The organism is Cronbergia sp. UHCC 0137 (genome assembly GCF_034932285.1).
In the GTDB taxonomy this organism is placed as follows: Bacteria; Cyanobacteriota; Cyanobacteriia; order Cyanobacteriales; family Nostocaceae; genus Cronbergia.
Map to the genome: position 1 here is coordinate 10,962 of NZ_JAYGHC010000027.1, position 57,671 is coordinate 68,632.

Below are 57,671 nucleotides of genomic sequence, written 5' to 3' on the forward strand. Positions count from 1 at the left end.
ATTGAAACTGTTTATTTACCTATCACTTGACCAGATTGAATACTGTTCTTCTAATTCTTACTCCTGACTCCTGACTCCTAGCCCTAATGAAAAGACTTTTTCATCAAACCCTAAATAATTCTTGATAAAATTAGTACAACTGCAATTTTAGCAGGATTAAAAATCTCCAAAATATCATATCTATGACAACCAACACCATAACACCCACAACAATTAATCCCTATCTTGATGGCAATTTTGCACCTATCAAGAACGAAATCACTACGGATATTCTGGAAGTAATAGGTGAATTACCCCCCGATCTTGCAGGAATGTTTGTGCGAAATGGACCCAATCCCCAATGGCCACCAATTGGTCGATATCACTGGTTCGATGGTGATGGGATGTTGCATGGTGTCCGCATTAAAGATGGTAAAGCCACTTATAGCGATCGCTATATTAAAACCAAAGGCTGGCAAATTGAGCATGAAGCCCAAAAAGCTGTCTGGTCAGGAATTTTTGAACCACCCCAAATGGATAACCCCTATGGAGTTAACAAAAATACCGCCAATACCGCTCTAGTCTGGCACGCTGGCAAATTTTTAGCTCTCTGGGAAGGAGGCGCGCCCCACAGTATCCAACTCCCGGAATTAGAAACCATTGGTGAGTACACCTACAATAATCAACTAACTTGTCCTTTTACAGCCCATCCCAAGGTAGACCCTGTAACCGGCGAAATGATGTTTTTTGGTTATTCATTTGCGCCCCCATATCTGCATTACGGAGTAGTTTCAGCCGATGGTGAATTGAAGGGAATAGTCCCCATAGAACTACCAACGGCGGTAATGATGCACGATTTCGCCATTACCGAAAATTATAGCATTTTCATGGATCTGCCTTTGACCATGAGCGTAGAAAGGATGCAAAGGGGAGAACCTACGGTAATGTTTGAGAGCGATCGCCCCAGTCGTTTTGGTATTATCCCCCGTCATGGCGACAATAGCAATATTCGCTGGTTTGAAAGTCCCTCCTGTTACGTCTTCCACACCCTTAACGCCTACGAAGAAGGAGAAGAAGTCGTATTAATAGCTTGTCGCATGAGTTCTACCAGTGTATTAGCAGGTAGTGATGTTCCCGATGCAGATATCCCCCGTCTCCATCGTTGGCGCTTTAACCTCAGCACAGGCGCAATCCAAGAAGAAATGTTAGACCAAACACCAGGCGAATTTCCCCGTGTCAACGAAAACCTGTTAGGGAGAAAAACCCAATATGGCTATGTTGGAAAAATGGCGAATAGTCCCCTTCCGTTGTTCGAGGGAGTAATTAAATATGACCTCAGCAATGGTAAATCCCAAACCCACCAATTTGGACAGGGACGTTATAGTGGTGAATCTGTCTTTGCACCTCGTCCCGGTGCGACTACAGAAGATGAAGGTTGGCTGGTTACATTCGTTTACAACGAAAATACACAAACTTCGGAACTGGTGGTAATTAATGCCCAAGACATGACCAGCGAACCAGTAGCACGGGTAATTATTCCCCAACGTGTCCCCTACGGTTTTCATGGTGCATGGGTATCTGAAGCACAATTAACAGCAAGCGTTTAATCAACCTTTTCGGGGTGCAATACTTGTCGGTTAAGCTCAAAAAATAGAATTACGTAGGTTGGGTTGAGGAACGTTCACGTAGTGTGCCGGAGGCATAACCCAACATTTATAAGCATTTGTTGGGTTGCGCTGTCGCTTAACCCAACCTACAAAAATCCTTAACCGAACAGTATTGTTTCGGGGTGGATTTTGTCATTTGGCATTTTCCACCCCAGAAATTTATACTACATTAAGTAGCGCGATCGCTAAATAACTACACTACTCAAGATCATTCCTGAACAATTGATAAAATCTTATTATAGAGGGAGGGATTAACCCAAAATTTGGCTATATTTATTAAATCATCAAGAATTGGTTTGACTAATGGAATCAAGCCCTGACGTTTCGCCTCAATCAAGATTCCTAAAATACCTGTTATTTTTAAATTATATTCTATTGCTGTTTGTCTGCCTAACTGTTCATCTATAATTAGCCAATCTGCATTTAATTCTAATGCTAAGGCTATTGCAGAAGATTCTCCTTCGTCTAATTTATTTCTTAAAGAATGTACTAAATTAATATTCTTAATTGTCTTTACTTTAATCCAACTAAATATTTTCACCTCTTTCGCTCCCGGTATAGAATCTCCCCATTGGGTTAATTCTTCAAAAACTTCTGATGATATAATGATTTCCCCATAAATTTGTTCTAATAAATTGATCTTACCTATAGCAGATAAATTAGTAATAGGTGAAGTATTGCTAATGACGATCATATATATTAGATAATCCCCAAGTTTTTTAAGTCAATTTCTAAATCTCTCTCATCATAATGAATATAAATGTTTCTCATCGCTAATTCGCGCTGAAATTCGAGCAAAGGCATTTGAGCAAGGTTGGACGCTTTACCGATAGTAATTTTCTTCTTTTGAAATAAGAGGATAATCAGTTCTAAAATTAATTCTTTTTCTGATAATCCACTTGCTTTTACAATCTCTTCAGAAATAGCAAAACTCATAGTTATTTTCTAGTAAATATAGCTTAGATTGATTATAGCTCGAAGTGCGATAGCGTTCGCGGTAGCGTCTCGTAGAGATAGCGCTCCGCAGGAATCGCTCGTAGACCGTAGGTGGGGTCGAAGAGATTTAGTAGGTTATCTTTAAGTGTGTTGTTTAATGTAGGAGATAAGTTATGAATGCTGAAGATTTGCTGCAACGTTATGCTGCTGGGGAAAGAGATTTTACTGGAGTCAAGCTGCCAGGAGTTCGTTTGGTCGATAAAATTCTTAACCAAGTCATTTTCAAGGGTGCTGACTTCAGTGATGCTTACTTTGAAAGTAGTGGGTTTGATGAAGTTGACTTGAGTTTCGCTAACTTGAGAAGAATCCGTTTCTTTGAAAGTGGTTTTGGAAGAGCTAATTTGGAAGCTGCTGACTTTAGCGATGCTATCTTCAGTCAAGGGAGTCTCAAAGGCGCTAATCTTACTCGTGCCATATTCAGACGTGCTGTCCTTAGCGAAGTTAGTTTCAAAAATGCCAACCTTAGCTATGCTGATTTGAGTGAAGCCAGTGAGTTTAGTATCTATTATTGCAAGGGTGCTATCTTCCATGAAACTATCATGCCTGATGGAAGTATCAGAAGTAATAATAGCTAAAGAAGGATCTGACACGATAGGAATTTCATAAGTGCGATCGCTCGTAGGTTGGGTTGAGGAACGATACCCAACATTAATCAACTATCATTTTCCCTGTCAATGTTTAACTATTACTAACATTAAGATTAAATTAGAGTTTGAACATGGGGATAAGCCAAGATTTTATTATCTGCTGTTAGTAACGAACAGTTATAAATTTGAGCAGTAGCAACAATTAACTGATCTGCTGGATCACGATGAAATCCCGTTAATTCAGTTGATGCTACTATAATTGGAAGAGTTAAACTTAGTAGTTGAACTCCAGGATAAGCTAGACCTCCATTCAACCATTCATCAACTGAGCAAGATAAAATCAGTTTTTGATTTTCCACTAACTTAGCCACTTCCCAACAAGAAATAATGCTGATGCCTAATCCACTAGATTGATAAGTATTGATTAATTCTCGCTGTCGTTGGGTTAATTTGAGATTATTATCAACCCACCAAATCCAAATATGGGTATCTAAAACAATCATTTTAAAACTTCCCAATCCTCGATATCTGTGGCAGGTTCATAAGGTTCATCATACTGTATTACTTTTCCCGCTAAAGGATAACTATTAAAATTAGAAGATAGTTGACGATGTTCGAGAATAATCACTTCGACAGATTCTCCTTTTTTAAAAGGTAAATTTTCTAGAATTAATTGTCCGTTTTCTGTTAAAACAATTTCGATTTTATGAGCATTCATACAGATTATCTCCTATTATCAAGTTAACATCAAAATATTACAGAGATTAAACATATACATAATTGTATCAATTGGGAGAAAATAGAGCAATTGCAGTAGCTCCTGGCTGTAGCCTCGGTAGGCTGTGTCGTTGGGGGTGGGGTCGATGAACCAGCCAATGGTGTTAATATTGTAGTCGATATGGTGCGATCGCTCGTAGGTTGGGTTAAGGAACGATACCCAACATTAATCAACTATCATTAACCTTATAAATATCTCTATATCATCAATATCCGCTTGAAGCAAACACAAGGTTAATTCATGGTTTGGAAAATTACTACTGATGAATTGTTGGCTCGGTACAACGCTGGGGAGCGTAACTTTGCTGGTGTCGAAATTTTGCGAATTGTCGGCGAAATGGGCGAAATAGACGGAGTTGATGGTCAGATTACTGGACTCGAAGGTGCTGACTTGCGGGGTATTAACCTGCGTGGAGCTAATCTTGAAAAAGTCGATCTGAGTGGGGCTGATTTGACTGAAGCTGATTTGTTCGGTGCTTATTTGGGCGAGGCTAGTTTGGGAAAAACTATTCTCAGGGATGCTAATTTGTTCTCTGCTAATTTGAGTAATGCTAGTTTGAATGGGGCTGATTTGACTAGGGCTAACTTGAGCCATGTTAAAGCGGTTGGTGCTAGTTTCATCGGTGCTAAAATTGGTTACTTTGAACGTGCTGATTTGACTCATACTGACTTCCGAGACTGCGATGTCAACGGAGAAGGTCTCTGCTACAAGTTCAATGTTATCTGGCATACTACCATGCCCGATGGTACTATCAAAGAAGGTCCCTACTGTAAATGGTAATAGTTCTTCTTTCAGTGCGATCGCCCGTACCCCGTAAGTTGGGTATCGTTCCTTAACCCAACATTAATCAACTATAATTAACCTTATAAATTAGCGATCGCTATTCTTTCTAACCTCACATAAACCCAAAATCATTAAATTAATGCAATACTTTTTAATTAGAAAACATTTGTACAGCATAAACTTCACCATTGGGGTGAGTAGTAATTCCGTAACCAAACTTGGTGTACCTACGATTGAGGACATTGGCTCGATGTCCATTACTATACATCCAACCCCGTTGAAAATCTTCCGCTTCCCCGTAGCTTAACCCCAAACCTTTCACACTACTCTGGACAATGTTTTCACCAATACCCAAACGCGGACTACCACCAACAGCCAGATAGCGATCGCGTGGATTTTTACCATCAGGTGAGATATGATCAAAATATTGTCGAGTTAGCATATCCTGAGCATGGTTTTGGGCTGCTTCAGAAAGCAACGGAACTTCCACCAAAGGTTGTAAATTATTGAGAGTGCGATCGCGGTTCACCAATTCTAAAGCAAACTTTCGCAAATCCTCTACAGAACGTAATTCTTCAGCATTCCAAATATTAACTTTTGGCTTACCTATCTTCCAATCTGCTCCACCTTCACCATTATAAAAACCCAACTTCAAAACTTTATCCGGTGAAAGCTCACTCCAAAAATAGTTAATATCAAGTGGGTATCCCCGCAAAGCCTGACTCATAAATTGGAGAGTCGGACCAGAAACCCAAACTATGGTAAATACAATAAAGTATCGCCACCATGAGCTAACTTTGGTTTTTGTCTTCATTGAACTTGTTAAACTGGTAAATGCACTTATAACTAAATTATAGTGCGATCGCCCGTAGATTGAGTTAAGGAAAGATACCCAATATTAATCAACTATCATTAACCTTATAAACATTTTAGAGTCTGGCGGATTTGTCAGACAGAATAATTTATGCTAAAATCACTAATTTTAAGTTTCTGAATGTACCTGACTAATGGATTTAAAGTGATAATAAATTATGTTGTCTAGCTTACTTAAACTTATACTTGGTTTTATATTAGCGATCGCTGTTTTGTTAGCTAGTGGTTTAACAGTCGCACTCTATTTTGTCAACCGTACTGCCATACCCCCCGCTAAACCATTGTTTGCTAATGATACTTCCTCCAAACCCAAAACACCCAAACCAATCCCAGTTAAAACCACACCAACTCCCAAAGCTGAGGTGAAAACAGAACCAACACCCACACCAACACCCACACCCACAGAATCACCCAATTCCTTACCAGTCGGGGCTTATCGAGGAAATGTAACTTGGCCTCAAGGCTTGAGTTTACGAAGTTCACCACAGCAGGATAGTGAACGTGTAGGTGGGGTTGGTGCTAATCAAAAAATTATTGTATTGGAAGAAAGTTCTGATAAAGCATGGTTAAAAATTCGTCTTGAAGGTAGTGATCAAGAAGGTTGGGTAAAAGCAGGTAATATTCAACGAATTGACCCAGAAAACTAGCTTTAAATCAAAATTCAGCTGCCCGTCTTCTCAAAAAAGGCGGGTATTTTTTGCTTACTCGCCATACTCAATACTGATATAGGACTCCTATTTGAGTTTTGAACATACACGTAGGGTGGGCATTGCCCACAATCTGCGCGTTTTGTAAGGTATAGCCCTACCTACAATACTTAGATCTATTTAGAAATCTTTTAGGAGTCCTATATATTATATTATTAATCATCTTTTAGTGACAACCCACATCTGATGAAAAATTTTTCTACTACCATATCTCCTCTGCTATTATTGCCTATGGTTGTTTTAATAACAATATCAGGAGTATTAATGTCAAACACTGGTGATGTTTTCGCTGCTGACGATCTTACAGCATTTAATAATCAAGCCTTAAAGAAGCACAACGAATACCGACTCAAGCATAAAGTTCCGGCATTGGTGTTAGATACTCAACTTAATACTTCTGCACAACAATGGGCAAATACATTAGCATCTCAAGGACAGTTTAAGCATTCTGGTAAATCAGGAGTAGGAGAAAATCTTTACATCTGGATGTCTTCAAGCCCCACGAATACCAATACTATCACATCTGAGGCAGATAAGGCCGTTAATGCCTGGTATAATGAAATTAAAGATTACAACTTTCAATCTCCAGGATTTTCTAGCAAAACAGGTCACTTCACTCAAGTAGTTTGGAAATCAACTTCAAAACTCGGTTGTGGAATAGCCTCTGGTAAATATAACAATATGTATGCCAGATTTGTTGTATGTCAATATACTACTCCTGGCAATTTCACAAATGCTTTCCCACAAAATGTTTTACCACCTAAGTAATAACTCAAGTTGCTAGTTATTTAATTTTCGGACAGGTCGTTTGTAGTCTGTAGTAGTATGTAGGGTGCGTCAGACAGAATAATTTAGGCTAAAATCACTAATTTTAAGTTTCTGACGCACCTTTCTTCATCTATACTCAAGAAGTTCATAACTTGCGTTTTTACATTCATATATACCCTTTAAACAAAAGCTCAAATTGTGTCCTTGAGAAGTATAAAAAAGCTTGTAAATATATCGGTATGCACGTGCATGAAATACATTATAGCCCCCTCCTCGCTTGCGGGGAGGGGGTTGGGGGTGGGGTTCTTGTATCTCACTCAATCGAGTAACACTATAATAAGCTCCCCCACTTCTCAAATAAATCGGGGATCTGAGTCTGGTTTTTTATATTAACAATTGTAACTGTGAACCTTGTTGAGTTTTGCTAACTTCTATCCTGGTTTGAAAGGCTTCTTTGAGATGGGGCATATGGGTTACAGTTAAAATACAGGCAAAGTCAGCAGATATGGCATTAATTGAGGCAATCAAGCGATCGCACCCTTCCGCATCTTGTGTACCAAATCCTTCATCTATAATCAGTAATTGTAGCGCTGCACCTGCCCGTTGTGCCAATAATTTCGCTAAAGCCAAACGAATCGCAAAGTTGATTCTAAAGGCTTCTCCCCCAGAATAGGTTTCATAGGCTCGCGTTCCCCTAGCATCAGCAATTAAAATATCTAATGTATCTATTAATTTAACATTCTTCTTGCTCGACTTACCACTGCGTCCCGCTTTTTGGGTAACAAATTGTACGTGTAGTTGATTAGCACTCAACCGGGAAAGTAATTGATTTGTCTGGGCTTCTAATTGAGGTAATACATTTTCAATCATCAACGCTTGGATGCCATTTTTACCAAAGGCTTGGGCTAATTCCTGATAAACCCGTTGCTGTTTTTTACAATTTTGTAACTGTTCTTGCTCCTGTTGACACTGAATTTGCAAGGTTTCCAATTGGTGAATCAGTTGCTCTAACCGTCCCAACTGTGCTATTTTATCATCTAGTTGTTGTCTGCGGCTTGCCAATTTATCCTCTAAAGCCTGGATTTGGGCAGATGGATTAGCTGAATCTGCTAATTGCTTAACAATACTTTCGATTTGATTGGCAAAATTCTGACGTTCTGTTAATCTAATATTTAGGGATTCCTGTAACTCTTGCAACCTAGTTTGTAACTGCGGATATTGCTGTTGGGCAGATAACAACTGTTGATAACGCAACTGCCAAGGTTGAAACTCTCGCACAGATTGACGCAGTTTATTGTGTTGTTCGGAACTGTAATTCAGTTCTATAATTTGCTTTTCTAAAGCCGCAATTTGTTGAGCGATATCAGAATCCGTTTGTGATTTGGTAATTTTAGCTTGAAGTTGGGCAATATTAGCTTGTAATTCCGGTTTTCTCGCTGCTAATTGGGCTTGACGCTTGGCGGCATCTTTAATTTGTCCTTGTTTAATTTCTGCCCAACGCCACCTTTCTACCTCACTACGGGCGAGGGAGTGGTCTTTCTCACTATAATTGAGTTGCTGGAGATACTGGTCTAATTGTTGAATTTCCGCTTGTTGGGCTGGGGCATAATCTCCCGACTGGAGCGATCGCTCTAAATGTTCTTTTTCTGCTACAATTTTTTGTAACTCTTCCTGCACGTCCGTTGTTGCTTGCAATTGTGCCGCCAACTGTCCCCGTTGTTCCCGTAAACTGTCGTAAACTGCCAATTCTTGAGATATTTCTCGATATTCTTGCCTTAAAACCTGAATTTCTCGGTCAGATACCGCTTTTTGTTCCCGCACTACCCAAACCTGTCCTTCTGTGTCCTGATATTCAACTTGGGTTTTTTCCACCACCCGATTCCAGTGATGTTCATCTAGCGGACGTTCGCACAAAGGACACAAAGCATTAGGATTTTGCAGCATTTGTAACTTTTGTTCCAATTCCCCCAACAACCTTTCATAATCCCGTTGGTGGGCTTGCAGACGTTCAATAAAATGCCTTCTTTCCTGTCCTTTTTCCTGGACTCTTTGCAAATAAACCCGTTTTTTGTCTAGTTCTTCAATTTGCGAAGCCACTTCCAATACTGCTTGCTGTAGCTGGGGTTGGCGACGTTGTTGACTTTGCAACTGATTTTCTGTAGACTGTAATTGTTCCAGTCTTGCCATCAAACTTGCATGGGCGCGGTCTAGTTGATTTTGTAAATTTGCCCGTTGCTGTAATAATGGAGTGACTTGCATTTGCAATTGATCTAGGTCAGCTACCTGCTTCCGGGCCGCGAGGGATTGGGATAAAGCCGCTTCTATTTCTGGTGATTTCGCTAAAGTTTGCTGAATTTCTCGCTCTTGCTGCTCCAAAGCTTCTAATTGCGCTTGGGCTTGTTGTAATTGTCGTTCCAGTAGTTGAATTTCTTGATTTAGTTGTTGTTGTTTTTGTTGTTTTAACCCAGTGGCGCGGGTATGTTGTTCAAATTTTGCAGAAAAGGCTTCTTCTTGGGTTTGGAGACTTTGATATTCAGCGTATCCAGCTTTAATTTGCGCTTCTTGCGTTAACAATGCTTCTAAATCAGCTAGTTGTACTTTAACAGCTAATTGGTCTTGTTGCAAGCGATCGCTATCTTGGCTAAGATTTTGATATTGTTGCCGCACAAAGCTGAGTTGTTGTTCCCAATTTTGGCGTTGGTGTTGGACAACTTGCAAACTTTGTAACTGCACATGATCAAAAGCTTGGGTTTGTTGTAAGTTATTTAGTTCAACCTCCAACTCCTTTCGTTGCGCTTCCGTTGTTTCCCTTTGTTGGAGTTGAAGTTGAATATTATCTAAAGAACGTTCTAACTCTTCCACTCTGCCTTTATACTGCTTAGAACTATCTTTAGCTCGTTCCTCTAATTGATCATATTGATTAAGTTTTAACAGTTCTGCTAAAATCTCCTTGCGCTCGTTAGGACGTTTGAGCATAAATTCATCTGCTCGACCTTGACGCAGGTAAGCAGAATTAATAAAAGTGTCGTAATCTAATTTGATATGTTGTAGAATTACGTCCTGAGTTGCCCTTACCCCTTTACCAGTTAGAGGACGAAAACCAGAGGGTGTTTCTATTTGAAATTCCAAAACCCCCGTTCCCCCACGCATTCGGGTACGGATAACGCGATATTTTTGTTGACTACTGTGAAAGGTGAAGTCAACCCGCACTTCTTTCGCGCCAGAATGAATTACATCGTCGTCAACAGCAGCACGGCTTTGACCCCAAATAGACCAAGTGATAGCTTCCAACAGGGAAGACTTACCTGCTCCATTAGAGCCACAAATGCAAGCCGTATGCAACCCGCTAAAGTCTAAAGTTGCATCACGGTAACTAAGAAAGTTTTTGAGAATAAGTTGTACTGGGATCATTAAGGCTATAGCGCCAAATCTAAATTTTTAATAATTAACAGTACAGATGCACTTCATTGTTAGTGTAACTATCGAAGTAACAGGTTTCCAGTTTTAAAGATGTTGATGTTACAAAAATTTACAGAGAAGGACAGCGACTTGTTAAAAAAATGGGTTTGATTAAGAGTTTTGAGATGAAGGCGATAAAATGGGGAGTAAATGTATGATTTAGGTTCACGCAGAGGCGCAGAGGCGCAGAGAGTTAAGAGGAGTTGGCTTACTGTCGTCTTGTTTGGTAAAGTTTGTCAAATGTTGAGGAACAAATTTTCCTACTTTGGGTCTTAATTGGGTTAGGGAATTGAAAGGTTTTAAAACTGCGTAAATTAAGTCTATTGGGGAAAATTGAGGATTAGAAATTCCCAGAAACTATCCGGGTGAATCCACGTCATCTCAAAGTATAACACATCAAAGGGAAACATCTTATGAATGGTTCTATGGGTTGGAAATCTGGTACTGCTGCACTGATGACTATAGCAATTTTTACGGGTGCAGTTACTCCTTTGTTGACTTTTGCTCCTGCTCAAGCACAGTTTAATATTGGACAACCTCGTTCTGTGACTATTCCGGCTAATGTTACTTTACCTGTAACTTATGACAAGGAAAAACTAAATCCTAAATTTGGGGAAACTGTTCCTCTAACTCTCAGAATAGCAGATGATATTACCGATAGCCGCAGAAATATCTTAATTCCTGCTAATAGCGAAGTTGTGGGAGAATTGCAACCTGTAAATTTAAATGGAAGTTTTTCTCAACGCTCAAATAGTAACAATAGACAAGGTGTGAGGTTTGTAGCACGAGAATTGATTTTTCCCTCTGGACAGAAACAATCAATTAATGCCACTTCTCAAACAGTTACCACAACTGAAACTATATCTCAAGGTGCAAGCACAGGTCAAATATTGACAGACGCAGCAATTGGTGCTGGTGCTGCTACTGTAATTTCTTTAATTACAGGAAATCGTAAAATCGAAACCCTAGAACCTGTAGGTGGTGCGGCTGCTGGTGCGGCTGCTAGTGTACTATTACGAAAAAAACAAGTTGAAGTTTTAGTGGTTAGACCAGAACAAGATTTGGATTTGAAGTTGACAACTAATTTGGTAATATTACGCAATTAGATAGAAGATTAATCTTAATGCGATCGCTAGTGTTATTATAGAGAGCGATCGCTTAATTAAAAGTAATCTTTTTAACAGAATAAATAACCAAGCGGGAACTTGTGATTTAAAAAACCATCTCAGTAATTATCGAAGACAAATTTTTTTAAGGAGCAAGATCAATGTTAAGTAACTGGAAATCAAACACAGCCCTGATCATGGCTATCAGTGCTACAGTTGGTTCTGTAGCCCCTCTCATCACAGCTAACCCTGTCCTCGCTCAAACTACCTTTTCTGATGTTCAGTCTAGCTACTGGGCTTCTCCCTTTATTCAAGAATTATCCAGAAGGGGTATTATTGCAGGTTTCCCAAATGGTGGTTTCCGTCCAGAAGAACCGGTGACACGCGCTCAATTTGCAGCGATGATCACTAAAGCCTTCCCAAAAAGCGGACAAAAAACACCAATCAATTTCAATGATGTAGCCAGCAATTATTGGGCAAATGCTGCCATTCAGCAATCTTACATCACAGGTTTTTTATCTGGGTATCCAGGTAATCAATTCAAACCTAACGAAAATATTCCCCGTCAACAGGTTTTAGTTTCCCTAGCTAATGGGTTAAATTATACCCCCACCACCAACGTCGAAACTATCCTCCAATATTTTAACGATGCCTCTAGTATTGCTGGTTATGCCCGTAGTCCCATAGCTGCGGCTACACAAAAACAAATGGTGGTGAATTATCCCAATCCCCGATTTCTCAATCCTACCACCAGTGCCACACGAGCGCAAGTAGCGGCGTTAATTTATCAGGCTTTAGTTAGTTCTAATCAAGCCTCTGCCATTAACTCACCTTACATAGTCACAGGTCAAGCGACAACCACCAGTCCCACAACCACCACTCCCACAGCTACAACTGTCACCATTCCCCAGGGAACTATTATTCCTGTAAAGTATGACAAGGCAGAAAAAATCCTCGTCACCAAAGATGAAACTGCACCTTTAACTCTCATAGTCTCCCAAAATATAGTTACCCAAGACCAAAAAGTGTTGATTCCTGTTGGTAGTCAAGTAATTGGTCAACTCAAGCCGGCTCAAGGTGGTTCTCAATTTGTGGCACAAAAATTAGTTTTGACCACGGGTAGAGAATATGATATTGTCGGTAGTTCTAATGTAATTACCAAAACTGAAACCGTCAAAAAAGGTGCAAGTACAAGTAACATCATTAAAAATACCGCTTTGGGTGCAGGGGCAGCAGCCGCCATATCTGCTATAACGGGAGATAAAGCGATCGCTACGGAAGAAGTTTTAGGAGGTGCTGGTATTGGCGCACTCATCGGTCTTTTCTTCGGTAAACAGAGCGTTGATCTCATTGTCGTTGAACCCAACACCAATTTACAAATGACCATTAATCAAAATCTATCGGTTTCCACTCTGTAAGTAATTCGTTGAGAGAGGGAACAGGGAACAGAAAAACCATTTGTGTAATAATTCTGTCTCATTACTTAATTTACTCAAAGCTGGTCAAACTTGGTTGAGGATAGTTCTCCAAAAAAGGTCAAGATATGGGTAATATAAAGTAACTATCCTTTCTGCATTGCAGATTACCGCATAAACCCACTTTGTCATCCCTCTTGGAGATACTTCTATGCTGAGTTTAAAAATCGCTGTTTATATTGTAGTTGGCTTTTTTGTCGCTATCTTTGTATTCGGTCTATTGTCCAATGATCCAGCCCGTAACCCCGGACGGAAAGATTTTGAGTAAAAACTTTCAAAAATTGTTTTTTAGCTTGATTTTCCCAGAGATATAAGACATCTCCAGTAAAGATTGTAGAGACGTTCCATGGAACGTCTCTACAGGGGTTTCAGATTACGCATATTTAATTTTTGGAGATGTCCATAGCATATTACTGGTAAATGAGGTACAAGGTTGAGGGCGTAACCCACCGCCAAAAACGAACAGGATTAAAGGATACTCCCTTCCCAGTCTAAGATTACATATCCTCCTTTGCGTCTATCCCTACGGGAGGCTACGTGAATGCGGTTCATTTAATCCATATTCTTTTAGTGAGAAGGGAGTAAACAGGATGAATTTCATGATTTCTCCTTTTTTTGCCCCTGATTCCTGCTATATAGTAAGAGACTTTCTTCCCCGTTTCCTGTTGTATGCTTCATCAAGTTTTAGTACCTGATCCTGCTGATATTTCCCAACCTGCTGTTATTTCATCTGCTACCGTTGTAGAGAAAACGGAACAGGAAGTTTCAGAAAAAGGGATTTCTAGCCAAATTCATCAGGATATATCCGTTTTACAACCAGAAATGTTCCCTCCTGAATTTTCACCTGTTGCTACTGGTAGTCAAGCCGCGCTGTTGGGAACACCTTTGACAGTCGGTTATGTAAAAAAGAAAGTTATTGAAATTAATCATCGCACTACAATTTCACAAAATTCTGGTGAAGGAGAAAAAATTCATCTTTCTGTCTCCAACTCAGAAGATACACAAAATATTATTCCTGTCAAGAATATTATTAAATTTAAATCTCGCCAAACATCAACACCTGATACTGTAAAATTTGCACAATCACCCCAACCGACTACACCAGCAAGAGAAAGGGTAGTAGAGGTAATTGCCGATCGCCAGGAGTATGATGAAATCAGGCGAATTGTCACCGCCGAAGGCAATGTAGTAGTGCGCTTTGACGGAGCAGTGGTGGATGCTGATCGCTTGCAAGTAAACTTAGAAAACTTGATTGCAGTGGGTGACGGAAATGTGGCTTTAACTAGGGGAAATCAGGTACTACGGGGACAACGCTTCACTTATAATTTTATTCAAGATAGTGGAGAATTAGAAGATGGTACTGGTGAAATTTACATCCCCACCACAGAAACAGACTTTGGATTTTTACCGACTGATGTGACAACTGGTGGTGTTCCTAGCCGTCCTTTAAGTGATAGAATCCGTGCTAATCAACCTACTGCTAATGTTGGAAGTCCTGGGGGAATTGAATTTACTATTGGTGGTACAGCAGATGCTAGAAATATCCCCCCACCAAGGGCTGGTGGTGTTGTTAAGCGGTTAAGATTTGCCGCCCAAAGGATTGAATTTTATCCCCAAGGTTTACAAGCTAGGGATGTACGAATTACCAATGATCCTTTTTCGCCCCCTGAGTTAGAGTTAAGGGCGGCTAAGGTGACGTTAATTCGAGAAGCACCGTTGATAGACCGGGTTGTTACCCAAAAACAGCGTTTAGTATTTGACCAAAATGTGAGTTTACCAATTCCAATTAATAATCAGAAAATTGATCGTCGGGAACGAAAGGTAGATACAACAATTGTATCTCCAGGCTTTGATAATGGCAAGCGGGGCGGTTTATTTGTAGAACGTAGTTTTCAGCCAATTGATACCGAAAAAGCCCGTTTAAGTGTGACACCCCAGTTTTTCGTGCAGAAAGCCGTGGAAGATGCTGGTAATGTAGCTGCGTTGTTTGGTGTCAAGGGGAGGCTAAATGCAGATTTAAGTCCTAAGTCTAAACTTGAGGGAACGGGTGAGTTAACGAGTTTTGATTTGAGTGAGGTGGAAAATACTTTGCGTGCGAGTTTGCGGTTACGCCAAATTTTGGGTGACGTGAATCCACACATCCTAAATCTAGAATATAGTTACCGCGATCGCCTTTACAATGGTACACTGGGTTTTCAAACTGTGCAGAGTAGTTTGGGTGGGGTGATCACTTCCCCTATTATCCCTTTAGGGAAAAGTGGTATTAATCTCAGCTATCAAGGAGGTGTTCAGTATATTGATGCTAACACCGATCGCCAAGACTTGTTGTCTTCTGCGAATGACCGGGTTTCTCTGGGACGTGTTCAAGGTAGTGTGGCTTTAAATAGGGGATTTCCTCTGTGGAGGGGCAAAGGTTTACCACCCACCCGCACGGAGGGGTTACGCTACACATCAAATCCTGTGATACCGTACTTACAAGCGATCGCAGGTCTTACTGCTACCAGCACTTATTATACAAGTGGCGATAATCAAAGTACCCTCATCGGGACAATCGGCTTATTAGGGCAAATTGGTCATTTTTCTCGCCCCTATCTAGATTATACTGCCTTTAATATCATTTATTCCCAAGGTATCAGTAACGGCTTATCTCCCTTCTTATTTGATCGTTATGTAGATAGTAAGGTTCTCAGTGCAGGTATTTCTCAGCAAATCTATGGGCCTTTTCGCTTGGGGTTTCAAACATCAGTTAACTTAGATACTGGTGAACGAAGTAGCACTGACTATACTTTAGAATATAGTCGTCGTACCTATGGAATGATTTTTCGTTACAATCCTGTGTTAGGATTAGGAGGGTTTACCATTCGCCTTAGTGATTTTAACTGGACGGGTGGCACAGATCCCTTTTCTGACGGTGAAGTTAAGCCAGTGGTGGGTGGTGTGACAGAGAATAGGTAATCAGGAAACATCCTCTAGCCTATTTTACCAAATGTGTCACTCAAAGGACTTTGTTTTGATGCTAAACGCGCCCTACCCCCAGCAGCCCATTCTTGGAGTTTTTGAATTTGTTCTACAGCAGTTCTGGCTAAAGGAATGATTTGACTAGCCGCTTCTAAAACATCATCAGTATTAAAATCTCGATTTTGACTAAAACCAATGTGCATTGCTTCAATTAAAGTTTGCTCTATTTCCGCCCCAGAAAAGTCGGGAGTTTCGTAAGCTAATCTATCAATATTATAGCTTTTTAAATTATGGGGACGTAATCTTGATAAATGAACATTAAAAATGGCTTTTCGTTCTTCTTGACTGGGTAAACCGACAAAGAAAATTTCATCAAATCGCCCTTTTCGCAACATTTCTGGGGGTAAAGCCTGGATATCGTTGGCGGTGGAAACGACAAACACAGGTGAGGTTTTTTCCGCTAACCAATTGATAAATGTCCCAAAAACCCGGCTGGTTGTTCCTGCGTCACCTTTACTACCCAAACCAGAAAAGGCCTTGTCTATTTCATCAATCCACAATACACAGGGTGCGAGCGCTTCTGCTACTTGAATCATTTGGCGAGTGCGAGATTCTGATTCACCGACTAAACCACCAAATAATCGCCCTACGTCTAAGCGTAACAGAGGTAAGTGCCAATGGTGAGCGATCGCCTTAGCTGTTAAAGATTTTCCAGTTCCCTGAATCCCCACCAACATTAAACCACGGGGATGAGGTAAACCATATTGTCTCGCCCGTTCTGAGAATGAACCACCACGGCGAATCAGCCAATCTTTGAGATTATCAAGTCCCCCAATATCAGATATCTGTTCAGTGGCGGGATAAAAGTCCAGGATTTGGGTTTGGCGAATAGTTTGGCGTTTTTCCTCTAAAACTAAGTCTACATCCTCTGGTTGCAATTTTCCGTGGGATGCAATGGCTCTCGCCAAAACTCGACGTATTCGTTCCATTGACAGCCCTTGACAAGAACGCACCAAATCATCTAAAAATTTACCGACAGGAGCGTTTCCAGTGGCTTGTAATAATCGTTCTACCTCGGTTTTAATTTCTGGTGCGGCTGGTAAGGGAAACTCTACCACCGTTAACACTTCTGTTAAATCATCAGGAATAGCGATACGTGGCGATAATAAAACAATATTTTTGGGTTGGGATTTGAGGATTCGGGCTAAGTTGCGGAGTTTGCGAGAAATAGCTACATCATCTAAAAAACGGTGATAATCCCGCAAAATCAAGACAGCAGGAGCAGAAGCGGGTAATTTTTCGATAAATTCTAAAGCTAGTAACGGATTCCGCTTGCCAAAACCGACATCATTGGGATTCCCTTGATAACCATCGACAAAATCCCAAGTATAGACCGGACGATTTCCTTGATTTGTCGCCTCTTCGCGGATAGCCGCTTCTACCCGTTCTTCTTCGTAAGTAGGAATATAAATCAACGGGTAGCGAGCGCGGAGTAGGAGTTTAAATTCGTCACGAAAGTTCATAATTATAGTTAATAAAACTGCACAAATCTATTTACAGAGTTTGTGCAATTAAAATTATATTAAATCAACGGGCGAGGAGGGATTCGAACCCCCGACACCGTGGTCCGTAGCCACGTGCTCTAGTCCACTGAGCTACACGCCCTTACTAGATTCCAATACTAACACACTTCTCTAAAATTATGCAAGAGTTTTTTCCAACTAATTTTGCCAACTTAACTCATTTAGATGGTAAAGGAGAGGCGCAGATGGTGGATGTGTCTGCTAAAGTGCCTACTGTGCGGGAAGCGGTGGCTGTTGCTAGGGTGCGAATGTTGCCAGAAACTTTCGCTGCTATTCAAGCTGGAAATGCTCCGAAAGGGGATGTTTTGGCTACTGCTAGGTTAGCTGGTATTATGGGAGCCAAGCAAACTGCTAATTTAATTCCCCTGTGTCATCCTCTACCTTTGCAAAAAATTACTGTTGAGTTAATACCAAGTCCCGAATTACCTGGTTATGAAATTTATGCCACTGTGAAAACTAAAGCGGAAACTGGTGTGGAAATGGAAGCTTTGACTGCTGTTTCTGTGGCTGCTCTGACTTTATATGATATGGCAAAGGCTTTAGAAAAATCTATTCAAATTGAATCTATTCGTTTAGTTAGTAAAACTGGGGGAAAATCAGGAAATTATAGTTATTCAGAACCTTTTTAGAGACGTTCCATGGAACGTCTCTACTTTTTCGGTGATGTTTAATAACCTACTGAATCTCTCCTATAGCTTTATTGAGTTCAGTTGGGTCTCCATACTCTTCACCTTCTGGCAATTGTTCTAAAAGTGAGAGAACTTGCTTGTCAGCACCTTGCTGTTGCGCGTGCTTAATCAATTCTTGCTTTTCTGCGGGATAGTCAACGCCTTTCAAGTGTTTTTGGACTTCTACCGGATTTGCTTTAGTCATTTTCATTCACCTCTTACGGTTATTTCCATCTTCAACGGTGAATGTATTGACTTCCTCTATCAAACAGATGAATAAGTTTTAAACTAGGAATACCAAAAGTTATATTGCAAAATTAGATTAAAATGGTTGAGTGTGTTAAAGTCTATCGTTAATTAAAGAATATTTATGCCTCCTCGTTGGCCTCGTCAACCCGACCGCAAAGATCCAGATTTCCGCAAATTAGATGACCGGATGAATTTTGCTGTTCATGTAGCGATCGCTGCTACAATCAATTCTGGATTATGGTTTTTCCATATCTTAAAGACAACTAACTGGGAATGGTTGTTACCTCTGACTGGAGGTTGGACGGTAATTTTATTAGTACATTTGCTCTATATTAGTGCGATCGCTAATTACTCAAACACTCCACCAAAGTCAACCTAAAGACATAATGCTGAAGCTGGGGCGGTTCTATGCCAGAATTAGCTAATTAAGCGATAATGTAAAATAGAATGGAATTTTCCATTTTTAATTTTACATGGGGTTATTTTTTATGGCTAATACTAGCACTACAGAACTACTGGAAGCCCTAGCATCAGAAATTGGCGAAAATGTTTATATTGATATTGCTAAGTGGCATCTTTATCTATCTGATGCTAAAATGCACACGGTTGTCGCTGAACAATTATATCCTTTGATTACTTCCAATGGTGTGAATGAAGATAGAGTGACTGAAATTTTGACATCTATCCCCGTAAAAATTGCTGGTGGTAGAAAGGAAATATCTTTAATTGATTTATTACCTCTGCAATGTCAAGTTATTTTAGTAGATATCTTGGAAAAATATCAACGTCAAATGTAAGAGAAAATTTAGGTTGGGTTAAGCGATAATGTTCCGCCAAACCCAACTGAATCCAGGGAATGTTGGGTTAAGGAACTATTTAAAAACAAAGATAATTTTTTCATTAGCTACTAATCTCACAGAAAGTATTATTATGAATACATTAGAAAAGTTAGAATTGCTTAGTGAAAACTGTAGAGATAACATAGAATTAGAGCGGATTATTGGACAATTATTAAATGTAATTTTGACTCGTCATCATCAAAAATTAGCTATTTATAACTTGGATATAAATAAATTTGAGAAAAAATATCAGCTTACTTCTGAACAATTTGAGGAGCAATTTAATTCAGGAACTTTAGGAGATGAAATGGATTTTTTTGAGTGGTTTGGCTTATATGAACTACGCAAAGATATTTTAAAAAAAATTAATAAGTTAGAACAAGCCTTATGAAAAATGCCGATGAGTATTTGGCTTGGTTGAAGACATTTTAGAAAAAGTGCGATCGCTGATTGCTGAAATTTTAATTGTCTGAATCAGGATACCCAGGATTTAAGGATTTACAGGATTGTTATTGATGAATTATCTTTGAATAGTGCGATAGCGCAAGCGCTGTTTCTTGGATGCCCGGAGGGCTTTTGTCAGTTCGCTGATCTTGTAGATTGGGTTGTGGAACGTGAACGTATCCCTGGGTGACATAACGATGAAAACTTGAATATTGCCAATCTTTGGGTGCCATTACATGAGTAAAAAAGAAAGTCCCTCCCTCTACCTTAACTCTGCGATATTCCATAAATAATATTTCGGCGCGATTAGTATATTAATTACGTTTTCTCCAATTACTGCATTTGTTCCATCGCCAAAGTTCCAACTATAGGTGAGGTCGTTACCAGGGTCGGTGGCTGTGGCGCTGAAGGTGCTGGTTGTTCCTTCTTGAATATTTGATTCTACCGTAACGTTGTTGATCGTGGGAACGATGTTGTTGACGGTGACGCTGACTGTGGCTTCGTTGGAGATGGCGTTGTTGTCTAGGATGATGTAGGTGAAGGTGTCTGTACCGACGAAGTTGTTGTTGGGTGTGTAGGTGAGGGTGCTGTCGGGGTTGATGATGATGTTGCCATTTGCTGCTGTACCTAGTTGGACTGTGCCGTTGGGGGTGCTGTCGTTGGCTAGGACGTTGATGAGTAGGGGTTGTCCTTGGTCGGTGGTGGCTGTGTCGTTGTTGGCTATGGGGGTGATGAGGTTGTCGTTGAGGAGGATGACGTTATCTATGGTTATTTTAGCATCTTTGGCTCCGAAGCCCAGGAGGTCGAAGTAGAGGGTGGCTAGGGTTCCAGGAGCGATGTTGCTGATGTCTATGTTGACGGTGCGGGGTGTGTTCAGGGCTATTTTATCACCGGAGGTGTTTGCGCCTGCTATTTTGACGTTGTTGCTGAAGTAGGCGTTGCCGGTTTGTTGGAGGTTGAGGAGGGAGTCGGTGTGGGTGAGTCCGCTTGATGTGCCGAGTAGGGGGGTGAGGGTTTGAGCGTTTAGCAGGGCGACTTCAAATGCGTCGTTGGGGGCGAGGGTGTTGGTTCCTAGTTGGGTGTCTAGGATGGTGAATTGCAGGTATTTGGCGTGTTCGGGGATGATGAAGGTTTGGGTGAGGTTGCTGTTGAGGGGGGAGTCTTCTGTGAGGACTGCGTGGGAGTTGAGGATTGTGGTTGCTCCGCGTGTTGTCCAGCCGTATTCGGGTTTGGTGGGGTCGGTTTCGTTGAAGTTGCCGTTGGTGATGTCGGCTAGGAGTATTGCGGTTAGTGGTGCTGTCAATTGTGTTGTACTGCTTGGCACTAACGTGTTATTACGGATGGCGTTGAGCATTTGTAGGTTGAGCCATGATGGTAGTTTACGCACGCCTGGGGCGAGGGTGTTGTTCATCAGGTCGTAGGGGTGTACTTTGGAGTCTAGGTGACTACCATCTGGGGTAAGGGTGGCGGTGATGTTGTCGGTGATGAAGTGTTTGGAACCGTTGATGGTTTGGATGTATTTGTTGAAGCCTGGGTTGCCGTTGATTATGCCTAGTAGGTGTCCGGTTTCGTGGAGGATGGCGGTGAGCAGGTCGTATTTGCCTGCGGCTGCACCTGTGGTGGCTCGGTAGGCTGTGTCTGTGAGGGTGGTGGTGTATTCGCTGTTGTCGTTGGGGGTGGTGTCTATGAACCAGCCAACGCCGTTAGCGTCGTCGTCAATGAGGATTGTGCCTCCGTTGGGGCGACCGAAGGAGTCGTAGTTGGTGATTTGGGCTTCTGCTAGTTGTCCTGTAGGGAGGTCAGTGATTTGGAGGTTGATGTTGAAGGTGGGATCTAATAAGAGAATAGACGAAGGGTTGAGTAAGTTATCTTTGAAGTTAAAAAGCGAAGAATTTGAGGTTAAATCATGGCTTGGAGGATGACTGCTGAAGAATTGTTGGAACGCTACGCTGTTGGGGAGCGTGACTTTGCTGGGGTTGATTTGAACGGAGCCGATTTGAGCGGGGCTGTGTTGAGGGAAATTAATTTGGATCGAGCCGATCTTACTGGAGTTAATTTCACTGGTGCCGATCTCAGTGGGGGTTATGCCAGAGACCACGGGGCTGCTTATACCAAAATCAGATATGCCATCTTGAGAAATGCTATTTTCCGAGATGCCAACGTGAGTTATGTCAATTTCTTTCACTCCGATCTGAGTTTCGCTAATTTTAGCCGAGCTTATGGTGAAGGGATTTCCTTCGAGGATGCCTGTTTGTTTTGTGCTGAATTGAACGATGCTCAGATCCGAATTAATAGTTTTGACGGAGCTAACGTTGAAGGAACTATCCTTGAAGATGCTTAGTGACTGTGAGATAGCTTTCAAGTCTTTTGAGGTAATAATCTCTTGGTTATTAGCATCTTGAGTGTTTTCAATATTCCAATTAACTTCGGATGAAATATTAGCCAGCAGATTTGCACTACTTAAACCACGCTCATTTCTTTTTTCAAGTCCTTCTTCAATATCATCAGCTAAGTGCGATCGCTGATCTTGTAGGTTGGGTTGAGGAACGAAACCCAACATTATAAATTAATTGTACAAATATTCCTACATCATATATATTCACTTTAACAATACCTTGTCCAAATCGAAAAAATCTTAATTTGTAGGTTGAGGAATGCAACCCAAGGCATTTGTTGGGTTGCGCTGTCGCTTAACCCAACCTACGAAAAATGGACAAGATATCGCTGATCTTGTAGGTTGGGTTGAGGAACGTTCACGTAGTGTGCCGGAGGCATAACCCAACATTATAAATTAATTGTACAAATATTCCTACATCATATATATTCACTTTAACAATACCTTGTCCAAATCGAAAAAAGTCTTAATTTGTAGGTTGAGGAATGAAACCCAACGCATTTGTTGGGTTGCGCTGTCGCTTAACCCAACCTACGAAAAATGGACAAGATATCGCTTCAAACTAATACAATATTTTGATATTACTCACGTCCCACATCGTCTGGAAATTCTAACTTCATACCAACACCCCAATCAATTGTATATGTACTCTGGGTGACATAACGATGAAAACTCGAATATTGCCAATCCTTGGGTGCCATTACATATCCATGTCGCACCGGATTATAATGAATATAATCAACGTGTTGCTGAAAATCAAACTCATCACGAATTTGGTGTTCCCAAAAACGGCGTTGCCAAACAGCTTGCTCTTTCTTGAGTTGACGTGATGGAGAGATTTTACCCTTGTATTGTGCATGACAAAGGCGAGTAAAATTGCTCTTAATTAACCGCCACCGCCGAGAAAAATCATCATCTCCTGGTGGCAAAGTCCAAATACAATGTAAATGGTTTGGTAAAATAACAATCGCATCTACCGTAAATGGATGCCTCTGGATAACTTTTCTAAACACTTTTCGTAACAGAAAAATATTTTCTGGCTTACACAGAAATGGACGACGGTTGTAGGTAACTTGAGTAAAAAAGAAAGTCCCTCCCTCTACCTTAACTCTGCGATATTCCATAAATAATATTTCAGCGTGATCGCACGAGTAAATTTGAGTGCGATCTGAATGTGTTGGGTTGCGTGTCTTAACCCAATGATACCGAAGGTTTCAGACAATAACTCACAATTCTATGATTGGGGCAATCGCGCTTTACCTAAAGCTCGAATCAATCTTATTGAGATTAAATTCATTGAATACCGACCTAGATGGCAAAAAGCATGAAGTGGTTATTATGATTGGGTTTTAGGTTTTTTATGAAATTCTTTTTTTGACACCCCATCATCCTGAGATTGCAACCTATCCTCATCATGTACATAATGGTTCTGAAGACTCCGTTTTTCCCTATTTACCTGTTGATATTGAAGACATTTTAAAAGAAGTACGATAGCGCAAGCGCTGTTTCTTGGATGCCCGGAGGGCTTTTGTCAGTTCGCTTGAAATTTAAGACAGTTTTTACTAGATCAGCGATCTGCTTGCAGCAGCGCTTACGCTATCGCACAATCAGACAAAATTACAATTACTCTTTAAATCTCACAATTTAACTCATCTGCTTTTTGGGTAAAGCGGCGATTTTCGCGGTAGTCTACAGGACAATCTATCACAGCCGGGACATCTTGAGCTAGAGCATCTTTGAGTATAGGAATTAAATCAGTTGCAGATTCAACTCGATAACCTTTTAAACCCATACTTTCGGCTAATTTGACAAAATCAGGATTACCAAAATGCACAAAAGATGAGTTACCTTTGCCAAATTGATTTTCTTGTTTCCACTCAATTAAACCATAGCCACCATCATTAAAAATTAAGGTGACGAAGGGTGTACCAACCCGCAAAGCTGTTTCTAATTCTTGGCAATTCATCATAAAGCCACCGTCACCAGTTGCGGCGACAACTTTCCGATTGGGATAGACTAATTTTGCGGCTAATGCCCCAGGAATAGCAATACCCATAGCGGCAAAACCATTGGAAATAATGCAAGTATTGGGACTATGGCAATGATAATGTCTAGCAATCCACATTTTATGTGCGCCAACATCAGAGATAACAATATCATCTGGACCCATGACTTGCCGTAGGTCGTAAATTAATTTTTGCGGTTTAATGGGAAATCCTTCATCATGGGCGTGTTCTTCATAATCGGCGCGAATATTTCCCCGCAAGCTGATAGCATAGGGGTTATTTTTACCTTGTCGATCTGCTAATTTTAATATTTCATTGAGGGAGTCGGAAATATCACCTACTATTTCCACTTGAGGAATATAACTACTGTCAATTTCTGAAGATGTGGCTGCAATATGAATAATCGGAATATTGCCTTCAGGATTCCATTTTTTAGGAGAAAATTCAATTAAATCATAGCCAATAGCTATTACTAAATCTGTGTGATCAAAGCCGCAAGTAATAAAGTCTCGTTGTTGTAATCCCACTGACCACAAGGCTAAAGGATGGGTGTAGGGAATTACGCCTTTGCCCATAAAAGTGTTGACAACGGGCAGATTCATTTGAGTAGCAAATTGAGTTACCGCATCACTAGCGTGGGCGCGAATTGCTCCATTTCCTACTAAAATAATCGGATTAACTGCCTGGGAAATTGCGGCGGCGGCGGCGCGAATACAAGCAAAAGAAGCATAGGTTTTTTCGCTATGATCTTTCTGTAATGGTTTGCCTTCTACAGGCATGGCAGCGATATTTTCTGGTAAATCAATGTGAACTGCGCCGGGTTTTTCAGTTTGCGATCGCTTGAATGCTTTCCGCACTACTTCCGGTGTAATGCTGGGTCGAACAATCTGTTTATTCCACTTTGTCACCGGGGCAAACATAGCCACTAAATCTAAATATTGATGGGATTCAATGTGCATTCTATCTGTTCCCACCTGGCCAGTAATTGCTACCAATGGCGCACCATCTAGATTAGCATCTGCTACTCCAGTCATTAAATTAGTAGCCCCTGGTCCAAGAGTAGAAAGACAAACTCCAGCCTTTCCTGTTAACCTGCCATAAACATCGGCCATAAAAGCGGCACCCTGTTCATGACGAGTAGTAATAAACTGAATAGAAGAATTTTTCAGTGCTTCCAAAACGTGCAAATTCTCTTCACCAGGAAGTCCAAAAACATATTGTACTCCCTCATTTTCTAAACATTGAACTAATAAATCAGCCGTATTCATCTTTATTCCTTCGCGCCTTTGCGCCTTTGCGTGAGCATACCCTTTAAATCACTTAATCCAAACAGTTTTAACATTTACAAATTCATGAATACCTTGAATACTCAACTCTCTACCATAGCCAGAACGCTTAATGCCACCAAATGGTAGACGGACATCTGATTTGACCATGCTATTAATAAAAACTGCACCTGCGTCAATTTCAGCAATTAAGCGATCGCTCTCTTCTTTATTGTTTGTCCAACCACTTGCACCTAAACCAAATGGGATATCATTGGCTAATTTAATCGCCGCATCAATGTCAGCAACCCGAAACAATAATGCCACTGGTCCAAAAAATTCTTCTTTGGCAATGGGATCATCTACAGGAATATCTATGATCATTGTGGGTGGATAAAAGTTACCAGGAATATCTCCTAAAGGATGTCCACCGATAACAATTTTACCGCCACTTTTAACGGCAGTTTTCACCTGTTGATCTAAGTCTTGGAGGATACCGGGAGTTGCCAAGGGACCCAAATCCGTATCTGGTAGCAGGGGATCGCCAATTTTCAAAGCTTGGAACTTTTCTAACAATAACTTTTGAAATTGATCAGCTATTGCTTCGGCAAGAATAAAACGTTTAGCTGCGATACAAGATTGTCCATTATTTAACATTCTGGCTGTAGTTGCTGTGGCCGCGGCTGCTGCTAAATCAGCACTTTCTAAAACAATAAAAGGGTCACTTCCTCCCAATTCTAAGACGGTTTTTTTGATTTGTTTAGCAGATGCAACCGCTAGAGATATACCTGCTGGTTCACTTCCCGTTAATGTAGCAGCTTTTACCCTTTCATCTGCCATTAAATTGGCAACTTGGGATGCACCAATTAACAGAGTTTGAAATACACCGTGGGGAAAACCTGCACGGGTGAAAATATCTTCTATTGCCAAAGCGCACTGGGGTACATTGGAGGCGTGTTTAAGTAAACCCACATTTCCGGCCATGAGTGCGGGTGCAGCGAAGCGAAAAACTTGCCAAAAGGGGAAATTCCAGGGCATAACAGCCAGAATCGCGCCTAAAGGCTGATAGCGAATAAAACTATGGCTGGCATCGGTATTTACTGGGACATCAGCGAGGAAATCGGCAGCATTTTCGGCGTAATAACGACAGACGGTAGCACATTTTTCTGCTTCCGCGATCGCTGCTTTTAAAGGCTTACCCATTTCCAAGGTGATTAATTTACCAAAATCTACTTTTTCTTGTTCTAAAATTACTGCTGCTTGTTGCAACCAGAGCGATCGCTGTGAGAAACTTGTCTTGCGGTACTGCTCAAAAGCTTGCCCTGCTAAATCCAGTTTAGTGGCAATTTCTCCATCTTTGAGCGTCTCAAAGGTTTTCACCGTTTCCCCAGTGGCAGGATTAATGGTAGCTATAGCCATGATCTGACCTCCCGTTAAACAATAGCTTGAGGTAGTTTCCTAGTCTTACACAAATTAATCCAATTTAATCTTATAAACCTTAATTGATCTTTCAATTCCTTTGAAACGATAATTGCCCATCACCTCAAAATTTGAATTTTGCGACAACATTGTATAAGTAACTTCACTAATTATACATTCACGCGGAGGACAAATTGCCTCCATCCGAGCCGCTAAATTAATAGTTGCTCCCAATGCTGTATAATCTAGTCGTTGGGAACTGCCCACGTCACCCACAACCGCTCTACCACTATTAATTGCAATGCGTAATTGTAAAGGGTGCGGCCAAAAATTCTTTCGATTGAGACTGTCTAAACGAGCCAACATTCCCCGTGCGGCAGCTACACAGCGATCGGCGTGATCTGCCTGTGGTTCAGGAGCGCCAAAAAATGCCATAATACAATCACCAATATATTTATCTAAAGTCCCACCATAGGCAAAAACCTCTTGCAACATTTCCTCAAATAAACTATTCAATAACTCCGCAATTTCATTCGGTGTCAACTTTTCAGAAAGTTCTGTAAAACCCACTAAATCAGCAAATAAAATACTAATTTCACTTTCTGTTGGTAACAACCTACCATTTGCCAAACCTCCTACAGAAATCAACTGTTGTACAACTGAAGGAGACAGATAACGTTCTAATCTATGACGAATTAATACTTCCATTTTTAATTTATCAACCAGTAACCAACGTTGCACACTAGAAGCAACAAGATTGGCTAAGGCTGAAAAGAAACTAAGTTCTTCTTCCCCTTGAATTTGCCAGTGAGTAGAAGAAATAAGGGCATCTGCATAAAGTACACCTACAACTTTATCCTCATCCCATAAAGGTACAGCCATTGCGCTACGAATACCTTTAAATACAATACTATGTTCTTCAGCAAATCTTTGATCTTGATATGTATCAGGACTTTGAATGGCTATTTTTTCTTGATAAACTTTTTGACAAATACTTTGACTAATCCAATTTGCATCATTTAAAATGGATGTACGTTGAGTAATATTTCTTGTAGCAGAATTAATCAATTGCAAATTACCAGAACCATTAACTTCAATTAATAATGCTAACCGATCAATACTATTAAGATAACGAAAAACTACTTCTTGCACCTGGGAGAAAATTTCCTCTATAGATGCTGCTCCAGATAGGTTTTTAGCTATATCTACCAAATCTTTAAGACGGGCAATAGTGGTATCTTTATTGATTTCATTATCACTAATGCTGCTGGCATCTATCCATTGTTGTTGGAGTTGTTTAACACTATGGAAAATCGTATTTTGTTCTTTACTAGGCAGGGTTCTCGGCTGTATTTTTGTAGCCGTAAATTGAACTACTAAGCTAATATTACCCAACCAAATAATATCACCATGATACAACTGTTGAGGATAATTAATAAAATTTTGATTTACCTTAGTTCCATTTTTACTGCCTAAATCCTCAATCACCCACATACCATCATCAACTTTCATGATTTTGGCATGATTACGGGAAATTCCACCAAAAGGTAAGGAAAGATCACATTCTGGTAGTCTTCCAATAGAAAATACATCTTTAGTTACTGAAAACAAGGTTTCAGTATTTTCCTCAATTAACAGTAATATTAGTTCAGCCATGAGTGTAGTAGACATAATACCTATAACTGAAATACCAGTATAAGATTTAATGTTTTAGGACTTAGACATCAGAACCCAGACATATCAAGAGCAGTTGTTCAAGAATCAGTTCTTACCTCGACTTCATCTATGGTTGATATTTACCAATTTTATCTGAAAATGATATTTAGTGATCAAGAAATCAATATAAGTATAAGTGGTAATCATATCTTAAATCTTGTTTATAAACGATTTAGATATTTTACAGTATATTTACTAGGATATTCCAGCAACAATTACATTCAACTAAATATTCCAAGAATATAGATTAATAAATAAACCGCAAAGATGTGTAAAGTCTTAGACATAGCTCCGCTTACCGCACAGCAAGATATGTAATATTACGCCAAGAGGGAAGTAAATAAAGACAGTACGCGCTGTAAATGTACTCAACAAAATAATATAGGACTCCTAAATGATTTCTAAATAAATCTAAGTATTGTAGGGTGGGCAATGCCCACCAAAACCCTAAGTGTATGTTCAAAACTCAAATAGGAGTCCTATATCTGATTTTTTACATAATTATAAAAAACTTAAAAATATTTTTTAAACTAGAGTTTACGAACTGTACAAATTAATTATGTTATGGAATTAACTGATTAGGTATTTTTTAAAATGTTAGTTATTTTACAATTTTCAATACATGACTTTTAGAATGAATCCTGATCATGAGTTGCTGAAAATGTAATATGATTGAGAGCCAAGACAAAGTTCGGCAAATAAATATTTTTAATTTTGTTATTTAAGTAACATAACAAACTTATGAACAGACTCAGAAGAACAATACCGTTATATTTTATTAATTTAGCTTGTATAGTTGTTAATATTTTAATTATATTGACAGCTACACTTTATCCATTTAATTTTTCCATACCGGATAATTTCTCCCTAGCCGAATTTTTTAGTAGTTTTAATAATGCTAGTTCTTTTTCAGATCAGGTAAATAATATTTTATTATTTATGCCCTTTGGTTACTGTTGCGCTCATCTTTTATATAAGCTTAAAGTGAAATCATGGTTACAACTGGGTTTAATAATTTTTCTCAGTGCTAGTTTATCATTAACAGTTGAAACTTTGCAAATATTTCTGGCTTCGAGATTTCCTACTCCCGCAGATATTTTTAACAATACCTTTGGGGGATGTTTAGGTTTTATATGTTTTTATGTATGGAATTATCAAAGTTTTTATCACACATTTTTAGAACCAGTAGAAGAAAACAATTCGCGAAATTCCAAAAAACAGATAACAGGATTTATTTTAACTTACTTATTTTTAACTTTGCTAATTTCATTAATTTGGCAAAGCACAATTAATTTGAGTAATTGGGATTTAAATTATCCTTTGATTATTGGCAATGAACGTACCGGAAATAAACCATGGCAAGGATATATATCTGAACTTTACATTGCTGATAAAGCTATATCAAATTATCAAGTAAGCAAAGGTTTAAATGATTCAAATTACTTAAAAAAATTGGGTGATTCTCTCTTAACTAATTATGATTTTAAAGGTAAATGTTGTTATCAAGAACAAACAGGAAATTTACCTGAACTCCTATGGAAAGGAACGACTAAAGAGGTAAAAGATCATAAAGGTGTTTTTCTGGATTCTAGTCAATGGTTGCAAACAGTGGGTTCGGCAAAAAATCTTAGTCAAAGAATCAGTGAAACATCCGAATTTACTTTAAGTGCTACTATTGCTACCGATAAACTTAAACAGGGAGGTCCTGCTCGAATTATCTCTATTTCTGCTGATTCTTTACTGCGTAATTTGACGTTATCGCAAAATGGAAATTCCTTAGATTTTCGGTTACGCACACCGCTAACTGGTCAAAATGGTGCAGATTTACAACTAAATATTCCCAATGTTTTTACAGATAAAGAATTTCATCAAATTATGATCACTTATTCCAGGGGAACTATTCAGGTATATGTAGATGAAATAAAAAATTCCTATTCCTTTAAATTACTAGAATTAATTCCCAAGGAGCATAAAATTGTTTACTATACACTGACTTTTATTCCTTTAGGAGTAGGGTTAACAATATTAAATTTATTAACCCAAAATCAGCTGATATTTTCCAGATTTATAACTTTTGTGGGAATATTATTACCTTCGTTGTTCTTGGAAATAATGTTAGTTGTTGAAAGTGAAAAAAGCTTTAGTCGCAAAAACCTTTTGTTAGGAATATTGGTGACAGCAGGGACAATATTAGTATTAAAAATCCGGGCTTCTAGGGTAAAGGCTAAATAATACCCTTGTTTTTTGGAACTTCCAAAGGTATTGTTCCTAATAACCCTTTGCGAAAGTCGGTGATCATTTGTCTAGCAGCGCGTTCTACATCTCCTGTGTAGCGATGTTCTGCTAAGACACGCAGGTAAGCTTCCCCTGTATGAATAATGGAATCAACACCGTAGCGGGTTAATAATGGGTGTGGTGGTAATAAATTAGAATGGGTTTCTTGGAGTTCGTTAATGATATCTACAAAAGCTGATGCTATTAGTTGATTATCATAAGATGCTTCTCCAATATCATCGCAAATAGCTAATTTTATCGCATCTCTTTGATCTTCGATTCGAGAAGGAATGACACCAGGTGCATCTAATAATTGTAATTGGTCGGAAATTCGCACCCAACGCAGTTGACGAGTGACACCAGGACGCGCCGCGCTTTCTACTACTCGTTTTCCTAACAGACGATTAATTAAAGCTGATTTACCGACGTTAGGAAAACCAATGACGACAGCACGAACGGGACGGGGTAACATTCCGCGTTCTTTTCTGCGTTGATTTAGTTCAATTCCAGCAGTTTGTGCGGCTTTAGCGATCGCTGTGATACCCTGGCCGTGTTGAGCGTTGGTAAAGTAGGGTACTTCTCCTCTATTTTTAAACCATTCTACCCATAGCGATCGCACTTGTGGACTAATCACATCTAATCTATTAATCACCAATACCCGCGCTTTTGTCCCCACCCAATCATTCATTTGGGGATGATTTGTTGCTAAGGGTATCCGCGCATCTCGCACTTCTAACACCACATCTACCCGTTTTAGCTGTTCTTTCAGATTTTTTTCAGCTTTGGCAATGTGACCAGGATACCATTGAATCAGATTTAATTTGTAATTTTGAGTTATTGACATTGGTGATTATATGAGGGAACTAATACTCTAATGAAGTACAAAATTATCTGCGTTTATCTGCGTCCATCTGCGTTTAATTTATTGTTGATAAGATTGATGTAAAATTAAACGGTTGCCATCAGGATCATAAGCGTAAATTTCTCTACCGTGGGAAGCTGTAGAAATTTCTCCTAGTGGGGGATATCCTAAAGATTGGAGATGAAAGATCCCATCTTCCAAATTTTCTACTTCTAAACATAAACTTAGCGAACTTTTGCTATTTCCGGCAAATTCTCCAGTGTGGGTGTTTTTGGGTTTAAAAATCCCTAATTGCAGATTACCAACTTCAAACTCAGCATAAACATCGGGAATGAAAGTTTTTGGTGTTTGTTCTAATAATTGAGTATAGAAATTCACTAAAAGTTCAAAATTTACAGTTGCTATGGTAGCGATCGCCTGAGTATATTTCATGTATATATGATATAGCAGAAGTCAGGAGGAATAAAGATAAATCTCGAAATTAATTCTGTTCATCCTTTATTCCTATAAATCCTGATCAATTTTTGTCAAATTCCTGGATCAATATTCAATTCTCGCAGCTTCGCTTTGAGAACTTCAACTTTTTGTTTTTCCTGTTCTGCAAGTTGAATAGCAGATTGTGCGCGTTGAGTTTCTTGTTCTGCAAATTCCTGTGGTGTAGGAACTAATCCTCCTTCTGTAGTAAAGTAGCGTAATTTATTTTCATGGACACCTAAAAACAAACCTAGTTGATGACTCCATAACCAACCTTGGGGGTTAGGTTCTATGGGTTGATAAATACCATTTATTAAGATAAAACCCACAAATTCCAAATTATAGGGATCAAACCCAAAATATTCAGAAGTACGAAAAGTATCTTGATAGATTTGCTTTTTTAATCCTCGATCAACTGATGAAGTTGAATCAGAAAGTAGTTCTATAATAATATTGGGATATTTCCCATTTTCCTCCCACACAACCCAAGTTTTCCGAGGTTTACGTTCAGTATCTAGTACAACGAAAAAATCAGGACCTCTAAAATGTTCTGATTTCCTCTGACGGGGACTGTAATAAACCGTTAGATTACCCGCAGCGTAATAATCATTGCGGTTTTGCCACCACAATTCTAAACATTGTAATAGCAAAATTATTTGTCTTAAATGTAAATCGCTTTCCAATGGTGGTTCGTCACTTTCTAAATCTCCTGGAGGAAATATTACATCTTTTTGGAACTGAATGGGTTTGGTGAGTAACATGAGAGGAAAGGGGAGAATAGGAATTATGGATTTATTTTAGGCGATCGCAAATGCCAATTAGTTGATTGTTCATAGGCATAAGCTACTTGAAATAATTGGTCTTCTCTTAATACTTTGCCAATTAACTGTAATCCAATTGGTAAACCTTGACTGTCAAATCCACAAGGTAGACTTAAAGCTGGTAAACCTGCCAAATTTACAGGAATAGTCATCAAATCATTTAAATACATACTCAAGGGATCAGTTATTTTTTCCCCTGCCTTAAATGCAGTTGTGGGAGCAGTTGGAGAAACTAAAACATCAACTTTTTCAAAAGCTTTTTCAAAGTCTTGTTTAATTAAAGTGCGGACTTTTTGCGCTTTCAAATAATAAGCATCATAATACCCAGCACTGAGGGCATAAGTACCAATCATAATCCGGCGTTTGACTTCTTCACCAAAACCAGCGGATCTTGTACGGCTGTACATTGATAGAAGATTATCCGCATCAGGAGAACGCAAACCATACTTAACACCATCATAACGCGCTAGGTTAGCAGATGCTTCCGATGGGGCAATAATATAGTAACTGGGTACGCCATAACGGAAACTGGGACAGGAAACTTCGTGAACTTCTGCACCTAAACTTTCTAATTGAGCGATCGCACTTTTGAAAACCTGTTCTACTTCCCCATCCAATCCTTCGCCAAAGGTTTCTTTAATAATACCAATTTTTAAGGTTTTTCCAACTTTCAAATCTGGTTTTAAATTAGTGGTGTAATCAGGAATCTCTACTTTTAGGCTGGTTGAGTCTTGGGGATCATAGCCAGCGATCGCATTTAATAATATCGCAGCATCTTCCACACTCCGACCAAAAGGACCAATTTGATCTAAAGACGACGCATAAGCCACCAACCCATAACGAGAAACCAATCCATAGGTCGGTTTCATCCCCACCACGCCACAAAAAGACGCAGGTTGACGAATCGAGCCACCAGTATCAGAACCAATCGCCACAACGCATTCATCCGCCGCTACTGCCGCCGCAGAACCTCCAGAAGAACCACCAGGAACCCGTGCTAAATCCCAAGGGTTAGCTGTGACTTGGTAAGCGGAGTTTTCTGTGGAACTCCCCATCGCAAACTCATCTAAGTTAGTTTTACCAACCATCACCGCCCCAGCATCAGCCAGTTTTTGTGTTACTGTTGATTCGTAAGGTGGTATAAAGTTTTCTAAAATCCGAGAAGCGCAAGTGGTACGAATGCCTTTGGTACACATATTATCTTTGATACCAATGGGAATCCCGGCTAAAATCCCAATCTCTTCCCCAGCCGCAATTTTTGCATCTACAGCACGAGCTTGATCTAGAGCTTGTTGTTCTGTGACACATAGAAAACTGTGCAATTTTGGCTCTAATACCTGAATACGATCTAGGGCTTCTTGGGTAATTTCAACGGCGGAACGTTCTTTTTTAACTAGCTGTTCGTGTAATTCGCGGATGGATGCCATAATTTTTCTCTTTAATTAATCAAGTCATTGATTGTAGCATTTACAGGACTGGAGATGGTATTTTGTTGAATCTCACGCAGAGACGCAGAGGCGCGGAGGCAGGTTTTAGGTGATGGTCAATTATACTGGTTGTTTTGTAAGGTGTGGGCATCTTGCCCAATTAAGAAAATAAGGTAACATCTTGAATATGCCCGCAAAAAACATCTATCACAATAGCGAAAATGTAAATTTACTTATTTTCAATGCTGTAGATGAGAGGATAATTCAATGGATACCTTAGATGATTTTCGTCGGATTATTAAGGAAGTTTTAATACCTTATACACAAATTCCATATTCTTATGGCGTAATTGAATGTAAAACAGTTTTTGATGAAGAAAATGATAGTTATTTATTAATTACTTTGGGTTGGCAGGATCATAAAAGGATTCATGGTTGTTTGGTGCATCTTGATATTATTGATGGGAAGATATGGGTACAAAGAGATGATACAGAAGATGGTGTTACCTATGAATTAGAAGCGGCAGGAATCCCTAAAGATAAAATTGTTTTAGGTTTTCATCCGCAAAATGTGAGGCAATATACGGGTTATGCGGTGATGTAACTCATCACACTAGATACTATGATTGAAAGTAAAAATCAGTGCAACTTAGTTTTTATGCGATCGCTCAACTTGAGCCTGAGCTACAATAGAATAAAATCAACCATACCTATGACACTAACCCTTAATCTATCACCAGAGTTAAAGCAATATCTTTTACAAGAAGCCAATCAGCATGGACTTTCTGTAGAAGCAATGGCATTGCAACTTTTAACAAATTCTATTTTATTAAAACAAAAGCAAGCCGAAGCTGTTAACCTTATCCAGTCTTGGATAGACGATGAAGATGAGTCAGAACAACAAGAAACAGGTGAATATTTAATTCATGCCTTAGATAATGATCGGTTGTCTGAACGCAAATTGTTTCCTGTTGAAATGAAGGGGATTACTTGGTGAATCGAGTCATTATTTTGGATACAGGTCCTCTTGGTTTAGTTACTAATCCCAAGATATCTCCTGAGAGTATAGAATGCGCTACATGGCTTCAAAATCACATTAATTCAGGAAGTCGTGTGATTATTCCAGAAATTGCAGATTATGAGGTTAGACGTGAGTTATTACGAGCAAATAAAATCAAGGGAATTGCACGTTTAGATGATTTAGCCAAGTTCCTTGAGTATCTGCCAATTACAACAAATGCAATGCGAAAAGCCGCAGAACTTTGGGCAAAAGCCCGTCAACAAGGGCAACCGACAGCAGGTGATAAAACAATTGATGGTGATATGATTTTGGTGTCTCAGGCAATAACTTTAGGAGTTCCAGATGTGGTGATCGCCACCACTAATATTGGTCATTTATCGCGGTTTATTAAAGCTGAACTATGGCAAAATATTTCTTAACGTAGTGCGATCGCTCATCTTTTCACTTGAGTTAAATAAAGCAATCTGTGGTAGAAAGCGATCGCCTTTGGTGCTAACCTCCAATCCTATACTTGCGATGTTATCCCCTCATTCAAAGTTTTTAAAACTTGCTGCATATCTGCCGCTAATAACGCTTTAACATTTAACCATAAACCCGCAAATTCTACACTCCGAATAATTCCCTCTGCATCCGGTTTCATCTCCACATATTTGCTATTTTCCAACACAAACCAATCAATTTCTTGATCAAAAGTTCGCCAAATTATATACTCTTTGACACCATTCCGTTGATAAACCCGTTTTTTATCATGTAAATCATAAGAAACTGTACTTGCTGAAATTTCTACCACCAGTTCTGGCACACCCGTAATATAACCATCATCATCAATTTTGGCATTTCCATCTACTCTAAATAACACTACATCTGGTTGCGGTTCGTTATCATTATCAAGCCGCACAGTTGGTTCAATACCCAACTCGATCGCACCAACAGCAGTTTTGTAAGTCCACAACCAGCCTGTCAAGTCGCCATGAGGTCTAGCATGGCGTGTAAAGCGTAAAGGAGAAGCCACGTATACAATACCTTCTATTAGTTCAGCTTTTTTAACATCGGGTGTCGCAGTATAACGACGTTCAAACTCTGCACGATCCAGGCGATCGCCATTTTCTAGCAGTGGTAAAGTAGGAGGAGATTTAGCAATAGTCATAATCTTGAAAAATTAAAATTTCTTACAGCCTCAAGTCTCTGACATTTTCCATGTTGGCCGACCATAACCAAAATTTTTAACCCTATTCTACTTAAATTATAATTGTTAGCCTAAAATTAGTAAATACACAAATTTACCCAGTCAAGTAATATGGTTAAAATTATTTCCCGTCAATACGCAGGTGAAGCAAATGTTTATGATATTGGTGTGGCACAGGATCATAACTTTATCATTGAAAATGGTTTAATTGCTTCTAATTGTTTCAATAAATCCCATTCCACAGCTTACGGTTATGTCACCTATCAAACTGCCTATTTAAAAGCCAATTATCCGTTAGAATATATGGCGGCACTATTGACCGCTAACAGTGGCGATACCGACAAAGTGCAGAAATATCTCAACAACTGCATGAGTATGGGAATCCAAATAGAAGCCCCAGATGTTAATCGCTCTGGTTTAGATTTTACCCCAGCAGAACAGAAAATATTATTTGGATTTTCCGCAGTTCGTAATGTGGGACAAAATGCGATCGCTGCTCTTTTACAAGCAAGAGAAGAGGGAGGAGAATTTACATCTCTGGCTGATTTTTGCGACCGACTAGATTTACATTCTGTGAACCGACGGACTTTAGAATCATTAATTTCTTGTGGAGCATTTGATAAAATTGAACCCAATCGTCATCAATTAATTAAAGATTTAGAATTAGTTTATGATTGGGCCCAATCTCGCGCCAAAGATAAAGCCAGTGGACAGGGAAATATTTTTGATTTATTAGGTGGTGGAACTACTTCTACTAAAACTACAAAAACAAGTAACGCCTTTGATGCTCCTAAAGCTAAACCTGTATTAGATTTTCCTCCCCAAGAAAAGTTACGCATGGAAAAAGAGCTATTAGGATTTTATGTATCTGATCATCCATTAAAATCAATTAAACAATCATCTTCAGTCCTTGCACCAATTAACCTATCACAACTTGGCGAACAAAAAGATGATGCTATGCTTTGTGTAGTAGTCATGCTAAATAATGTCAAAAAAGTAGTCACTAAAAAGGGCGACCCGATGGCAATTTTGCAAATAGAAGACTTAACTGCATCATCGGAATCTGTAGTTTTTCCTAAAACCTATGAGCGGATTAGTTCTCTACTCGAAGTTGATGCTAGATTAATTATTTGGGGTAAAGTAGACCGAAAAGATGATCAAACTCAATTAATTGTCGAAGATGCAGAACCCATAGAAACTGTACAAATGGTCATGGTAGAATTAACTCCTCAACAAGCAGGAACTATGGAAGAACAGCATCGTTTAAGAACTATTTTGAAGGAACAATCAGGAGACAAAGACAAGGCAAAAGTACCTGTAATTGGTATTATCCAGTTAGGAAATCGTCGGGAAATTGTCCGCTTTGGCAGACAGTTTTGGGTCCAAGATTCTCGTTCAGCAGTTCAGTCTCTACAAAGTGCTAGGTTTCCGGCTCATGTTAAACATTTAGTTCAACCTCAAACTAATTAAGTTTTAAGCCCTGGATGAAAAACAGCGATCGCCTCCGGTACTGACATAGCTAATTACATTCGTTGTACCAGAAGCGATCGCTACGCTCACCGCAGGTATCGCGTAAGCACTAAGACTCTGGGTTATTTTGTAACCATTGCTCTAAATCAGTCACAGAAGAAAAATCTAACAGAGCTTCACCCAATAATTCTAATTTATCAACTGTTAGTCTACGAATTTCAGTAATCAATGATAACTCAATTTCACCAATTCGCCGATTTAGTAAGCGTATAACTAGCTGTTGCTCTCTTTGTCTTCCCTGTTCTATTCCCTGTTCTATTCCTCGTTCTATGGCTAATTGTTCTGTTGGGCTAATTAAAGGCATTCTTCTTTCCTCCTCGAATTGTTTAATTTTAGTGACTAATCCTGCTTGTAATTGTTTAGGTAAAGTCATCATTGTGTCGATGATTTTAAATAACTTAACAATTTTCTCTTTTGTGAAGCCCCGGTCATAAAGTCCACGAATTAATATCCATTTCCATTGCTCTCTTTCTGCTAAATTACTGGTGGTAGCTTTAGTCTTTAAATGCGCCATGACTATGGTAGCAAAGGGATTATCACTCTTTTCTAATTCATCCCACTTTGATTCATAATCAAGGATTTTAGCTATGGGGAATTTTAAACTCAATTCACAATCCAACATAGCTCTATCATAACTATTTGGTCGCCAAGTAGGACTTGTATCACCTAAAATTGCCACGCTGACCACAAATTGGTGATAAAGGTCGAAGGCTCGGTAATTATAAGTGTACATCCGTTCTTGGAAGTTGGCATCATATTGACTTTGAATTTCAATGTGGATCAAGATCCATATTTGGCGTTGATCTAATAACCAAACTTTATACAGTTTATCGGCAATTCTGCTTTCGGTTTCTCCTGAAGCTGTAATTTCTTGCAATTCTTTATCTAAAGATTCAGGAGTTTTCGTCCAATCTATTGCTTGATGGGCTAGAGGAAAGAAAAAGGCTAGAAAACTTTCAAAATATTCGTTTAATGCTTCTTTCCATGATTGATCATAATTTGCTGTTACTTCACTCATTTTATTTCTATATCAGTTACTTGAACTATTTCTATTAAACTACAATATTGCGCTATACGAGACACTACCTCGTAGCGTGCCAAAGAGGGAATCGTCCAAGGTCACTTGATGGGAAACAACGTAATGTTCGTATGGTTTCTACTCAAACTATAGATGAACGTAACTTGATCATTAAGTTTATAAATAACGAAATAAAAAAATATGATATCTCTAAATTATTAGATAAACCAATGTTTTCTCCTTTAGAAAATTTGGTATTTTTCAGAAAGTTCTCTGTTCCCTATTCCCTGTTATAGTTATGTTAAAAATTCCGGCAGAGTCGCTTCTAATTTGAGACAGTTAGCACCATTGACCTTTAACCGATACTCAACATTATCCATCAGACGATTCATAATCAACCAACCATAACCCCCTTCCTGTTTATCTGTCGGATTAGGTGGGTAATAAGTAGACATATCAAACCCATCACCATAGTCCCAAATTTCTATAGCCAAAGTCCGATTTTTCAGTTCCAACCGTAGTAAGATGGGTAAATTGGGCTTGTCTTTGTGTGCATGACGTACCGCATTTGAGTATGCTTCCACCAAGGCTAATCGTAAACGACTTGATTGCCTTGACCAATCTACAGAATCTCCTAACTGGACTTTCAGGCATCCTAGCAACCAGTTTTCAACAATAACTAGAAAATTCAAGTCACTTGGTACGTGAAGCTCACTTTTCATTACTTATAGAACCTCCAAAGAGAGTATGGTTTGATCATCTTCTTGAACATCATTGTTGGCTTGGATACGTGCTAGTAAATGTTGAAGCGAAAGTGGTTGAGGCTGTTCTAGTAAGATTTGCCACAAACCATCTTGATTTAGCATAGTCCGTTTAGACTGTTGCGTGCCACCCTCAGAATTGACGGAATTATTAGAAAAATGTGATACTTTACTTTCTGTAATCCCATCACTGGTTAGTAGTAATGTATCTCCAGGAGCAAGAATTGACTGACCCAACTGTCCTTGCCACTGAGGTAAAATTCCTAAAGGAACACTGCGGACTTTGAGGTAATGAGGTTGATTTTCTGAAGTGGGCTGACCTGACCAGAACAAGGGATAAATGTGGCCAGCATTAGCATAGGTTAGTTTTCTAGTGCTAGGCATATAACAGGCTATAACCAAGGTGATAAAGCAATTATTCCCCTCTAAATCATCCCATAGAGCGCGGTTGAGATTCTGCATAATTACATTTGGCTCATCTGGTAAATCTTGAGCTAATTCCCGACGCAGTAAGGAAATAGCACTAGCCATGAATAAAGCAGCGGGGACACCCTTACCAGAAACATCTCCTACTGCTATCCATAGGTGATCTTTAGGATGAACAAATACTTCAAAAAAATCGCCTCCTACTTCTTGGGCTGGGTAACAACAAGCTTGCACATTTACTCCTTCGATATCAGGTAATGTTTGACGGAGGAGGTTATTTTGAATTTGTCGGGCTACTTCTAACTCAGCCCGGAGTTGTTGTTGCTTTTCTTGGAGACTTTGGTAAAGTTTGGCTTGGGAAACCGCTAAAGCAGCTTGTTCGGCCAGACCAGTAATTAGTTGAATGTCTTCTTCTTCCCAAGAATGCTGATCTTGGCACTGAGAAATCGACATCACCGCGAGTAGATGTTGCTGATAGATCAGTGGTACTACTAAATAGTGGCAAGAGATATCATTACAAGTCTCGTGAGTTAATTGATAATACCTATTTTCGAGAACTTCTGCAATTAAGGAACTGGAATCAAAAATAACGCTAGATGGATCAAATTGAGGATCGTAATAGGAAAACTGAACTGGTATTAAAAGGTCGTCTTCTACTGGTCGGAGGATGCAAGTGGTAGCAGCAAATGTTTGTCCAATAGTAGCGACAATTTTTTGCAGCATACTTTCATAGTCTAGGGATTCGCGGATAGCCGATGTCACGGCATTGAATGAAGATTCTCGTCGCAAAGCCCGACGCAGTTCCTGTGTGCGTTCTTTGATTAAAATATAAGTATCACTTGCTTGTCTGACTAAAGCTTTGAGATTTTCAGGATTCCAGGGTTTGGTGATGTATTTGAATACCTGACCTGAGTTAATGGCATCGACTAGATCTTCGACATCTGTAAAACCAGTTAGTAAAATCCGAATTGTATCGGGAAACCGGTTGACTATGAGACCGAGTAATTCAGTGCCATTCATTTCTGGCATTCTTTGGTCAGAGATAATTATTGCCATTTCACCTTCTTTGTCTAAGACTTCTAAGGCTTCATAGGCATTATTGGCTCTATATACTTTAAAGTCTCGCCAAAAAGTGCGGTAGAGCAGGTCTAGGTTTTCTGATTCATCGTCTACTACCAGGAGCTTGAGCTTTTTTAAGTCTTTTTCGCCCATATTTGACTCTTCTTTTGAAATATTTGAATGGCCAGACATGGCTAAATTGATTAGGCTACCAAACCAGAACGTAGGGCGGAAACTGCTGCTTGAGTACGGTCATCAGCACGCAATTTGCCGAGAATCCTGCGGACATGAGATTTTACAGTCCCAATGGTAATATAAAGTTTTTCTGCAATTATAGCATTCGTATAACCTTCAACTACTAATTGTAACACTTCTAACTCTCTGGTTGTTAAATTATCAGCATTTATAGGCTGTTTATTTTGTAGTAATGATGAAGATTGTGGTTGATGTCGGTTTTGCTGTGCTTGTTGTAAGATAAAACGAGCGATCGCTGGATCAATCCAAGGATCTCCATTGTGAGTTACCCGCAGCGCTGTCAGTAAGTTATCAAATTTGATATCCTTCATACAGTAGGAGTCTGCCCCGGCAGCAAAGGCCGCTAAGACTGATTCTTTATTGTCCATTAGTGTCAAAATTAACACCTTTGTAGCTAGTTTTCTCCGATCAACTAAAGCTTTTATTTCCCTGGTTAGCTCGATACCATCTTTGTCTGGTAAACCGATATCGACAATGGCAATATCTGGTAATAAAGTTTTGATGGCTTTCAAGCCTTTTTTGGCATTGATGGCTTCTCCTATTACTTCCAGTTCTTGGTTTTGATTTAATGCTGTACAAATACCTAAACGGGTGAGGTCATCATCTTCGATCAGAACGATGCTAATTTTATTCATATCTAATCTAAATTTTGATAGTCACAGAGCAAGTTTCAGAATAAGCCTGATTTGATTAAGATATTTTTATGTGCCATAGCCAAGGAAAATTGTGTGGACTAAGTAAAGAACCGTAAATGAGAATAATTATATAACGTCAGTTGCTCTTTGAGTTAAATTCAGGTTTTGAAAAATTTAGTTGATTGCGGATAGGTGATACCAAGTTAGGAAAATTTTGATAGACTAAACCATCTATAGGATTTGGTGTGAGTTTAATTAAGAATAAATATATGTTTCAACGACCTCAAGCATTGTCGGTACTGGGCTTGCCAGTTCATATTATGACGAGTTATCCCAAATGGTTGTTAGAATGTCTACAAAACAAAAGGGGCATTCACGTAGTTACACTAAATGCGGAAATGTCTATACAAGCTGAACGCAATAGTTCTTTGGCTGGGGTAATTCAAAATGCTGATTTAGTGATTCCTGATGGTGCAGGAGTTGTTTTATACTTGCGATGGCTGTTAGGAAAAAAAGTTAACCGTTGTCCAGGGATTGAATTGGCTGAGGAGTTGTTGCAAGAAGTTGGGCAACAAAATACAGCGATTGAGGTATTTTTTTATGGGGGTGCGCCTGGAGTGGCGGCTAATGCAGCACAATATTGGCAGCAGCAACTTCCAGATTTAAGGATTGTTGGGACTCACTCTGGTTATCATACCACAGAAGAGGAAGAAAAATTACAACAAACTCTAGCCAAGATACAGCCACAGGTAATTTTTGTGGGTTTAGGAGTTCCTCGGCAAGAATTATGGATTGCTAAAAACCGTCTTTTATGTCCCCAAGCTGTTTGGATTGGTGTTGGTGGTAGTTTTGATATTTGGTCTGGTATAAAAACTCGCGCTCCTCGTTGGCTGGGAAATAACAATTTAGAATGGTTATATCGCCTGTATAAAGAACCTTGGCGTTGGCGAAGAATGTTGGCTTTACCAGAGTTTGCACTTAAAGCTTCTGTTTATCGGTTCAAGACTAAAGATGTTAATCCCACGATCAATTAGGCTGGCACTGAGATTTGAAATGTATTAAACCTATTCGGGTGTTGGTGGGCAATGCCCACCCTACTTGTATATTTAGGAGTTTTATGAAAGGTTGAGTTTCCATTTCCGAAACCGGTGTGATAGATGTTGTAGAAAAGGGTTAGGTTATATCTCACACAGAAGCCGAACTTTAATAGCTATGGTAAAAGAATTAGCAATTAGCACTCGTGGACTGACTAAACAGTTTGAAAAACACGTGGCTGTGAATGATGTTGATTTAGATATCCAAATGGGTGAGGTTTACGGGTTAATTGGACCCAATGGTGCTGGTAAAACTACCTTAATTCGGATGTTGGCTACAGCAGAAGAACCAACGACGGGGGAAATTTATATTAATGGCGATCGCCTCGGTAATTTCCATGAACTAAATCCCTCTTTTAAACGTCGTCTTGGCTACTTACCTGATGACTACCCACTGTATGAGGATCTAACGGTTTGGGACTATTTAGATTATTTTGCCCGGTTGTATCGGTTGCGAGAACCGCGTCGCACTCAACGTTTACATGAAGTTTTAGAATTAGTCCAACTGGGTAATAAACGTCATAGCCAAATTTCTACTTTATCGCGGGGGATGAAGCAACGTCTGAGTTTAGCCCGGACTATTATCCATGAACCAATTTTATTACTTTTAGATGAGCCTGTGTCTGGTCTTGACCCGATTGCGAGAATGCAGTTTCGGGAAATTATTAAGGCTTTGCAAGAAGCGGGGATGACGATCTTAATTTCTTCTCATGTTCTTAGTGATTTGGCTGAATTGTGTACTTCTGTGGGCATCATGGAATTGGGCTTTTTAGTAGAAAGTACGTCACTAACAAAACTTTATCAACGTTTGTCTAAACAGCAAGTTTTTATTTCTACTTTGGGTAATCTAGAGGTATTAGTAAGGGAGTTGAAAAAAAATCCTTGGGTTGAGGAATATGAGTTAATACTGAATAAAAATACTGTCAGAATTAATTTTTCTGGGACAGAGGAAGACTGCGCTGATTTATTGCGATCGCTCATTAACTCTAATATTCCTGTAACTGATTTTCACTGCACTCAAGAAGACTTGGAAACTATTTTTCTCAAATTAGGTCATAAACAAGCATCTTAACCAATTCAAAATAATTTTCTGGAGATTTTGACCATGATATCCAATTTTGTTGAAACGGTAAGCGAATGGAATCCCCAACTGTTCCGAGAACTTAAAGGACGGCTGAAACCTTTTAATGTATTGCTTGCTGTTGGCTCTTCTTTGTTATTGCAACTCATAGTTTTTTTGTACCAACTACATGATTTTCCTGATGATCAATACCCTTTAAAAGCTACCTACTGTCGGTTAAGAAATATATATACTCAACAACAAAACCAACTTTACAACCAGCAAAACTCACTAAACCTAAAAATAGAAAATTATCGGCAGATTCAACTAACTGACTCTACAATTATCCCCCAACTACAGGCACAATTACATCAAGTCACTACAGAAATCACCAATTTGGAGAGTTTCTTAAAAAAGAATATTTGTCCACCCAATGAAATCGACTGGTCGTTATTTTGGCAAGTCAAATGGGAGTATTATTTCTTGGCATTTAGTGTGATTTTTGTGTTTACTTTATCAGTTGCGGGAACTTATTTACTGATCAATGATTTAGTCAGAGAAAAACAACGGGGTACAATGAATTTTATTCGTCTTAGTCCCCAGTCAGGAACAAGTATTTTGACTGGTAAGTTGCTAGGAGTACCATGTTTAATTTATTTGTTTGTCTTGACAGCAATTCCTCTACATTTTTGGGCTGGACATTCAGCTAATATTGCTTCTAGTTACATTTTCAGTTATTATGCTGTTCTTGTTACAAGCTGCATTTTATTTTACAGTGCGGCCTTGCTTTTTGGTTTAGTTAGTGGCTGGTTTAGTAATTTCCAACCCTGGTTGGGTAGTGCTGGGGTTTTAGTGTTTTTGTTGATGACAATGGCCATGGCATCAAGTGATAGTCTATTAAGTAATCCTTTGAATTGGGTGAGGTTATTAAGTCCTTGGGAAATGATAAATTATCTGTTTCCAAATTTGTTTGGTATGCGTAGTTTTGATAATGGATCATATATCAATCAATCATCGCTACAAGATATCCAATTTTTCTACTTTCCAATTGGCAAAAATTTGATCGGTTTACTTGGGTTTCAGTTGATTCATTACGGAGTTATCACCTATGGGATTTGGCAGGTAATAAAACGTTGTTACCACAATCCAAATGCTACTATTTTGAGCAAGAAGCAAAGTTATTTATTTATGGCTTTTTGTCAGGTGATGTTTTTAGGCATAACAATGCAAGTATTGCAAGGTAAACACGGGGAAGATCCTTTGATGGTCGCAGTGCTAAATTTTGTTTTAATTTTTGGGTTAATTCTCATTCTTTCCCATCCCCGTCAAACCATACTAGACTGGGCAAGATATAGACATCAGAATCAAATTAATCAAGATTTATGGACAGATTTAGTTTGGGGTGAAAAAAGCCCTGCGGTGTTAGCGATCGCTATTAATTTAGTCATTGCTTCTATACCTTTAATGATTTGGATCACTTTTTTCCCGAACTACTTAGATGTGAGTCAAGCGAAAGGCTTTCTTTCAGTAGTCTTATTTGTCAATTTGATGGTAATTTATGCGACAGTGACTCAATTAGTCTTGTTAGTGAAAAATCCCAAACGATATATTTGGGCGATCGGTGCTATCCTCACAACGATCTTGCTACCAGTAACCATTATGTTATTTCTCGATGTTGATCCAGCCAACAACCCGACTGTATGGCTGTTTTCTACCTTTCCTTGGCCAGCGATCGCTGAATCGAGAATCACAACAATTTTCATCGCCTTTTTAGCTGAATTTACCGTTTTAGCCTTGTTAAATATCCAATTGACCAAACAAGTCAAAATCTTAGGTGAGTCTGCTACCAAAGCATTATTAGCAGAAAGATGAAATACAAGTAGGGTGGGCAATTGCCCACCTTAAACAAATTACAGCAGTTTTCGATTAAACCCATCACATTCATCCGCGTTAATTTGCGTTAATCTGTGTTTAATTACTTCATCTATAATTTATAGTTACAAATGAGAATTATCCTAAATTTACCCATTCAAAAACTTAATTAAATTATGAATAAATCGCCAAAACTGCCCCAGAAACTCATGTTACTAGGTTCAGGAGAACTAGGTAAAGAATTTGTAATTGCGGCTCAACGTTTAGGTAATTATGTAATTGCTATTGACCGTTATTCTAATGCTCCTGCTATGCAAGTAGCCGACTGTTGCGAAGTAATTTCTATGCTGAGTGCTGAAGACTTAGAAACCGTTGTCACCAAATATCAACCAGACTTTATCATTCCAGAAATTGAAGCCATTAGAACAGAAAAATTACTAGAATTTGAAAAACGAGGAATAACAGTTATTCCCACTGCTGCGGCCACTAATTACACCATGAACCGGGACAGAATTAGAGAACTGGCATATAAAGAATTAGGAATTAGAACAGCTAAATATGGTTATGCAGTCAGTTTAGAAGAATTGATTTTAGTTTCAGAACTAATTGGGTTTCCTAACGTTATTAAACCAGTCATGTCATCATCTGGTAAAGGTCAATCTGTAGTGGATAATCCAACAAAAATAGAAGAAGCTTGGAATTATGCCATTGCTAACTCTAGAGGAGACAGTCAAAAGGTAATTATTGAAGAATTTATCAACTTTGAGATAGAGATTACCTTACTGACAATTAAACAATGGAATGCACCGACAATTTTTTGTCCTCCCATTGGACACCGACAAGAAAGAGGAGATTATCAAGAATCTTGGCAACCCGCAGGGATTTCAGAAGGTAAAATATTAGCAGCCCAAGAAATAGCAAAAAAAGTTACTGATGCTTTAGGAGGTGCGGGTATTTTTGGAGTAGAATTTTTCATTACTCAAGATGAAGTAATTTTTTCTGAACTTTCTCCCAGACCCCATGATACAGGAATGGTGACATTAATTTCCCAAAATTTGAATGAATTTGAACTACATCTGCGAGCAATTTTAGGCTTACCCATTCCCCACATTGAACTACTAGCACCGTCAGCAAGTGCAGTGATTTTAGCCTCAGAAAAATCCGACTCGATTACCTTTACAGGTGTTGCTGAAGCCTTAGCAGAAAAAGATGTAGATATCAGACTTTTTGGAAAACCAACAGCCCACCCCTATCGACGCATGGGAGTAGCCTTAGCAAAAGCTGATAATATTCAAGAGGCCAGAGAGAAAGCGAAAAAAGCAGCAGACAAAGTTGAATTAAATTATTAGGAGTTACGCATTAACAAAATCTATTAGACATCTCCGGTAAAGATTGTAGAGACGTTCCATGGAACGTCTCTACAGGGGTTTTAGGTCACGCATATTTAGTTTCTGGAGATGTCTATTACATAAGGATGATAAATTTTATCTTTTGTAGGGTGCGTCAGACCCGATAATTCAGCAAACAACAGATTTTTTGTATCTGACGCACCGCACTAATTTAGATGAAGTCAGGTGCGTCAGAATCTGAAAATTAGTGATTTTAGCCTAAATTATTCTGTCTGACGCACCCTACAGACTTCTTACTTCTTACTACGCGCTCTTTGCGTCCTTTGCGGTTGGTTTCTTTATCAGTCAAAATTTATTGAACAGACCATTAGAGACGTTCCATGGAACGTCTCCAGCAATTGTCTACTGTATGACAAAATTACTAGCTGTGAGATTAGTAGCTGTAATTCCCATTAAAGATGCGACATCAGTGCTACCTATCTTCACCAAAGTATCACTACCATCTTGCATCAATGTCAAATTACTAAACTGAGTGACTCCCGCAATACCACCAATACCGATCACGTCAGAACCAATAGCGAAGTCGGTGACAATATTTTTGGAGGTTGGAAGACTAGCATTAGCAACCCAGAACTGGTCTGCACCATTACCACCAGCCAAACGATTACCACCACCTAGCGCAAAAAGTATATCATCCCCATCACCACCGGATAGGAAATCATTGATGTTGCCAGTAAGTTCATCGTTACCAGTGCCACCATAGAGACGGTTATTACTACCGCCACTGATAAGGATGTCATCACCAGAACCACCGAATAACATTTGATTAGAACCTTCAACGACTTCTAATCTATCATCATCTGCTGCACCAAACAGATTATTGCTACCACTAGCTTCAAGCAAAGTGATTTGATCATCACCTACACCACCATCAACGCTAGTATCATTGACTGGTCCATTTGAACCAATCGTGATGATATCTTCACCTTCTCCTGTAAAAACAGAAGAACCACTACCAGAAAACACTTGATCATTATCGTTTCCGGTAAAGATTGTGTTGTTTTCTCTGTTAGTTACTTGATCTTCTCCATCTCCAGTGAATAAAATTTGATTTGGCTCAAGGGTAATATTATCATTGCCAGTAGTACCAAATTGGATGGTAGACTGAGGAGCAGGATCTACATCATCGTTAATGATAGTTCCCACCGCAGTAGCGTTGGTAGAACTGATTATTGCGCCATTAGTGGCGTTGGTTAAACTGACGCTAAAAGTTTCATCTGCTTCTAACAGAGAATCTTGAATTGTCTCAACTGTAAAGGTTTTACTGGTTTCCCCTGTGGCAAAGGTGAGGGTTTCGGTTTTTTGTGTAAAATCATTTGCGGAAGCTGTACCAATAGCTGTAGAGACGGTTACACTTTGGTTAGCTTGTGCATCTCCAGTACGGGTGACAGTGAAGGTAATTGCATTTCCTTCGGTAGCTGATGCAGAAGCTATTGAAAATATCGGTGCTGCATCATTATCAGTTATAGTTCCCAGAGCAGTGTCGTTAGTAGAACTGATAGTTGCACCATTGGTAGAATTAGTTAAACTAACAGTGAAGGTTTCATTTCCTTCAAACAAAGTATCTTGTGTTGTTTGAACTATAAAGGTTTTAGTTGTTTCTCCAGTTGCAAAGGTGAGGGTTTCGGTTTTAGCTGTGAAATCTGTATCACTAGCTGTATCACCTGTATTTATGGCTGTGGAGACAGTTACACTTTGGTTGGCTTGTGCGTCTCCTGTACGAGTAACAGTGAAGGTAATTATACTTCCTTCTGTGGCTGAAGCTGGAGCAATACTAAATACTGGTGCTGGGTCATCGTTAGTTATTGTTCCTTGCGCTATACTTGCTGTAGGACTAATAATAGGCTCATTTGAAGCATTGGTTAAAATCACACTAAAGGTTTCATCTGCTTCAAATAAAATATCTTCAGTTGTTTGAACAGTAAAGGTTTTGGTTGTTTCTCCTGTGGCAAAGGTGAGGGTTTCGGTTTTGGCTGTGAAGTCTGTATCACTAGCTGTATCACCTTCATTTATGGCTGTGGATACATTTACACTTTGGTTAGCTATATCATCTCTTGTGCGAGTGATAGTAAAAGTGATTCCAGTTCCTTCTTCTGCTGACGCTGACTCAATAGAAAAGACAGAACGTGAATCATCATCAATGATAAGTGCCTGAGTTGCACCTGCGGTAGGACTAATGATTGCACCGTTCGTAGGATCAGTTAAACTCACACTATAGGTTTCGTCTTCTTCTACCAGTTCATCTTGAATGGTTTGAACTGTAAAGGTTTTGGTTGTTTCTCCAGTTACAAAGGTGAGAGTTTCGGTTTTGGCTGTGAAGTCTGTATCACTAGCGGTATCACCTTCATTTATGGCTGCGGACACAGTTACACTTTGTTCAGCTTGTGCATCTCCCGTGCGGGTGATGGTGAAGGTCATTGGAGTTCCTTCTATTCCTTGTTCATAAGCAATACTAAATACTGGTGCTGGGTCGTCGTTAGTTATTGTTCCTTTCGCTGCACCTGCGGTAGGACTGATAATGGACTCATTGGAAGCATCGCTTAAAATTACACTAAAGGTTTCATCTGCTTCAAATAGTTCATCTTGAATGGTTTCAACAGTAAAGGTTTTAGTTGTTTCTCCTGTTGCAAAGGTGAGAATTTCGGTTTTGGCTGTGAAGTCTGTAGTGCTGGCTGTATCACCTGTATTTATGGCTGTGGACACAGTTACACTTTGATTAGCTTGTGCATCTCCTGTGCGGGTGACGGTGAAAGTAATTGTATTTCCTTCCGTTGCTGAAGCTGAAGTGATGGAGAAAATAGAAGTCTCAAAGCCCAAATCGTCAGGAGTAAGTGTATTAGCTTGAATACCTTTTAAAATTCCTAATTCTCGGACAGTACCATTAATATCAGCCTTAACTGTTGTATCGTCTCCAGTTTGCTCTAGGATCAAGTCCGAAAATTCTGTAACTTGGGGGATGCCAGCAACTATGACTTTATCATCTCCTTGAGTAAAGTCAGTAATTGTATTTGGCTCTTCGGTAAGTTCAGCATTAGCCAGCCAGAATGTATCTTTTCCAGCACCACCTGTGAAGGTACTACCTCCAAGACCAGCGAATATTTCATCATCACCATCTCCACCATCTACAGTGTCATTAAGATTAGGAAAAATAATATCATTACCATCTCCACCAGATAAAGTATTGTTTTCGCCTTCAGATGTTAAAACATCGTTACCTGCGCCACCTATAGCTTGATCATTATTAAAGGCGAATATTTCGTCATCACCATCTCCACCATTTAGGATGTTATTTCCTGTTCCTGATAGGCCGTCTAGGATATCATTCCCCTCTAATCCGTTATAAGTGTCACCGCTTGCAGTTGCGAACAGTTCGTCATTTCCAGGAGTACCGTTAAATATTGCCATTGTTTTCGTAAAAAATAGAGCTTTTCAATTATTTTTGTATACAATCCGGGCAGTCTTTAATCTGCAAAAGAGCCAGGAAAAATATAACACAAATAAGGTTATTGTTTCCTGGCTGATTCTAGCTAAAAACTACACTGGGAAGTTGAGATGAATTAGGCAAAAACTACATTGGTGTTAACATCCAAGCCGGTTACACCGTTAACCATAGCTAGGGTTTGACCGCCAAACATAATTTTGGTGTTACCGTTCATTACATCTAAGTCTAAAGTAGCGGCGGTAATACCCAAGCCAGCACTACCGGAAATACCGATCACATCTACACCCATTTGGAAGTCAAGGATGGTGTTATAAGCGTCTGGTAATTCACCGTTAACGATCCAGAATTGGTCAGCACCTGCACCACCGGAGAGGAGGTTGCCGCCACCAGATTGGACGTAGAACTGGTCGTTACCTTCACCACCAAAAGCGCGATCGCTCATACCGAGGTAAAAAATATCATTACCAGCACCACCAGACATCCGGTTTCCACCTTTGGACTCTGTGGCATCAAATTCATCATTGCCTGTGCCACCAAAAGCGCGATCGCCCTTGTTGACATAAATGATATCATCGCCACTACCGGAGTTAATGCGGTTACGGCCAGCCATGGGAGAAGTGGCTGCATATGAGTATGAGTCAATTTCATCACTACCAGCACCAGTAAACACGGTATCATTAATACCATCAAAGGTGGTATCAGAAACACCCGCAATTAATGTGTCAACACCAGGAGTTCCTGACACTAATTTTGGTGCGACCTGTTCTGGTGTGGCACCGAACATGGTCTGGTACATGAGGTCATATATCTCAGTATTGTCCAGAGTGCTGGGTAATTTATCTGCATTCATCCCATAGGCTTTAGAAACAATACTACCAGGAAAATCGGGAGTACCGACCCAAGCCACACCAAAGTTACCCATTGGTCCATCTATGCTATCTACAGATGGGAAAGGTCTCCAAGGTGCTTCTGGTGTACCTGTGCTGCCGTTGATACCATCTAAAACTGCGCGGTTAGTGTTGGTTGTGGTGGGGTTAACACCGATGAATGGCGCACTAGGCTCGGTATCTGCCAATGCAGGAGTAGATGTAGAGTTGCCAGAAGGACGGGTGTAAGGTGCGAATTGGAAAACCTGCATCCCACCAGCATCACTATCAGCAGCTGTCAATATTAAGGTATTGGGATCTTGGGTATTGACGTAATCCATTGCTACACCGATCGCTGCATCAGCCCGACGTAAGGCTTCAATCGTACCCACAGCATTGTTAGGATTACCGAAGTTATCAGTACCTTCTTCTTCCATGACCACAAAGAAGCCATCGGGGTCTTGACTGAGAATCTTTAAAGATGCTTCTAGCATCTCTGCTACTGTGGGTGCAGTATCTAGATATAGGGGTAGAGGATTGGCACTATTGAGTCCTAGTTGTTCTTCGTTGCGATCGTTAAAGGTGTGGTTGGCAGCAAAGATTCCCAGCAACTTTGTGGAAGCAGTGGCACTTGCCACAGCAGTATTCATTTGCTCTTCCGTGTAAACCACGGTATAGCCCAAGGATTTTGCTAAATCAATTAGGTTAATGCTAGGACGATCTTCAGGAGCATCGAAAGCTGCATCAATTTCGGCAGTAACGTGGAAGCCAGTGGTACCTTGAGGCAGTAGGTATACTTCACCTCCCGCCATGATGATTTGAGTACCAGAGCGAATCACCTGTTCGGCAATTTCAGCGGTTTTATCACGGGCGCGGAGGTTATTGCCAACGCGGTTAGTGGTGGCAGCAGCAAAAGCGGCTGTTCCAGGCTCACCAATGTGACCTGATTGAATGAGGGCGGTTGATTTACCAGCAGCGATCGCTTCTTCTAAAATTGTATAGCCAACTTTACCAGAAGCAGGTGTAATAGTGGAGTTATCTTCATTTAAACCAAAGGATTCATTAAAGACTTTAACACCGTTAGCATGAGTTACTGCCCCAGCATTGGAAGTACCAGTTAACTGGTTTTCCATGTGTCCCAGATACACACCGGCATTGGACATCTTATCCCAATTGAGTCTACCATCAGGGCCTTTGTCAACGTTACGAAGCGCCATGAAATGAGAAGGACTTGTACCATCTGGATGGATAAAAATCACATTCCCGGTTTGTTTGGTGGCTTGGGGTGCTGGTGTGGGGTCAGGGTTACGAGATTCTAATTCAACATCGAATAGAGTCTCATACATCAACTCATAAATTTTGGTGTTGTCTAAGGTTGCAGGTAATTTGTCTGCATTTAGACCATGAGCCTTAGAAACTATCGAACCGCTAAAATCTGGTGTACCTGCCCAACCAATACCAAACTTGAAAGTATCACCATTAACATCTGGTGCAGATTCAAAAGGCGCAGTGTCAGATCCGGTTTGTCCATCTAAAGGTACGTTACGGGATTCTGTGGTGGGGTTGTTGTTGACAGTACCTACTGTTTCACCAGTGCGGGGATCTCGTACTTGTAAACCACCAGCATCACTGTCAGCAGCAGTCACCATTAAGGTGTTAGGATACTTTTCAATGAAGTCGATTGCTACCCCAATGGCTGCATCTGCACGACGCAAGGCTTCTAAAGTACCAGGAGCGTTGTTGTTGTTACCGAAGTTGTCTGTACCTTCTTCTTCTACAATGGTAATCGAACCATTGTCAAAGTTGGGGTGCATTTCCATCAACTTCTGGGTGACATCCAACATTTCGGCAATGGTGGGGGCTGTTTCCAGATAGAGAGGTAAACCCCGTTCTGCTAGAACTTCTTCAGGGCGATCGTTGAAGGTGTGGACAGGTGCAAATACACCCAATACTTTTGTTGGGGGTGTAGCTAAATCAAGTAAAGCTTTGAGTTGTTCTTCGTTGTAAACAACTGTGTAACCTAAACTTTTTGCTAATTCAATTAAGTTTTCAGTTGGACGTACTAGAGAATTGGTACTCAGAGCATCCAGTTGAGCGGCTGTACCATGGAAACCATCAGTACCAACAGGTAAAAGGTTGAGTTCACCACCACCCATGATGAAGTCAACACCTGATTCAATTACCTGTTTGGCAATTTCCGCAGATTGGGATCGAGGTACAATGCGAGTTCCATCAGCGTTGACAATTTCTTCTGTTTTGGCTACAAAGGCGGCTGTACCAGGTTCAAAAATAGCTCCAGATTGAACTAAGGCGGTTACTTTGTTAGCTGCGATCGCCGATTCTACGATCGTTTGGTTGCTACCATTGAGGGAAACTATAGGAGCATTCTCGGCTTCATAACCAAAAGACTCAGCATAAACTTTAGCACCTGTAGCGTGGGTGACAGCACCACCGTTAGATGTTCCACCCAGTTGGTCTTCCATGTGACCCAGGTAAACACCAGCATTGGACATTTTATCCCAATTCAAACGTCCGTCGGGACCATGATCTACAAATCGGGCAAAAGCATAATGAGATGGACTGGTTCCATCTGGGTGCATGAAAATTACATGATTACCTGTTGTCATACAACCTCTGAATAACTTAGTTAGGTTTTAATAACTATTCTCAATTAACTATGCTTTTGTTAAGAAATGTGATACTATTTGGTTAAGATAGATTTATTTATTGATTAAATTTTTTATAAATTGGAATTTATCGTTTATGGGATTTCTTGCTTAGATTTTGCCTATCTTAGGTATAAAAAAACATCCTAATAGATAATCCAATGGAACATCTACTTGATCATCAATATGACCTATTAACACATCCCCATCTGGTAAATTTAGATTCTGTATAGATCCTGGGTATTTGACTCAGAATCTATACAAAATATAATAAAAGCATTGCTAATTCATGAATTTCCGCAAGCATCACATCTTGGTTAGAAATTCAAGAATTACTTCTGCGGCTTTTTAAGCAAAGGCAAAGTTAGCAGCAGTTAAGCTAGTAGTGTTGATTCCATTCAACATAGCCACGGTTGTTCCACCGATCGCAATGCTATTACCACTGAAAGTCAGGTCAGTAAAGTCAAAACCTGCACCTTGTCCAGAAATACCTAATACATCAGTACCCATTTGGAAGTCAAGGATGGTGTTATAAGCGTCTGGTAATTCACCGTTAACAATCCAGAATTGGTCAGCACCAGCACCGCCAGAGAGTAGATTGTTACCACCAGATTGGACGTAGAATTGGTCGTCACCATCACCACCAAGGGCGCGGCCATCCATACCTAAGAAGAACATATCATTACCAGTACCACCTGAAAGACGATAATTGCTGGCATCTGTGGCATCTAGTTCATCATTACCTATGCTACCAAAAGCGCGATCGCCATTAGCAACGAAAACGGTGTCATCACCACTACCTGTGTTAAGCCGATTGCCACTGGCTAAAATACCACCAATTGCACTGTCAACCATATCTGCACCAGCACCGGTGAAGACTACATCGTTAACTCCATCAAATCCAGGAGTTACACCAGCGTCAATCATGTCAACACCAGATGTACCTGGTACTAAGGTAGAATCTTGAATCAGGTTAGCTCCGGGAGCAATCAAGAACGCTAATTGACCACCTTGAACTAAGTTGTCATTAGCCTCAACAGTTCCATCTCCGTCGGTGTCAATACCAGGAACATTGATAATGTTACCATCACGAAGACTGTGTGCCTGTGTATCAAAGATGAACTGTGTACCAGGAGCATTACCAAATAGGGTGGAAACATCAAGAATACCAGAGGATTCCCAGTTACCAATATCACCAGGATTAGGATCAGTTTGATCGGAAGGTACACCAGTCCGATCAATTTGTGCTACCCGGATTGCAGTGGCGGCTGGATCTGCTGCGGAGGGGTCAAGAGACCAGATAGAGGCTTCTTCTCCAGAGGTTGCACCAAAAAGGTCAGCACCAATAGCCCGGTCTTCTTGGATATAGATTTTGCCATTGTCTGCCCAATCTAAGTTGTCAGGGCTACGCAGACCAAAATCTTTATTACCTTCATCATTACCATCATAGAGAATGTCAATTTTTGCAGAAATGTCACCACCATTAATGTCATTGAAATCAACATCAATCCGGTAGGTTGTTCCCCAGGTATCTACATCATCAAATAAACCAGTCCGACCTGTGGAAGCTAAAACAGCTTGAGTTCCATCAAAGGGATTGGTGGCTACGTCTTCAGGACGAGAGAACAAGAAGGCTTGAACACCAGCAGCTAAAGCATCTTGTTTTTCTTGGGTAGCAAAACCTTGAGCATCGTAGTCAGCAGTACCAGCTAAGTCAGGACGATAGTAGTCGATTTCGACAAATTTACCACCTGTCATGTTGCCAGCACCAGAAAAATCTCTGGCATCAGCTTCAATTGCGTCTGCGGCATCTGTTGTATCGTCTGCTACCCAAACGTAAAGTTTACCTTGACCTAATCCATTGCGGTCTAGGAAACTGCCGTCATTTTTAACATTTTTGTCGCCAATGTAAAGAATTAGGGGAGCAGGACCGCGATCGTCACCAATTAATAAAGCAACTTTATCGGTGCTTCCTGTATCTAGTTCGGTAACGCTTTCCCACGCAGCACGGCCTAACCAAGGTAACGCCCACAAATTACCAGTGGCGGTGTCTAATGCAAACTGTGTACCACCATCGGTTTCTTCACCAGCGAAGTAAATGCGATCGCTAAAACCCATTCCAGCACCAAAATGGTTGGCTTCCATCAAGTTGGCAGCACAGAAGCGGTTGATTCCTGAAAATTCTAAGTCAGATGCTTGGTCTACAACTTCACCAGCACGGTTGTAAATTGTGTCGTAAGCTAGACCAGAATTAACTATTTTCAGTGACCGCTTGTCAATATCAAAATAGCTGATGCGTGCGCCTGTTAAGGAAGCACCGCTTTCTAATGTGTAGGCATAACCAACATTGTTAGCTAATTCTGAGTTAACCAGAACCCGAACTGTGGTTTCATTTAGTTGATAAGCACCTGTACCATCAAGAATCCCTGGGGCAGTATAACCATTAATGGTTTCGCCAACTGTAAAAATAGGGTCAACTGTATAACCGGCTAGTCCCTTGACTTGAGCGGGCTGGGTTGTATCAAAAGCCATAAATTCCTCTTAAATGAAATATCAGATTGGATAGCGATCGCTTAAAAGGACATTTAGGAAGAAAAGGTTGATTAAATCCTTTTTTGCTTCTCAAAATGTACTAACTATCGGGTATCACAAGTGATAGATTTTCATTTTTAGGTTAAGAGGGTATTATGATATCGCTACTTTCTAATTAAAAGTAGCAGTAATAAAAAAGTCATGACCCTGTTCTCAACAAAGGAATGTAATTAGGACTTACGCATTGACAAAAAACATTATC

Annotated in this window: 50 protein-coding genes and 1 tRNA gene; 25 read left to right on the top strand and 26 right to left on the bottom strand. The window is 39.8% G+C overall.

Going from position 1 to position 57,671, the window contains the following annotated elements:
- Positions 1-182 precede the first annotated feature (182 nt).
- The gene (locus VB711_RS15235; RefSeq protein WP_416233586.1) at positions 183-1,586 is read left to right on the top strand and encodes a carotenoid oxygenase family protein; all 1,404 of its coding nucleotides are present in this window, start codon (positions 183-185) and stop codon (positions 1,584-1,586) included.
- Between the two features lie 268 nt (positions 1,587-1,854).
- On the opposite strand, the gene VB711_RS15240 is transcribed toward VB711_RS15235, so the two are convergent.
- Positions 1,855-2,340 (bottom strand): DUF3368 domain-containing protein, encoded by a 486-nt coding sequence (locus tag VB711_RS15240; protein ID WP_323286973.1) that lies wholly within the window; start codon positions 2,338-2,340, stop codon positions 1,855-1,857.
- Positions 2,341-2,345: 5 nt separating this feature from the next.
- Positions 2,346-2,582: a UPF0175 family protein gene (locus tag VB711_RS15245; protein WP_323286974.1), complete on the bottom strand. Its 237-nt coding sequence runs from the start codon at positions 2,580-2,582 to the stop codon at positions 2,346-2,348.
- 173 nt (positions 2,583-2,755) lie between these two features.
- Here VB711_RS15245 and VB711_RS15250 point away from each other — a divergent pair, with 173 nt between their 5' ends.
- Positions 2,756-3,217, top strand: coding sequence for a pentapeptide repeat-containing protein (locus tag VB711_RS15250; RefSeq protein ID WP_323286976.1), 462 nt, complete (start codon positions 2,756-2,758; stop codon positions 3,215-3,217).
- 125 nt (positions 3,218-3,342) lie between these two features.
- On the opposite strand, the gene VB711_RS15255 is transcribed toward VB711_RS15250, so the two are convergent.
- Positions 3,343-3,732 (bottom strand): type II toxin-antitoxin system VapC family toxin, encoded by a 390-nt coding sequence (locus VB711_RS15255; RefSeq protein WP_323286977.1) that lies wholly within the window; start codon positions 3,730-3,732, stop codon positions 3,343-3,345.
- Positions 3,729-3,947, bottom strand: a complete 219-nt coding sequence (locus VB711_RS15260) for a hypothetical protein (RefSeq protein ID WP_323286978.1) — start codon at positions 3,945-3,947, stop codon at positions 3,729-3,731. Before VB711_RS15260 ends, VB711_RS15255 begins: the two co-directional genes overlap by 4 nt.
- A 300-nt stretch (positions 3,948-4,247) precedes the next feature.
- On the opposite strand from VB711_RS15260, the gene VB711_RS15265 reads away from it, so the two are divergent.
- Entirely contained in the window at positions 4,248-4,787 is a 540-nt protein-coding gene (locus tag VB711_RS15265; RefSeq protein ID WP_323286979.1) for a pentapeptide repeat-containing protein, read from the top strand.
- Between the two features lie 154 nt (positions 4,788-4,941).
- On the opposite strand, the gene VB711_RS15270 is transcribed toward VB711_RS15265, so the two are convergent.
- Positions 4,942-5,604: a CAP domain-containing protein gene (locus VB711_RS15270; protein ID WP_323286980.1), complete on the bottom strand. Its 663-nt coding sequence runs from the start codon at positions 5,602-5,604 to the stop codon at positions 4,942-4,944.
- Positions 5,605-5,821: 217 nt separating this feature from the next.
- Here VB711_RS15270 and VB711_RS15275 point away from each other — a divergent pair, with 217 nt between their 5' ends.
- The gene (locus tag VB711_RS15275) at positions 5,822-6,310 is read left to right on the top strand and encodes an SH3 domain-containing protein (protein ID WP_323286981.1); all 489 of its coding nucleotides are present in this window, start codon (positions 5,822-5,824) and stop codon (positions 6,308-6,310) included.
- Positions 6,311-6,634: 324 nt separating this feature from the next.
- Positions 6,635-7,138: a CAP family protein gene (locus VB711_RS15280; RefSeq protein ID WP_323286982.1), complete on the top strand. Its 504-nt coding sequence runs from the start codon at positions 6,635-6,637 to the stop codon at positions 7,136-7,138.
- Between the two features lie 384 nt (positions 7,139-7,522).
- On the opposite strand, the gene VB711_RS15285 is transcribed toward VB711_RS15280, so the two are convergent.
- Entirely contained in the window at positions 7,523-10,549 is a 3,027-nt protein-coding gene (locus VB711_RS15285) for an SMC family ATPase (protein WP_323286983.1), read from the bottom strand.
- Positions 10,550-11,010: 461 nt separating this feature from the next.
- Between VB711_RS15285 and VB711_RS15290 the strand changes: the two genes are divergently transcribed.
- The 4 genes from VB711_RS15290 to VB711_RS15305 all read left to right on the top strand — a co-directional run bounded on the left by VB711_RS15290 (position 11,011) and on the right by VB711_RS15305 (position 16,133).
- Positions 11,011-11,703, top strand: a complete 693-nt coding sequence (locus VB711_RS15290; protein WP_323286984.1) for a conjugal transfer protein TrbI — start codon at positions 11,011-11,013, stop codon at positions 11,701-11,703.
- 161 nt (positions 11,704-11,864) lie between these two features.
- Positions 11,865-13,121: an S-layer homology domain-containing protein gene (locus tag VB711_RS15295; protein ID WP_323286985.1), complete on the top strand. Its 1,257-nt coding sequence runs from the start codon at positions 11,865-11,867 to the stop codon at positions 13,119-13,121.
- Between the two features lie 208 nt (positions 13,122-13,329).
- Entirely contained in the window at positions 13,330-13,446 is a 117-nt protein-coding gene (locus VB711_RS15300) for a photosystem II reaction center protein I (RefSeq protein ID WP_323286986.1), read from the top strand.
- A 401-nt stretch (positions 13,447-13,847) separates the two neighbouring features.
- Entirely contained in the window at positions 13,848-16,133 is a 2,286-nt protein-coding gene (locus tag VB711_RS15305) for a DUF3769 domain-containing protein (RefSeq protein ID WP_323286987.1), read from the top strand.
- 14 nt (positions 16,134-16,147) lie between these two features.
- On the opposite strand, the gene VB711_RS15310 is transcribed toward VB711_RS15305, so the two are convergent.
- Positions 16,148-17,659 carry an AAA family ATPase gene (locus tag VB711_RS15310; protein ID WP_323286988.1) on the bottom strand — a complete coding sequence of 504 codons (1,512 nt, stop codon included), beginning with the start codon at positions 17,657-17,659 and terminating at the stop codon, positions 16,148-16,150.
- A gap of 68 nt (positions 17,660-17,727) precedes the next feature.
- Positions 17,728-17,801, bottom strand: a tRNA-Arg gene (locus VB711_RS15315).
- A gap of 37 nt (positions 17,802-17,838) precedes the next feature.
- Here VB711_RS15315 and moaC point away from each other — a divergent pair.
- The gene (gene moaC, locus VB711_RS15320; RefSeq protein ID WP_323286989.1) at positions 17,839-18,348 is read left to right on the top strand and encodes a cyclic pyranopterin monophosphate synthase MoaC; all 510 of its coding nucleotides are present in this window, start codon (positions 17,839-17,841) and stop codon (positions 18,346-18,348) included.
- A gap of 46 nt (positions 18,349-18,394) precedes the next feature.
- Here moaC and VB711_RS15325 read toward each other — a convergent pair whose 3' ends face one another.
- A complete protein-coding gene (locus VB711_RS15325) occupies positions 18,395-18,592 on the bottom strand; it encodes a DUF2795 domain-containing protein (protein ID WP_323286990.1) in 198 nt (65 codons plus the stop codon).
- A 165-nt stretch (positions 18,593-18,757) separates the two neighbouring features.
- Between VB711_RS15325 and VB711_RS15330 the strand changes: the two genes are divergently transcribed.
- The 3 genes from VB711_RS15330 (at position 18,758) to VB711_RS15340 (ending at position 19,866) form a co-directional block, all read left to right on the top strand.
- Positions 18,758-19,015 carry a hypothetical protein gene (locus tag VB711_RS15330; protein WP_323286991.1) on the top strand — a complete coding sequence of 86 codons (258 nt, stop codon included), beginning with the start codon at positions 18,758-18,760 and terminating at the stop codon, positions 19,013-19,015.
- Between the two features lie 109 nt (positions 19,016-19,124).
- The gene (locus VB711_RS15335) at positions 19,125-19,433 is read left to right on the top strand and encodes a DUF3181 family protein (protein ID WP_323286992.1); all 309 of its coding nucleotides are present in this window, start codon (positions 19,125-19,127) and stop codon (positions 19,431-19,433) included.
- Positions 19,434-19,566: 133 nt separating this feature from the next.
- Positions 19,567-19,866, top strand: a complete 300-nt coding sequence (locus VB711_RS15340) for a hypothetical protein (protein WP_323286993.1) — start codon at positions 19,567-19,569, stop codon at positions 19,864-19,866.
- A gap of 315 nt (positions 19,867-20,181) precedes the next feature.
- On the opposite strand, the gene VB711_RS15345 is transcribed toward VB711_RS15340, so the two are convergent.
- Entirely contained in the window at positions 20,182-21,330 is a 1,149-nt protein-coding gene (locus VB711_RS15345) for an Ig-like domain-containing protein (protein WP_323286994.1), read from the bottom strand.
- A 507-nt stretch (positions 21,331-21,837) separates the two neighbouring features.
- Between VB711_RS15345 and VB711_RS15350 the strand changes: the two genes are divergently transcribed.
- Entirely contained in the window at positions 21,838-22,260 is a 423-nt protein-coding gene (locus tag VB711_RS15350) for a pentapeptide repeat-containing protein (protein WP_323286995.1), read from the top strand.
- A gap of 313 nt (positions 22,261-22,573) precedes the next feature.
- A complete protein-coding gene (locus VB711_RS15355) occupies positions 22,574-22,696 on the top strand; it encodes a hypothetical protein (RefSeq protein ID WP_323286996.1) in 123 nt (40 codons plus the stop codon).
- A 199-nt stretch (positions 22,697-22,895) separates the two neighbouring features.
- Here VB711_RS15355 and VB711_RS15360 read toward each other — a convergent pair whose 3' ends face one another.
- Positions 22,896-23,438: an REP-associated tyrosine transposase gene (locus tag VB711_RS15360; protein ID WP_323286997.1), complete on the bottom strand. Its 543-nt coding sequence runs from the start codon at positions 23,436-23,438 to the stop codon at positions 22,896-22,898.
- Positions 23,439-23,688: 250 nt separating this feature from the next.
- On the opposite strand from VB711_RS15360, the gene VB711_RS15365 reads away from it, so the two are divergent.
- Positions 23,689-23,808, top strand: coding sequence for a toxin-antitoxin system TumE family protein (locus VB711_RS15365; RefSeq protein ID WP_323286998.1), 120 nt, complete (start codon positions 23,689-23,691; stop codon positions 23,806-23,808).
- A gap of 136 nt (positions 23,809-23,944) precedes the next feature.
- Here the strand turns inward: VB711_RS15365 and VB711_RS15370 are convergent, their stop codons facing one another.
- Genes VB711_RS15370 through VB711_RS15380 form a run of 3 tightly spaced genes read right to left on the bottom strand, consistent with a single transcriptional unit; the run spans position 23,945 to position 28,660 of the window.
- Positions 23,945-25,588 (bottom strand): acetolactate synthase large subunit, encoded by a 1,644-nt coding sequence (locus tag VB711_RS15370; protein WP_323286999.1) that lies wholly within the window; start codon positions 25,586-25,588, stop codon positions 23,945-23,947.
- Positions 25,589-25,636: 48 nt separating this feature from the next.
- Entirely contained in the window at positions 25,637-27,004 is a 1,368-nt protein-coding gene (locus VB711_RS15375; protein WP_323287002.1) for an NAD-dependent succinate-semialdehyde dehydrogenase, read from the bottom strand.
- 54 nt (positions 27,005-27,058) lie between these two features.
- Positions 27,059-28,660 carry an adenylate/guanylate cyclase domain-containing protein gene (locus tag VB711_RS15380; RefSeq protein WP_323287033.1) on the bottom strand — a complete coding sequence of 534 codons (1,602 nt, stop codon included), beginning with the start codon at positions 28,658-28,660 and terminating at the stop codon, positions 27,059-27,061.
- 801 nt (positions 28,661-29,461) lie between these two features.
- On the opposite strand from VB711_RS15380, the gene VB711_RS15385 reads away from it, so the two are divergent.
- Positions 29,462-30,952, top strand: coding sequence for a VanZ family protein (locus tag VB711_RS15385; protein WP_323287003.1), 1,491 nt, complete (start codon positions 29,462-29,464; stop codon positions 30,950-30,952).
- Here VB711_RS15385 and ylqF read toward each other — a convergent pair.
- The 4 genes from ylqF to gatA form a co-directional block, all read right to left on the bottom strand.
- Positions 30,945-31,838, bottom strand: coding sequence for a ribosome biogenesis GTPase YlqF (gene ylqF, locus VB711_RS15390; RefSeq protein WP_323287004.1), 894 nt, complete (start codon positions 31,836-31,838; stop codon positions 30,945-30,947). The two genes, VB711_RS15385 and ylqF, sit on opposite strands and share 8 nt — an antisense overlap.
- A gap of 78 nt (positions 31,839-31,916) precedes the next feature.
- A complete protein-coding gene (locus tag VB711_RS15395; protein ID WP_323287005.1) occupies positions 31,917-32,288 on the bottom strand; it encodes a VOC family protein in 372 nt (123 codons plus the stop codon).
- 95 nt (positions 32,289-32,383) lie between these two features.
- Entirely contained in the window at positions 32,384-33,091 is a 708-nt protein-coding gene (locus VB711_RS15400; protein ID WP_323287006.1) for a Uma2 family endonuclease, read from the bottom strand.
- Between the two features lie 23 nt (positions 33,092-33,114).
- The gene (gene gatA, locus VB711_RS15405; protein ID WP_323287007.1) at positions 33,115-34,578 is read right to left on the bottom strand and encodes an Asp-tRNA(Asn)/Glu-tRNA(Gln) amidotransferase subunit GatA; all 1,464 of its coding nucleotides are present in this window, start codon (positions 34,576-34,578) and stop codon (positions 33,115-33,117) included.
- Positions 34,579-34,845: 267 nt separating this feature from the next.
- On the opposite strand from gatA, the gene VB711_RS15410 reads away from it, so the two are divergent.
- From VB711_RS15410 to VB711_RS15420, 3 genes are read left to right on the top strand one after another with little or no spacing between them, the layout of a single operon-like run.
- Entirely contained in the window at positions 34,846-35,181 is a 336-nt protein-coding gene (locus tag VB711_RS15410) for a XisI protein (RefSeq protein ID WP_323287008.1), read from the top strand.
- 18 nt (positions 35,182-35,199) lie between these two features.
- The gene (locus tag VB711_RS15415) at positions 35,200-35,574 is read left to right on the top strand and encodes a hypothetical protein (protein WP_323287009.1); all 375 of its coding nucleotides are present in this window, start codon (positions 35,200-35,202) and stop codon (positions 35,572-35,574) included.
- Positions 35,571-36,017, top strand: coding sequence for a PIN domain-containing protein (locus VB711_RS15420; protein ID WP_323287010.1), 447 nt, complete (start codon positions 35,571-35,573; stop codon positions 36,015-36,017). The genes VB711_RS15415 and VB711_RS15420 overlap by 4 nt, the downstream gene beginning before the upstream one ends.
- 86 nt (positions 36,018-36,103) lie before the next feature.
- Here VB711_RS15420 and VB711_RS15425 read toward each other — a convergent pair whose 3' ends face one another.
- Positions 36,104-36,745, bottom strand: coding sequence for a Uma2 family endonuclease (locus tag VB711_RS15425; protein WP_323287011.1), 642 nt, complete (start codon positions 36,743-36,745; stop codon positions 36,104-36,106).
- A 150-nt stretch (positions 36,746-36,895) separates the two neighbouring features.
- Between VB711_RS15425 and VB711_RS15430 the strand changes: the two genes are divergently transcribed.
- Entirely contained in the window at positions 36,896-38,254 is a 1,359-nt protein-coding gene (locus tag VB711_RS15430; protein WP_323287012.1) for an OB-fold nucleic acid binding domain-containing protein, read from the top strand.
- Between the two features lie 109 nt (positions 38,255-38,363).
- Here VB711_RS15430 and VB711_RS15435 read toward each other — a convergent pair whose 3' ends face one another.
- From VB711_RS15435 to VB711_RS15450, 4 genes are all read right to left on the bottom strand, one after another.
- Entirely contained in the window at positions 38,364-39,332 is a 969-nt protein-coding gene (locus tag VB711_RS15435; protein WP_323287013.1) for a DUF4351 domain-containing protein, read from the bottom strand.
- Between the two features lie 296 nt (positions 39,333-39,628).
- Complete coding sequence (locus VB711_RS15440; RefSeq protein WP_323287014.1) at positions 39,629-40,054, bottom strand: anti-sigma regulatory factor; 426 nt, start codon at positions 40,052-40,054, stop codon at positions 39,629-39,631.
- A gap of 3 nt (positions 40,055-40,057) precedes the next feature.
- Positions 40,058-41,731, bottom strand: coding sequence for a SpoIIE family protein phosphatase (locus tag VB711_RS15445; protein ID WP_323287015.1), 1,674 nt, complete (start codon positions 41,729-41,731; stop codon positions 40,058-40,060).
- Positions 41,732-41,781: 50 nt separating this feature from the next.
- A complete protein-coding gene (locus tag VB711_RS15450) occupies positions 41,782-42,468 on the bottom strand; it encodes a response regulator transcription factor (protein WP_323287016.1) in 687 nt (228 codons plus the stop codon).
- Between the two features lie 269 nt (positions 42,469-42,737).
- Between VB711_RS15450 and VB711_RS15455 the strand changes: the two genes are divergently transcribed.
- The 4 genes from VB711_RS15455 to purT all read left to right on the top strand — a co-directional run bounded on the left by VB711_RS15455 (position 42,738) and on the right by purT (position 47,843).
- On the top strand, positions 42,738-43,502 hold the full coding sequence (locus tag VB711_RS15455) for a WecB/TagA/CpsF family glycosyltransferase (RefSeq protein WP_323287017.1): 765 nt from the start codon (positions 42,738-42,740) through the stop codon (positions 43,500-43,502).
- A gap of 178 nt (positions 43,503-43,680) precedes the next feature.
- A complete protein-coding gene (locus VB711_RS15460) occupies positions 43,681-44,634 on the top strand; it encodes an ABC transporter ATP-binding protein (protein ID WP_323287018.1) in 954 nt (317 codons plus the stop codon).
- A 33-nt stretch (positions 44,635-44,667) separates the two neighbouring features.
- Entirely contained in the window at positions 44,668-46,494 is a 1,827-nt protein-coding gene (locus VB711_RS15465; RefSeq protein WP_323287019.1) for an ABC transporter permease subunit, read from the top strand.
- A 176-nt stretch (positions 46,495-46,670) separates the two neighbouring features.
- Positions 46,671-47,843, top strand: coding sequence for a formate-dependent phosphoribosylglycinamide formyltransferase (purT, locus tag VB711_RS15470; protein WP_323287020.1), 1,173 nt, complete (start codon positions 46,671-46,673; stop codon positions 47,841-47,843).
- A 402-nt stretch (positions 47,844-48,245) separates the two neighbouring features.
- Here the strand turns inward: purT and VB711_RS15475 are convergent, their stop codons facing one another.
- The 3 genes from VB711_RS15475 to VB711_RS15485 all read right to left on the bottom strand — a co-directional run bounded on the left by VB711_RS15475 (position 48,246) and on the right by VB711_RS15485 (position 57,409).
- On the bottom strand, positions 48,246-51,308 hold the full coding sequence (locus tag VB711_RS15475; protein ID WP_323287021.1) for a beta strand repeat-containing protein: 3,063 nt from the start codon (positions 51,306-51,308) through the stop codon (positions 48,246-48,248).
- A gap of 152 nt (positions 51,309-51,460) precedes the next feature.
- Entirely contained in the window at positions 51,461-54,838 is a 3,378-nt protein-coding gene (locus VB711_RS15480; RefSeq protein WP_323287022.1) for an alkaline phosphatase, read from the bottom strand.
- Between the two features lie 387 nt (positions 54,839-55,225).
- Positions 55,226-57,409, bottom strand: a complete 2,184-nt coding sequence (locus tag VB711_RS15485; protein WP_323287023.1) for an alkaline phosphatase PhoX — start codon at positions 57,407-57,409, stop codon at positions 55,226-55,228.
- Positions 57,410-57,671: the final 262 nt, after the last annotated feature.

Bases quoted from the DNA above. Each gene is read 5' to 3' on its own strand.
- VB711_RS15270 (WP_323286980.1), bottom strand. From the start codon at position 5,604: ATGAAGACAAAAACCAAAGTTAGCTCATGGTGGCGATACTTTATTGTA.
- VB711_RS15430 (WP_323287012.1), top strand. From the start codon at position 36,896: ATGGTTAAAATTATTTCCCGTCAATACGCAGGTGAAGCAAATGTTTAT.
- VB711_RS15400 (WP_323287006.1), bottom strand. From the start codon at position 33,091: ATGTTACTCACCAAACCCATTCAGTTCCAAAAAGATGTAATATTTCCT.
- VB711_RS15385 (WP_323287003.1), top strand. From the start codon at position 29,462: ATGAACAGACTCAGAAGAACAATACCGTTATATTTTATTAATTTAGCT.
- VB711_RS15395 (WP_323287005.1), bottom strand. From the start codon at position 32,288: ATGAAATATACTCAGGCGATCGCTACCATAGCAACTGTAAATTTTGAA.
- gatA (WP_323287007.1), bottom strand. From the start codon at position 34,578: ATGGCATCCATCCGCGAATTACACGAACAGCTAGTTAAAAAAGAACGT.
- VB711_RS15440 (WP_323287014.1), bottom strand. From the start codon at position 40,054: ATGAAAAGTGAGCTTCACGTACCAAGTGACTTGAATTTTCTAGTTATT.
- VB711_RS15260 (WP_323286978.1), bottom strand. From the start codon at position 3,947: ATGAATGCTCATAAAATCGAAATTGTTTTAACAGAAAACGGACAATTA.
- VB711_RS15340 (WP_323286993.1), top strand. From the start codon at position 19,567: ATGAATACATTAGAAAAGTTAGAATTGCTTAGTGAAAACTGTAGAGAT.
- VB711_RS15485 (WP_323287023.1), bottom strand. From the start codon at position 57,409: ATGGCTTTTGATACAACCCAGCCCGCTCAAGTCAAGGGACTAGCCGGT.
- VB711_RS15255 (WP_323286977.1), bottom strand. From the start codon at position 3,732: ATGATTGTTTTAGATACCCATATTTGGATTTGGTGGGTTGATAATAAT.
- VB711_RS15290 (WP_323286984.1), top strand. From the start codon at position 11,011: ATGAATGGTTCTATGGGTTGGAAATCTGGTACTGCTGCACTGATGACT.
- VB711_RS15370 (WP_323286999.1), bottom strand. From the start codon at position 25,588: ATGAATACGGCTGATTTATTAGTTCAATGTTTAGAAAATGAGGGAGTA.
- VB711_RS15460 (WP_323287018.1), top strand. From the start codon at position 43,681: ATGGTAAAAGAATTAGCAATTAGCACTCGTGGACTGACTAAACAGTTT.
- VB711_RS15445 (WP_323287015.1), bottom strand. From the start codon at position 41,731: ATGGGCGAAAAAGACTTAAAAAAGCTCAAGCTCCTGGTAGTAGACGAT.
- VB711_RS15425 (WP_323287011.1), bottom strand. From the start codon at position 36,745: ATGACTATTGCTAAATCTCCTCCTACTTTACCACTGCTAGAAAATGGC.
- VB711_RS15235 (WP_416233586.1), top strand. From the start codon at position 183: ATGACAACCAACACCATAACACCCACAACAATTAATCCCTATCTTGAT.
- VB711_RS15240 (WP_323286973.1), bottom strand. From the start codon at position 2,340: ATGATCGTCATTAGCAATACTTCACCTATTACTAATTTATCTGCTATA.
- VB711_RS15375 (WP_323287002.1), bottom strand. From the start codon at position 27,004: ATGGCTATAGCTACCATTAATCCTGCCACTGGGGAAACGGTGAAAACC.
- VB711_RS15325 (WP_323286990.1), bottom strand. From the start codon at position 18,592: ATGACTAAAGCAAATCCGGTAGAAGTCCAAAAACACTTGAAAGGCGTT.
- VB711_RS15415 (WP_323287009.1), top strand. From the start codon at position 35,200: ATGATTGAAAGTAAAAATCAGTGCAACTTAGTTTTTATGCGATCGCTC.
- VB711_RS15310 (WP_323286988.1), bottom strand. From the start codon at position 17,659: ATGAACTTTCGTGACGAATTTAAACTCCTACTCCGCGCTCGCTACCCG.
- ylqF (WP_323287004.1), bottom strand. From the start codon at position 31,838: ATGTCAATAACTCAAAATTACAAATTAAATCTGATTCAATGGTATCCT.
- VB711_RS15410 (WP_323287008.1), top strand. From the start codon at position 34,846: ATGGATACCTTAGATGATTTTCGTCGGATTATTAAGGAAGTTTTAATA.
- VB711_RS15335 (WP_323286992.1), top strand. From the start codon at position 19,125: ATGGCTAATACTAGCACTACAGAACTACTGGAAGCCCTAGCATCAGAA.
- VB711_RS15300 (WP_323286986.1), top strand. From the start codon at position 13,330: ATGCTGAGTTTAAAAATCGCTGTTTATATTGTAGTTGGCTTTTTTGTC.
- VB711_RS15450 (WP_323287016.1), bottom strand. From the start codon at position 42,468: ATGAATAAAATTAGCATCGTTCTGATCGAAGATGATGACCTCACCCGT.
- VB711_RS15345 (WP_323286994.1), bottom strand. From the start codon at position 21,330: ATGAACAACACCCTCGCCCCAGGCGTGCGTAAACTACCATCATGGCTC.
- VB711_RS15435 (WP_323287013.1), bottom strand. From the start codon at position 39,332: ATGAGTGAAGTAACAGCAAATTATGATCAATCATGGAAAGAAGCATTA.
- VB711_RS15350 (WP_323286995.1), top strand. From the start codon at position 21,838: ATGACTGCTGAAGAATTGTTGGAACGCTACGCTGTTGGGGAGCGTGAC.
- VB711_RS15285 (WP_323286983.1), bottom strand. From the start codon at position 10,549: ATGATCCCAGTACAACTTATTCTCAAAAACTTTCTTAGTTACCGTGAT.
- VB711_RS15360 (WP_323286997.1), bottom strand. From the start codon at position 23,438: ATGGAATATCGCAGAGTTAAGGTAGAGGGAGGGACTTTCTTTTTTACT.
- VB711_RS15245 (WP_323286974.1), bottom strand. From the start codon at position 2,582: ATGAGTTTTGCTATTTCTGAAGAGATTGTAAAAGCAAGTGGATTATCA.
- VB711_RS15280 (WP_323286982.1), top strand. From the start codon at position 6,635: ATGTCAAACACTGGTGATGTTTTCGCTGCTGACGATCTTACAGCATTT.
- VB711_RS15305 (WP_323286987.1), top strand. From the start codon at position 13,848: ATGCTTCATCAAGTTTTAGTACCTGATCCTGCTGATATTTCCCAACCT.
- VB711_RS15275 (WP_323286981.1), top strand. From the start codon at position 5,822: ATGTTGTCTAGCTTACTTAAACTTATACTTGGTTTTATATTAGCGATC.
- VB711_RS15465 (WP_323287019.1), top strand. From the start codon at position 44,668: ATGATATCCAATTTTGTTGAAACGGTAAGCGAATGGAATCCCCAACTG.
- purT (WP_323287020.1), top strand. From the start codon at position 46,671: ATGAATAAATCGCCAAAACTGCCCCAGAAACTCATGTTACTAGGTTCA.
- moaC (WP_323286989.1), top strand. From the start codon at position 17,839: ATGCAAGAGTTTTTTCCAACTAATTTTGCCAACTTAACTCATTTAGAT.
- VB711_RS15480 (WP_323287022.1), bottom strand. From the start codon at position 54,838: ATGACAACAGGTAATCATGTAATTTTCATGCACCCAGATGGAACCAGT.
- VB711_RS15330 (WP_323286991.1), top strand. From the start codon at position 18,758: ATGCCTCCTCGTTGGCCTCGTCAACCCGACCGCAAAGATCCAGATTTC.
- VB711_RS15455 (WP_323287017.1), top strand. From the start codon at position 42,738: ATGTTTCAACGACCTCAAGCATTGTCGGTACTGGGCTTGCCAGTTCAT.
- VB711_RS15265 (WP_323286979.1), top strand. From the start codon at position 4,248: ATGGTTTGGAAAATTACTACTGATGAATTGTTGGCTCGGTACAACGCT.
- VB711_RS15295 (WP_323286985.1), top strand. From the start codon at position 11,865: ATGTTAAGTAACTGGAAATCAAACACAGCCCTGATCATGGCTATCAGT.
- VB711_RS15380 (WP_323287033.1), bottom strand. From the start codon at position 28,660: ATGGCTGAACTAATATTACTGTTAATTGAGGAAAATACTGAAACCTTG.
- VB711_RS15355 (WP_323286996.1), top strand. From the start codon at position 22,574: ATGCAACCCAAGGCATTTGTTGGGTTGCGCTGTCGCTTAACCCAACCT.
- VB711_RS15475 (WP_323287021.1), bottom strand. From the start codon at position 51,308: ATGGCAATATTTAACGGTACTCCTGGAAATGACGAACTGTTCGCAACT.
- VB711_RS15250 (WP_323286976.1), top strand. From the start codon at position 2,756: ATGAATGCTGAAGATTTGCTGCAACGTTATGCTGCTGGGGAAAGAGAT.